60 protein-coding genes (2 of these 60 cut by a window edge) are annotated in these 57,671 nt (G+C 43.5%); 45 read left to right on the forward strand and 15 right to left on the reverse strand.

Going from position 1 to position 57,671, the window contains the following annotated elements; genetic code table 11:
* The 4 genes in view from QT716_RS08640 to QT716_RS08655 are tightly spaced (at most 52 nt apart) and all read right to left on the reverse strand, a layout consistent with a single transcriptional unit that may run on beyond the window.
* Positions 1-703 carry the 5' portion of a glycosyltransferase gene (locus tag QT716_RS08640; protein WP_317935649.1) on the reverse strand. 425 nt of this gene lie to the left of the window's left edge, so only the first 703 of its 1,128 coding nucleotides appear in the window; it begins with the start codon at positions 701-703; its stop codon lies beyond the left edge, outside the window.
* A 52-nt stretch (positions 704-755) separates the two neighbouring features.
* Positions 756-2,261, reverse strand: a complete 1,506-nt coding sequence (locus tag QT716_RS08645; protein ID WP_317935650.1) for a phytoene desaturase family protein — start codon at positions 2,259-2,261, stop codon at positions 756-758.
* A 31-nt stretch (positions 2,262-2,292) separates the two neighbouring features.
* A complete protein-coding gene (locus QT716_RS08650) occupies positions 2,293-3,150 on the reverse strand; it encodes a phytoene/squalene synthase family protein (RefSeq protein ID WP_317935651.1) in 858 nt (285 codons plus the stop codon).
* Between the two features lie 14 nt (positions 3,151-3,164).
* The gene (locus QT716_RS08655; protein ID WP_317935652.1) at positions 3,165-4,685 is read right to left on the reverse strand and encodes a phytoene desaturase family protein; all 1,521 of its coding nucleotides are present in this window, start codon (positions 4,683-4,685) and stop codon (positions 3,165-3,167) included.
* A gap of 229 nt (positions 4,686-4,914) precedes the next feature.
* Here QT716_RS08655 and QT716_RS08660 point away from each other — a divergent pair, with 229 nt between their 5' ends.
* The 6 genes from QT716_RS08660 (at position 4,915) to QT716_RS08685 (ending at position 11,006) form a co-directional block, all read left to right on the forward strand.
* Entirely contained in the window at positions 4,915-5,790 is an 876-nt protein-coding gene (locus tag QT716_RS08660) for a MerR family transcriptional regulator (RefSeq protein WP_317935653.1), read from the forward strand.
* A gap of 90 nt (positions 5,791-5,880) precedes the next feature.
* Complete coding sequence (locus QT716_RS08665) at positions 5,881-6,555, forward strand: uracil-DNA glycosylase (RefSeq protein ID WP_317935654.1); 675 nt, start codon at positions 5,881-5,883, stop codon at positions 6,553-6,555.
* Between the two features lie 24 nt (positions 6,556-6,579).
* Positions 6,580-8,334, forward strand: coding sequence for an ABC transporter ATP-binding protein (locus QT716_RS08670; RefSeq protein ID WP_398292914.1), 1,755 nt, complete (start codon positions 6,580-6,582; stop codon positions 8,332-8,334).
* A 161-nt stretch (positions 8,335-8,495) separates the two neighbouring features.
* Complete coding sequence (locus tag QT716_RS08675) at positions 8,496-9,110, forward strand: DNA-3-methyladenine glycosylase (RefSeq protein ID WP_317935655.1); 615 nt, start codon at positions 8,496-8,498, stop codon at positions 9,108-9,110.
* Between the two features lie 75 nt (positions 9,111-9,185).
* A complete protein-coding gene (locus QT716_RS08680; RefSeq protein WP_317935656.1) occupies positions 9,186-9,701 on the forward strand; it encodes a type 1 glutamine amidotransferase domain-containing protein in 516 nt (171 codons plus the stop codon).
* Between the two features lie 264 nt (positions 9,702-9,965).
* Complete coding sequence (locus tag QT716_RS08685; protein ID WP_398292967.1) at positions 9,966-11,006, forward strand: hypothetical protein; 1,041 nt, start codon at positions 9,966-9,968, stop codon at positions 11,004-11,006.
* Positions 11,007-11,051: 45 nt separating this feature from the next.
* Here the strand turns inward: QT716_RS08685 and hmpA are convergent, their stop codons facing one another.
* A complete protein-coding gene (gene hmpA / locus QT716_RS08690; RefSeq protein ID WP_317935658.1) occupies positions 11,052-12,239 on the reverse strand; it encodes an NO-inducible flavohemoprotein in 1,188 nt (395 codons plus the stop codon).
* 159 nt (positions 12,240-12,398) lie between these two features.
* On the opposite strand from hmpA, the gene QT716_RS08695 reads away from it, so the two are divergent.
* Both QT716_RS08695 and QT716_RS08700 read left to right on the forward strand, forming a co-directional pair.
* The gene (locus QT716_RS08695) at positions 12,399-12,839 is read left to right on the forward strand and encodes an RrF2 family transcriptional regulator (protein WP_317935726.1); all 441 of its coding nucleotides are present in this window, start codon (positions 12,399-12,401) and stop codon (positions 12,837-12,839) included.
* A 58-nt stretch (positions 12,840-12,897) separates the two neighbouring features.
* The gene (locus QT716_RS08700; protein WP_317935659.1) at positions 12,898-13,824 is read left to right on the forward strand and encodes a manganese-dependent inorganic pyrophosphatase; all 927 of its coding nucleotides are present in this window, start codon (positions 12,898-12,900) and stop codon (positions 13,822-13,824) included.
* Positions 13,825-13,924: 100 nt separating this feature from the next.
* On the opposite strand, the gene QT716_RS08705 is transcribed toward QT716_RS08700, so the two are convergent.
* Positions 13,925-15,304, reverse strand: a complete 1,380-nt coding sequence (locus QT716_RS08705) for an FAD-dependent oxidoreductase (protein ID WP_317935660.1) — start codon at positions 15,302-15,304, stop codon at positions 13,925-13,927.
* Between the two features lie 218 nt (positions 15,305-15,522).
* Between QT716_RS08705 and murB the strand changes: the two genes are divergently transcribed.
* Positions 15,523-16,440 (forward strand): UDP-N-acetylmuramate dehydrogenase, encoded by a 918-nt coding sequence (gene murB, locus QT716_RS08710; protein ID WP_317935661.1) that lies wholly within the window; start codon positions 15,523-15,525, stop codon positions 16,438-16,440.
* A gap of 57 nt (positions 16,441-16,497) precedes the next feature.
* Here the strand turns inward: murB and QT716_RS08715 are convergent, their stop codons facing one another.
* On the reverse strand, positions 16,498-17,172 hold the full coding sequence (locus QT716_RS08715; protein WP_317935662.1) for a universal stress protein: 675 nt from the start codon (positions 17,170-17,172) through the stop codon (positions 16,498-16,500).
* 350 nt (positions 17,173-17,522) lie between these two features.
* On the opposite strand from QT716_RS08715, the gene QT716_RS08720 reads away from it, so the two are divergent.
* The 8 genes from QT716_RS08720 to QT716_RS08755 all read left to right on the forward strand — a co-directional run bounded on the left by QT716_RS08720 (position 17,523) and on the right by QT716_RS08755 (position 26,223).
* The gene (locus QT716_RS08720) at positions 17,523-19,928 is read left to right on the forward strand and encodes a Na+/H+ antiporter subunit A (RefSeq protein WP_317935663.1); all 2,406 of its coding nucleotides are present in this window, start codon (positions 17,523-17,525) and stop codon (positions 19,926-19,928) included.
* Positions 19,915-20,340: a Na(+)/H(+) antiporter subunit B gene (locus QT716_RS08725; RefSeq protein ID WP_317935664.1), complete on the forward strand. Its 426-nt coding sequence runs from the start codon at positions 19,915-19,917 to the stop codon at positions 20,338-20,340. The genes QT716_RS08720 and QT716_RS08725 overlap by 14 nt, the downstream gene beginning before the upstream one ends.
* Positions 20,341-20,679: a Na(+)/H(+) antiporter subunit C gene (locus QT716_RS08730; protein ID WP_317935666.1), complete on the forward strand. Its 339-nt coding sequence runs from the start codon at positions 20,341-20,343 to the stop codon at positions 20,677-20,679.
* Entirely contained in the window at positions 20,672-22,168 is a 1,497-nt protein-coding gene (locus QT716_RS08735; RefSeq protein ID WP_317935667.1) for a Na+/H+ antiporter subunit D, read from the forward strand. The genes QT716_RS08730 and QT716_RS08735 overlap by 8 nt, the downstream gene beginning before the upstream one ends.
* 24 nt (positions 22,169-22,192) lie before the next feature.
* Positions 22,193-22,675, forward strand: coding sequence for a Na+/H+ antiporter subunit E (locus tag QT716_RS08740; protein ID WP_317935668.1), 483 nt, complete (start codon positions 22,193-22,195; stop codon positions 22,673-22,675).
* Positions 22,675-22,959, forward strand: a complete 285-nt coding sequence (locus QT716_RS08745) for a Na(+)/H(+) antiporter subunit F1 (RefSeq protein WP_317935669.1) — start codon at positions 22,675-22,677, stop codon at positions 22,957-22,959. The genes QT716_RS08740 and QT716_RS08745 overlap by 1 nt, the downstream gene beginning before the upstream one ends.
* The gene (locus QT716_RS08750) at positions 22,937-23,317 is read left to right on the forward strand and encodes a Na+/H+ antiporter subunit G (protein ID WP_317935670.1); all 381 of its coding nucleotides are present in this window, start codon (positions 22,937-22,939) and stop codon (positions 23,315-23,317) included. Before QT716_RS08745 ends, QT716_RS08750 begins: the two co-directional genes overlap by 23 nt.
* Before the next feature lie 518 nt (positions 23,318-23,835).
* Positions 23,836-26,223 carry a penicillin acylase family protein gene (locus QT716_RS08755; RefSeq protein WP_317935671.1) on the forward strand — a complete coding sequence of 796 codons (2,388 nt, stop codon included), beginning with the start codon at positions 23,836-23,838 and terminating at the stop codon, positions 26,221-26,223.
* 109 nt (positions 26,224-26,332) lie between these two features.
* Here the strand turns inward: QT716_RS08755 and QT716_RS08760 are convergent, their stop codons facing one another.
* Complete coding sequence (locus QT716_RS08760; protein ID WP_317935672.1) at positions 26,333-26,572, reverse strand: hypothetical protein; 240 nt, start codon at positions 26,570-26,572, stop codon at positions 26,333-26,335.
* A gap of 231 nt (positions 26,573-26,803) precedes the next feature.
* On the opposite strand from QT716_RS08760, the gene QT716_RS08765 reads away from it, so the two are divergent.
* Genes QT716_RS08765 through QT716_RS08775 form a run of 3 tightly spaced genes read left to right on the forward strand, consistent with a single transcriptional unit; the run spans position 26,804 to position 30,398 of the window.
* Positions 26,804-27,160, forward strand: a complete 357-nt coding sequence (locus tag QT716_RS08765) for an ArsR/SmtB family transcription factor (RefSeq protein WP_317935727.1) — start codon at positions 26,804-26,806, stop codon at positions 27,158-27,160.
* The gene (locus QT716_RS08770; protein ID WP_317935673.1) at positions 27,153-29,261 is read left to right on the forward strand and encodes a heavy metal translocating P-type ATPase; all 2,109 of its coding nucleotides are present in this window, start codon (positions 27,153-27,155) and stop codon (positions 29,259-29,261) included. The genes QT716_RS08765 and QT716_RS08770 overlap by 8 nt, the downstream gene beginning before the upstream one ends.
* 27 nt (positions 29,262-29,288) lie before the next feature.
* Complete coding sequence (locus QT716_RS08775; protein ID WP_317935674.1) at positions 29,289-30,398, forward strand: GNAT family N-acetyltransferase; 1,110 nt, start codon at positions 29,289-29,291, stop codon at positions 30,396-30,398.
* Positions 30,399-30,440: 42 nt separating this feature from the next.
* Here QT716_RS08775 and QT716_RS08780 read toward each other — a convergent pair whose 3' ends face one another.
* Entirely contained in the window at positions 30,441-30,596 is a 156-nt protein-coding gene (locus QT716_RS08780; RefSeq protein ID WP_317935675.1) for a lmo0937 family membrane protein, read from the reverse strand.
* A gap of 134 nt (positions 30,597-30,730) precedes the next feature.
* On the opposite strand from QT716_RS08780, the gene mntR reads away from it, so the two are divergent.
* From mntR to QT716_RS08805, 5 genes are all read left to right on the forward strand, one after another.
* Complete coding sequence (mntR, locus tag QT716_RS08785) at positions 30,731-31,138, forward strand: transcriptional regulator MntR (RefSeq protein WP_317935676.1); 408 nt, start codon at positions 30,731-30,733, stop codon at positions 31,136-31,138.
* Between the two features lie 37 nt (positions 31,139-31,175).
* Positions 31,176-32,036: a CvfB family protein gene (locus QT716_RS08790; protein ID WP_317935677.1), complete on the forward strand. Its 861-nt coding sequence runs from the start codon at positions 31,176-31,178 to the stop codon at positions 32,034-32,036.
* Positions 32,037-32,090: 54 nt separating this feature from the next.
* Positions 32,091-32,975 carry a DUF1002 domain-containing protein gene (locus tag QT716_RS08795; protein ID WP_317935678.1) on the forward strand — a complete coding sequence of 295 codons (885 nt, stop codon included), beginning with the start codon at positions 32,091-32,093 and terminating at the stop codon, positions 32,973-32,975.
* 69 nt (positions 32,976-33,044) lie between these two features.
* Positions 33,045-33,326, forward strand: a complete 282-nt coding sequence (locus tag QT716_RS08800) for a GNAT family N-acetyltransferase (protein ID WP_317935679.1) — start codon at positions 33,045-33,047, stop codon at positions 33,324-33,326.
* Positions 33,327-33,453: 127 nt separating this feature from the next.
* Positions 33,454-33,930, forward strand: coding sequence for a DUF4064 domain-containing protein (locus QT716_RS08805; RefSeq protein WP_317935680.1), 477 nt, complete (start codon positions 33,454-33,456; stop codon positions 33,928-33,930).
* A gap of 51 nt (positions 33,931-33,981) precedes the next feature.
* Here the strand turns inward: QT716_RS08805 and QT716_RS08810 are convergent, their stop codons facing one another.
* Complete coding sequence (locus QT716_RS08810; protein ID WP_317935681.1) at positions 33,982-34,479, reverse strand: GNAT family N-acetyltransferase; 498 nt, start codon at positions 34,477-34,479, stop codon at positions 33,982-33,984.
* 186 nt (positions 34,480-34,665) lie between these two features.
* On the opposite strand from QT716_RS08810, the gene QT716_RS08815 reads away from it, so the two are divergent.
* The 3 genes from QT716_RS08815 to QT716_RS08825 all read left to right on the forward strand — a co-directional run bounded on the left by QT716_RS08815 (position 34,666) and on the right by QT716_RS08825 (position 36,545).
* Entirely contained in the window at positions 34,666-35,049 is a 384-nt protein-coding gene (locus tag QT716_RS08815) for a hypothetical protein (RefSeq protein WP_317935682.1), read from the forward strand.
* Between the two features lie 304 nt (positions 35,050-35,353).
* Entirely contained in the window at positions 35,354-36,208 is an 855-nt protein-coding gene (yidC, locus tag QT716_RS08820) for a membrane protein insertase YidC (protein WP_317935683.1), read from the forward strand.
* A gap of 88 nt (positions 36,209-36,296) precedes the next feature.
* Complete coding sequence (locus QT716_RS08825; RefSeq protein ID WP_317935684.1) at positions 36,297-36,545, forward strand: hypothetical protein; 249 nt, start codon at positions 36,297-36,299, stop codon at positions 36,543-36,545.
* 43 nt (positions 36,546-36,588) lie between these two features.
* Here the strand turns inward: QT716_RS08825 and QT716_RS08830 are convergent, their stop codons facing one another.
* Positions 36,589-37,752: a 3-phenylpropionate MFS transporter gene (locus QT716_RS08830; RefSeq protein ID WP_317935685.1), complete on the reverse strand. Its 1,164-nt coding sequence runs from the start codon at positions 37,750-37,752 to the stop codon at positions 36,589-36,591.
* A gap of 174 nt (positions 37,753-37,926) precedes the next feature.
* Between QT716_RS08830 and QT716_RS08835 the strand changes: the two genes are divergently transcribed.
* Complete coding sequence (locus QT716_RS08835; RefSeq protein WP_317935686.1) at positions 37,927-38,811, forward strand: M15 family metallopeptidase; 885 nt, start codon at positions 37,927-37,929, stop codon at positions 38,809-38,811.
* Positions 38,812-38,889: 78 nt separating this feature from the next.
* Here QT716_RS08835 and cls read toward each other — a convergent pair whose 3' ends face one another.
* Entirely contained in the window at positions 38,890-40,341 is a 1,452-nt protein-coding gene (gene cls, locus QT716_RS08840) for a cardiolipin synthase (protein WP_317935687.1), read from the reverse strand.
* 305 nt (positions 40,342-40,646) lie between these two features.
* On the opposite strand from cls, the gene QT716_RS08845 reads away from it, so the two are divergent.
* Positions 40,647-40,787 (forward strand): Lmo0850 family protein, encoded by a 141-nt coding sequence (locus QT716_RS08845; RefSeq protein ID WP_172643597.1) that lies wholly within the window; start codon positions 40,647-40,649, stop codon positions 40,785-40,787.
* A 44-nt stretch (positions 40,788-40,831) separates the two neighbouring features.
* Here the strand turns inward: QT716_RS08845 and QT716_RS08850 are convergent, their stop codons facing one another.
* Positions 40,832-42,013, reverse strand: a complete 1,182-nt coding sequence (locus QT716_RS08850) for an FtsW/RodA/SpoVE family cell cycle protein (RefSeq protein ID WP_317935688.1) — start codon at positions 42,011-42,013, stop codon at positions 40,832-40,834.
* A 96-nt stretch (positions 42,014-42,109) separates the two neighbouring features.
* Complete coding sequence (locus QT716_RS08855) at positions 42,110-43,285, reverse strand: FtsW/RodA/SpoVE family cell cycle protein (RefSeq protein ID WP_398292970.1); 1,176 nt, start codon at positions 43,283-43,285, stop codon at positions 42,110-42,112.
* A gap of 220 nt (positions 43,286-43,505) precedes the next feature.
* Here QT716_RS08855 and QT716_RS08860 point away from each other — a divergent pair, with 220 nt between their 5' ends.
* The 6 genes from QT716_RS08860 (at position 43,506) to QT716_RS08885 (ending at position 50,685) form a co-directional block, all read left to right on the forward strand.
* Positions 43,506-44,573, forward strand: a complete 1,068-nt coding sequence (locus QT716_RS08860) for a D-alanine--D-alanine ligase (RefSeq protein WP_317935690.1) — start codon at positions 43,506-43,508, stop codon at positions 44,571-44,573.
* 12 nt (positions 44,574-44,585) lie between these two features.
* A complete protein-coding gene (locus tag QT716_RS08865; protein ID WP_317935691.1) occupies positions 44,586-45,965 on the forward strand; it encodes a UDP-N-acetylmuramoyl-tripeptide--D-alanyl-D-alanine ligase in 1,380 nt (459 codons plus the stop codon).
* A gap of 3 nt (positions 45,966-45,968) precedes the next feature.
* Positions 45,969-46,724: an alpha/beta hydrolase gene (locus QT716_RS08870; RefSeq protein WP_317935692.1), complete on the forward strand. Its 756-nt coding sequence runs from the start codon at positions 45,969-45,971 to the stop codon at positions 46,722-46,724.
* A gap of 297 nt (positions 46,725-47,021) precedes the next feature.
* Positions 47,022-48,557 (forward strand): DEAD/DEAH box helicase, encoded by a 1,536-nt coding sequence (locus QT716_RS08875; protein ID WP_317935693.1) that lies wholly within the window; start codon positions 47,022-47,024, stop codon positions 48,555-48,557.
* Positions 48,558-48,683: 126 nt separating this feature from the next.
* Positions 48,684-49,163: a PH domain-containing protein gene (locus QT716_RS08880; RefSeq protein ID WP_317935694.1), complete on the forward strand. Its 480-nt coding sequence runs from the start codon at positions 48,684-48,686 to the stop codon at positions 49,161-49,163.
* Positions 49,156-50,685, forward strand: coding sequence for a PH domain-containing protein (locus tag QT716_RS08885; protein ID WP_317935695.1), 1,530 nt, complete (start codon positions 49,156-49,158; stop codon positions 50,683-50,685). Before QT716_RS08880 ends, QT716_RS08885 begins: the two co-directional genes overlap by 8 nt.
* Positions 50,686-51,025: 340 nt before the next feature.
* Here the strand turns inward: QT716_RS08885 and QT716_RS08890 are convergent, their stop codons facing one another.
* Complete coding sequence (locus QT716_RS08890; RefSeq protein WP_317935696.1) at positions 51,026-51,649, reverse strand: rhomboid family intramembrane serine protease; 624 nt, start codon at positions 51,647-51,649, stop codon at positions 51,026-51,028.
* A 66-nt stretch (positions 51,650-51,715) separates the two neighbouring features.
* On the opposite strand from QT716_RS08890, the gene acpS reads away from it, so the two are divergent.
* The 9 genes from acpS to QT716_RS08935 form a co-directional block, all read left to right on the forward strand.
* Positions 51,716-52,072, forward strand: coding sequence for a holo-ACP synthase (gene acpS, locus QT716_RS08895; protein ID WP_317935697.1), 357 nt, complete (start codon positions 51,716-51,718; stop codon positions 52,070-52,072).
* 81 nt (positions 52,073-52,153) lie between these two features.
* Complete coding sequence (locus QT716_RS08900) at positions 52,154-53,164, forward strand: LolA family protein (protein ID WP_317935698.1); 1,011 nt, start codon at positions 52,154-52,156, stop codon at positions 53,162-53,164.
* Between the two features lie 113 nt (positions 53,165-53,277).
* Positions 53,278-54,402, forward strand: a complete 1,125-nt coding sequence (gene alr, locus QT716_RS08905; protein WP_317935699.1) for an alanine racemase — start codon at positions 53,278-53,280, stop codon at positions 54,400-54,402.
* 157 nt (positions 54,403-54,559) lie between these two features.
* A complete protein-coding gene (locus tag QT716_RS08910) occupies positions 54,560-54,838 on the forward strand; it encodes a transcriptional regulator (RefSeq protein WP_317935700.1) in 279 nt (92 codons plus the stop codon).
* Positions 54,839-54,842: 4 nt separating this feature from the next.
* On the forward strand, positions 54,843-55,193 hold the full coding sequence (locus QT716_RS08915; RefSeq protein WP_317935701.1) for a type II toxin-antitoxin system PemK/MazF family toxin: 351 nt from the start codon (positions 54,843-54,845) through the stop codon (positions 55,191-55,193).
* A gap of 141 nt (positions 55,194-55,334) precedes the next feature.
* On the forward strand, positions 55,335-56,162 hold the full coding sequence (locus QT716_RS08920; RefSeq protein WP_317935702.1) for an STAS domain-containing protein: 828 nt from the start codon (positions 55,335-55,337) through the stop codon (positions 56,160-56,162).
* Positions 56,163-56,525, forward strand: coding sequence for an STAS domain-containing protein (locus QT716_RS08925; protein WP_317935703.1), 363 nt, complete (start codon positions 56,163-56,165; stop codon positions 56,523-56,525).
* Between the two features lie 2 nt (positions 56,526-56,527).
* Positions 56,528-56,929, forward strand: a complete 402-nt coding sequence (locus tag QT716_RS08930; protein ID WP_317935704.1) for an anti-sigma regulatory factor — start codon at positions 56,528-56,530, stop codon at positions 56,927-56,929.
* 12 nt (positions 56,930-56,941) lie between these two features.
* Positions 56,942-57,671, forward strand: partial view of a PP2C family protein-serine/threonine phosphatase gene (locus tag QT716_RS08935; RefSeq protein WP_317935705.1) — the 5' portion only. The gene runs 272 nt beyond the window's last position; the window shows 730 of its 1,002 coding nt (coding positions 1-730); it begins with the start codon at positions 56,942-56,944; the stop codon falls past the right edge of the window.

The following is a 57,671-nucleotide window of genomic DNA, read 5'->3' on the forward strand; positions in this document are numbered from 1 at the left end:
GCTGGAATGCTTCGCCAAGCGCTAAATCATCCATAACAGCGCCACGAATTGCTGCGTGACCGCCTGAAGCATCGTAATCAGCACGGTTACACAAAATACACGGTCCAAATGATCCGGCACTCTTTAACCGCTCGCCGAATGGTGTGAACACGTTCATGCCAGTCATGACAATAATATTAAAGATGGTAGAGGCATTCTCATATACTTGCTTGATTTTATGATAGGGCTGTAGCGACAGTATGCCTGTCCCGCCCATTTTCACATATGAATTAACACATCGAAGTAAACTATCAGAACGTTCAAATGTCGTGTCTGCATCCATGAATAGAAGAAGGTCGCCTTTAGCTGCCTGCACACCTGTCCAACATGCAGCTGATTTACCGATCCAGCCGTCATCGGGTTTGGTATTCCGGATAACGTTCGCATTGAAGGAGCGGGCGACCTCGCTTGTCCGGTCTTCACTATCATCATCAATTACAAGTGTTTCAAACGAAATGCCTTGTTGACGTGATAAAGACTCTAGTAATGAAACGATCCGGTTTTCTTCATTGCGAGCGGGAATAATAATTGAAACCAAAGATGATGGTTTCCATTCAAGTGAATCTTTTAAAGAGGGAACAGGCAGTCGCCAAAACATAAGTATGCCACACGCGAGTCCGACTGTTGAAATGAGTGCGGCAACTGCAAAAGCTGCGACTAACATGTGAAATTCCCCTTTCTCGAGCCCGAAGTAGGCTCAACCGATAATCCTCTTGTCACGTTTCATGCAGCCGATCACGTTTAGCGATTTTGTCGCTCACTTGTTGGCCGCTTAGTGTAACCATCGGCATGCCGCCTCCAGGATTTACAGTGCCTCCGACGAAGTAAAGATTGTCGTATAGGTCACTCTGTTTTTTGTGCTTAAATCCGCTATTTTTCTTTTTATCAGAAACAGTACCGTAAATCGCTCCGCGATCGGACCCATAAGTACGCTCGATATCATGCGGAGTCCATACATCCCGAGTCACGATGTTTTCTCGTAATCCATGCAAGCCCATCCGTTCTAACTTAGCAAGAACACGCGCTTCCAGCTCTAAATAGTCATCCGCTGTAAACGGGTTGTCCTGAATATAGGGAATGTGCGGTAAAATTTTCAGGTTTTCGCAACCGGCAGGTGCTTGGGAAGGATCTGTTTTGTTCGTGTTCACGACATATAAAGTTGGATCATCGGGTAATTCATGTTTCCTGAAGACTTTGTTCATTTGCTCATGCAGATTCTCTGAGAAGAAGAAATTGTGATGATTCAAATGAGGATATGACTTGCTAACTCCTAGATGAAGTACGAGTCCGGAACTTGAAGGCTCGAATTTCTTTTCTAACTTTCGTACATACTTTTGGTCAGCATCGACCATCTTCTTATAGAAAGGGATGACTTCCATATTGGATACAAAATAGTCGGCTGTCTGAATTGAACCGTCCTCAAGTTCAACACTGGTAATCGTATTATCCTCATTCGTATGAGCGCGCACAACGCCCATACCAGTATGTAGTTGTACTCCGGCTTCAGCAGCTAATTTTGTTAAACCTTCCGCCAGCTTATGCATGCCTCCAGGTACGTACCAGCACCCTTGGACATGCTGCATATAAATCATCATATTTAATACTGCAGGAGCGTCGTATGGGGATGAGCCGACATATTTTATGAAATAAGAGAGCATATCACGCAAATGAGGATCACTGATTCGTTTTGAAATCGCTTCGTACATCGTTGAAGAGAGGTCAAACCCTTTCAAAGAAGAAAGAATACCGTGATGCGACAAGACTTCTTTAGTAGTATCCAATCCTGCTTCAAAATAACCTGTTTCAGTCGTATCGTATAGTCGTTTAGCGTACTTTAAAAACGAATAATACTCTTTAATATCGCCGCGTGTCAGTGAAGGATTTCCTCGCTCCATTAATCTGAGATCACCATACAAATCCAAAACGGTGCCATCGGGGAAAAAAGAACGCCATTCCCGGCTCAGACGGGTCATCGGTACGTAATCTGACATCCGTTTTCCACTTCCGTTGAATAATTTTTCGAAAATATGGGGCATCGTCAGTATGGATGGTCCAAGATCGAATCCGAACCCATCTTGTTCAAGCCGGTTTAACTTACCGCCTAAATGTAAATTCTTTTCATAAAGAGAAACGGAGTAACCTTTTTGTGCTAGCGAGATGGCTGCAGAAAGTCCGCCAAGGCCCCCGCCTATTATTAGTGCAGATTTAGTTGTCTGAGTCATGCATACACCGTCCTTCTTTCTATACCCGTTGTTATCCAATGGATTGAGCTAAAATCCGCATCATCTCACGCTTAGTGACATAGTTTTTGCGTGCAAAACAATCATAATTGTTTTGGCGTACACTTGCTAAAATTCCTCGATAGACCTGAGCAGATGCAAGAACTGCAAATTGGCTGTCATTATCAAAGTCAGAAATACATCCGAGAAATTCATCGTATCGGTATTCTGCGCGAGCCGCCATAAGTTCCCATACGTCAATGAAGCTTTGAGTAATCAGTGAATTTGCCAGCTGATGACTGTCGTATCCAACCTTTTCAAGTTCGTCCAATGGAAGATAGATCCTGTCTTTTTCGCGATAGTCTTCTCCCACATCACGCAAAATATTCGTAATTTGCATTGCCACGCCCAGGCTTACTGCAGCATCTGTACAATCCTTACTTGATTTTGAAGCAATAATAGGGAGCAACATCCTTCCTACAGAGCCAGCAACATAATAACTGTACGTTTCTACCTCATCCAATGTTCTTGGAGCGGAAAATGAGATATCCATTCGCTGTCCTTTCAGTTGGTCAAAGAATGGTTCAATATCCATTGAGTATGTGTTAAATACAACTCGCAATGCACGCCATAATGGATGATCGATTTCTTGCCTTCGAGAAAAAAGGTTTAGCTCCTCTGTCAATTGGTCCAGCGCGGCCAGCTGTGCAAAGTCTTCGTTGTTTTCATCGACACTATCATCAGCTGTTCTGCAAAAGGCATATATTGCGTAGACTGCTTGGGCTTTCTCCTCAGGCAGTCTTGAAAAGGCATAGTAAAAACTTTTAGAGTGTCTTTTTATGATCTGTTCACAATACTCAAAGTCGTCCTGAATCGAAATCATGCCTGTCATTAGAAATCCCCCTTTCAGCGGGTGTGGAATAATATTCCCTTATCGTCATGCAAGAGTTCTTCCGTGGCAATTCGAGCGGACAATAATACAATAGGTACACCTGCACCGGGATGTGTGCTGCTGCCCGTAAAATAGAGATTGTCACAATGTGTTGCTTTGCTTTGCGGACGCAAATGATTACTTTGAGAAAGTGTAGGTTGAAGTCCGAAAGTCGCCCCGTTATATGCGTTAAAACGGCTTTCGAAGTCATGTGGTGTCATGTAAGATTCAGAAACAATTTCCTGTTTTACATTTTCGAAACCTTTTACTTCTTCCAGTGCGTCTAAAACATAGTTTCGATAATGCTGTATAGTCTCGTCGTCCCATTCGTATTCAGCACATGACTTATCCGAAACAGGTACAAGAATATACAATCCGTCTTTTCCTTCAGGAGCAAGACTTGGGTCTAACTTGGATCCAATATAAACATAAAATGATGCTTGCTCGAGGCGTTTTCCAGTAAATATATCATCTAAATTCTTTTCAAGCTCTTCATTAAATATAAAGTTGTGGGCATTTGGCACTTCTTCGTATTTACGATCCATCCCTAAATACATTAAAAAACAGGAACAAGAGTATTTCATGCTATCAATTTTTTTGTCTGTATATTTCCCTTTAGCTTTTGGCTCTTTCACTAAATTTTTTAAAGCATAAGGGAAGTCTGCATTACACATCACAAAATCGGAGTGAATTACTTTCCCGTTAAGCCTTACTCCTGTAGCTTGTCCGTTTTCAATAACAATTTCTTCTATAGGTGAATTATAGTGAACCGTTCCACCGAGTTCTGTAAAGAGGCGCTCCAATGATTTTGCCATTGTGTACATACCGCCTTTTATGAACCATACACCATAAAGGAATTCGATCATGGGAATCATGGTATACAGAGAGGGTCCGCTATAAGGGGAAACGCCGATATATAATGTTTGAAAACTGATCATCTGCTTCAATCGTTCGTTCTTAATGTATTTGCTGATGAAGTTATCCGCACTGTCGAATGTTTTCAGTTTTAATCCCTGAATCAACGTAGAGGGATTATAGAAATCAGAAGGGTTCCGAAATGGTTTCTGAATGAAGTGCTCCTTAGCTACTAAAAACCGCTTGTAAATTACTTGTATATATTCTAAGAAACCTTGCGCATCTTCGTCGCTGATTCCTTCAATTGTATTCATGAGGTCAACTAGATCGGAATTGATTTGATAATGGTCTTCAGGCTGATCACCAAAGTAAACGCTGTACATCGGGTCTAAGCGTTCCATTGGTATATAATCATCGGGATCTACCCCGCATACTTGAAATACTTCCCTATAAAGCTCTGGCATCATGACAATAGTTGGACCTAAATCGAATTGATAGCCATCTTGCTGAATTCTATTCATTTTCCCTCCAGGCAATGATTCTTTTTCGTACAAAGTAACGTCATAGCCAGCGTGCTGAAGGCGGCATGCGCTTGCCAATCCGGCAACACCAGCCCCGATAACAGCAATACTCTTTTTCATAGTGTATCTCCCCGATTCTCTCTAGTAGTTTAAAATATACTTGTACAAGGTTTTGTGATAAGATTATACAAAAATGTATATTCTAAACCCTATTAATAAGCTTATTTCCTATTATACATATTTTCAAACATTGTACATATATTATGTTTGTACAATGTTGTCCGAAAGAGATAGAATGCAGGAAATGCAATGGAATAACTAGATTTGCTGAAAGAAGAGGCGCTCAATCATGAAAACAAATCAGGAACAAGGTCTTCTTGTAAATGAAGTTTCTCGAATAACGGGCTTATCCCGACAAGTTATTCGTAAATGGGAAGACCGTTATGATATCGTTTGTCCTAAAAGGCATGAGAATGGATATCGTCTTTATACGATTGAGGACGTCAGTACGCTTCTCAAAATTTGCGAAATGCGCGACAAAGGGTATCCATTGAAAGAAGCTATTCATCTTTTTCGACAGGATCAGTCAATGAGAGCAATGCCAATCCCGCCAGTGAATGAATATGTGATAGAACTTATGGAAAAAGGACAGCATTACGATGAGGACGGCCTTTTACTTATACTGAAGCAAGCGCATCATCGATATGGTTTAGAACGTTTTCTAAGTGAGGTCATTCAGCCGTTAATGTTGGCAGTAGGAGAGAATTGGGCAAATGGAGATTGGGATGAAAGCCAGGAAACCATAACGAGTTTACTGGTCCGCGACTTTTTAGTGCAAATACGTCGGAATTTTGACTTGGCAGAAGGAACTCCGAAAATATTGGGATGCTGCCTACCTGATGAAACACATGAAATACCTTTGCATATCATTTTGCTGCAAGCCATGATGCATGGCTGGCAGACAATTGCAGCTGGACCATCCCCGAAGTTGTCATCTATTGAGTTTCTTGTACAACGTTTGCGGCCGGAAAAAGTCATGCTATCTGCGACTACCACAATTCCATTTGAACGCGATCCGAAATTATTGGATAAGTTAGAAGCCATGGCTGCTAGAAATACAAAAACAGAATTTTTTATAGGGGGACATGGCGTGTTCAACCATGAACTTTTTTTGTCACCGAAAAAGATACGAATTGCTTATTCAATTGAGGATGTATTGAAGTGAACTGTTTGAAACCAATGGTACTAGTTAACCGTATGAAGTAGTGAGGGTAATTTATGCAAATTGAGTTAAGCTGAACTAAAAAATGAGGTGTTGATCATAGAAGAACTCCATAAGTTTAGAATTCCTGAATTTGTTGCGGAACTTGGGAGAAAACGAATTGAAGGCTATCCTGTAGAAGGGTTTGTCTACGGAGAAGGTCCTCATCAGCCTAAATTGATGCTAATCGGAGAAGCGCCAGGTGAAACCGAGGCGCTTGGCGGCATTCCTTTCACGGGGAGAGCTGGTAAAGAGCTGATGAAGTCGCTTGCTTCTATCGGGCTTACACGTGAAGATGTATACATCACAAGCGTTGTTCGAAGCCGTCCGTATCGTTACGGGCAGCGGAAAGAACGGGACGGTACGTTGACAGAGCGGAAATATAACCGGCCGCCAACCAAACATGAAATTTTAGCACATGCCCCTGTTCTTGACTTTGAAATCGCAAATGTTCAGCCCGAGCTGATTGTGACGTTAGGAAACGTAGGTTTACAAAGATTGATTGGCAAGCAAGCGAAAGTTACAGAGATGCACGGCCAATGCTTGGAACAGCCTGTTCGTTTTTTACGTGAGTTGGAAGACGTGGAGTATGAGTGGACGGATCAGTCGTTTACAATTGTGCCGACATTTCACCCAGCGTCGATTTTTTATCGGCCCTCGCATCGACCGTCTCTAGAAGCGGATTGGCTGGAAATTGGCCGGATTCTTCAAGAACGGACTAACGGATGATTTTAAAAGAAAGCAGGAGTGGATATGGCAAGTAACGGGACGGCAACGATGGAAACAAAACAAACTAAAGGTTCTTTAAAAGAATTTGTCAGTCTGCTTAAACAATTGGATTGGCCGAAAGGTGTTACGGTGACCGCACTAGTTTTAGCGCTGTTTTCTACTGTCGCAAGTTTAGCAGTGCCGCTTGTTACGAAGCAGCTGGTAGACTCGCTGACGACTGATTTATTTAATTGGAAGACGGCTGTATTTCTATTTGCGGTGTTCATCATCCAAGCGGTGCTTGGCGGTGTGTCCTATTATATGCTCGCTTATATCGGGGAGACGATTGTCGCGGATTTACGCACACGCTTGTGGAGTAAAGTCCTGCGGCTGCCCGTTCCATATTATGACGAAACCGAAACTGGGGAAACAATGAGTCGGATTACACAAGACACAACGATTCTTAAGCAATTAGTTTCGGACCATCTGGTTTCGCTTATTACAGGTATCATATCAATTATAGGGGCCATCGCAATTCTGCTGTTTCTTGATTGGAAAATGACACTTATTATGCTGATTAGCATTCCGGTAAGTATGGCCGTTATTTTTCCTCTAGGCAGAGTGATGCATAAAATTGCCAAGGCAACGCAGGCGGAGATGGCGAAGTTCTCCGGGCTTCTGGGTCGTATCCTCGGCGATATACGGTTAGTGAAAGCGTATCGTGCAGAAGATACCGAGCAGGAAAAAGGGTCAGTTGCGATTCGTTCGCTATTCGGTTTTGGACTAAGGGAAGCGAAGATTCAAGCTGTAATTTCGCCGGTGATGACATTAATCATGATGGGGATTTTAGTTGCGATATTAGGATATGGCGGAGCTCAAGTTTCTAAAGGCGCACTATCTGCAGGAACACTCGTCGCAATCATTTTCCTCATGTTCCAAATAATTGTTCCGTTTGCACAGATGGCACAGGTATTTACAGTTTTTCAAAAAGCGGTAGGAGCTACAGAACGTATTCAGCAGATTCTAGGGATGAACAGTGAACGTACGGAAGGAATTTCGGGAGCATCCGATGAGGCGCTTACGTTTAAGGATGTCTGCTTTGCCTATGACGATGAGAAACCGGTATTGAATAACATCACTTTTAACGCAGTACCGGGAACTGTCACGGCATTTGTAGGTCCCAGTGGTGGCGGTAAGACAACATTGTTTTCGCTGATTGAGCGATTTTACCATCCGACATCAGGGACGATCGCACTTGGCGGATGTTCAATTGAAGAGATTGCGTTATCCGATTGGCGCGGTCGGATCGGCTATGTTTCTCAAGAAAGTCCTTTGTTGAGCGGAACGATTATAGACAATATTGCGTATGGTCTGTCTGAACGTCCTTCCTTAGAAAGAATTCGTCATGCTGCTGAGTCTGCGAATGCACTTTCTTTCATCGAAGAAATGGAAGATGGTTTTGAAACGTTAGTTGGGGAACGTGGAATGAAGCTTTCTGGGGGACAGCGGCAGCGGATTGCAATTGCGCGTGCACTGTTACACAATCCATCCATCTTATTGCTGGATGAAGCGACCTCGAACCTTGACAGTGGATCTGAAGCCCATGTGCAAGTTGCTTTGCAACGGTTGATGGAAGGACGGACGACATTGATTATTGCACATCGTTTGTCAACGGTTATTGATGCAGACCAGCTGATTTTTTTAGAAAAAGGAACAATTACAGGAATCGGTACACACGAGGAGCTTTTGAAAACGCATCAAATGTACGAAGAATTTGCAGCGGGTCAAGGCCTCGCGTAAAAGAACGCTAAAAGGAAAAGGAGTTCCGTCTCGGGAATCTCCTTTTCTTTTTTTTGTATTCAATACTAAATGGATTGTAAATGCTGAAAACGGGTAGACCTGTAGATACATTGATCATCTTCAACTGGTGGAATAATTCGTGTGGAATTTACAGCTGTTGAATGAAAAAGGAGGGATGCGTTATCCACAAGCCAGTTGAGCAGCAATTTTTTGAGAAACCTGTTTTAGAGCTAGCCCGGAACTTAATCGGGCAGCTAATCGTTCATGAACTGCCTACTGGACCGGTAGTGGCCCGAATCGTTGAAACAGAGGCTTACCATGGAGAGCAGGATGAGGCTGCCCATAGTTTTAAAAATCGAAGAACGAAACGAACTGAAGTAATGTTCAAAGAGCCAGGGAGTGTCTATACGTATCAAATGCACACTCATACGTTGATGAACGTCGTTTGTGGACCAGTTGGCACGCCTCATGCAATTCTTATACGCGCTGCAGAACCTGTTGAAGGTCTGGAGTACATGAGAGAGCAGCGTGGAGAGAAATTAGCGATGAAAGATTGGACAAATGGGCCGGGTAAACTGACGAAAGCACTCGGAATTACGATGAAATACTATGGCCATCACTGGACAAAGCAGCCGCTATTCATTGCCCCGTCGGAAGCAGTGGGGGAAATTGAGGCGGGTCCCCGTGTTGGAATTTCAAACGCTGGAGAAGCCGTTCATTATCCATGGCGTTTCTATGAGAAAGATAATGCGTTTGTTTCGAAATTTCGTCCTTAGGTTTAAATTTGTATGAATAGTGGAATTTAATTAAGAGGAACGAATAATACTAACTACAAGGAGTGCAACTATATTATGGCTAAAATTGCAACGGTACTGACAAATATGTTTGAGGACTCAGAGTATACGGAGCCAGCAAAAGCATTCAAAGATGCTGGTCATGAAGTAGTCACCATTGAAAAAGAAGCAGGGAATGTCGTAAAAGGCATGAAGAAAGATACCCCTGTTACGGTTGATAAAGGAATCGATGATGTGAAGCCGGACGATTTCGATGCACTGTTCATTCCAGGTGGATTTTCTCCTGATCAGCTTCGGGCGGACGATCGATTTGTGAAGTTTGTGAAAGCCTTTATGGATGCAGACAAACCTGTATTTGCAATCTGTCATGGACCGCAGCTTTTAATTACTGCAAAAGCTTTAGAAGGCCGTGATGCAACGGGCTTTAAGTCAATTCGAGTAGATATGGAATACGCAGGAACTAAGTTCCATGACAAAGAAGTTGTCGTATGTCAAAACCAACTCGTCACAAGCCGCCAGCCGGAAGATATACCTGCTTTTAACCGAGAAGCGCTGAAGTTACTTGAAGCGTAAACGCTAAAATACATCCAGATTGAGGAAGGTCCTGCACTAGGGCCTTCTTTTCTGTGAGTTGAAAACGCTTAATATGAGTGGTAAATTTAACAGGCATACATATCTTGAATAGCGCGAAGAATGGCAAGATGGATGAAAAGGACCTTCATGAGTAAAACGGATGGAGAATCACTGGAGACACATTAGAAGATTTAAAGAGAAAGAAAGTGCGTCTTTTGAAACGTGTGTATTAACTTAGGGGGAACTTAGTTGAAAGTTTTAAAGATGGGCAGTGCGTTTATAGGAATTATTGTCGGAGCAGGATTTGCTTCGGGAAAAGAGATTGTACAGTTCTTTACGAGCTTCGGAGTAATGGGAATTATAGGAGCTGTAATCTCGACAGTCTTATTCGCGTACTTCGGAATGGTATTGATGAGGCTGGGAAGTCGAATGCAAACGACATCCCATAAGGAAGCGGTTTACACCATAAGTGGTAAATATCTTGGAATAATCGTCGACGCAGTGATTGTGATTACTTTATTTTCTGTAGGGGTCGTGATGATTGCAGGGGCTGGGGCAAACCTGAACCAGCAATTCGGTTTACCTCCATTCGTCGGCAGTTTACTATTAGTCGTTTTAGTGTTTTTAACAGTGCTGATGAACGTCGATCGTGTCGTTGCTGTTATCGGCAGTATCACCCCATTTCTGGTACTTGCAGTCATTATCGTTGCGGTTTACTGCCTTACCACGATGACAGACTCATTTTCCAGCTTGAACGGTGTAGCAACTTCAGTTAAAACAACGTTACCGAACTGGTGGGTTGCATCCGTTAACTATGTATCGTTCAATATCGCGGTGGGGGCTTCCATGGCACTCGTCATGGGCGGAGCCGAAAAAGATGAAAAAGCAGCTGGATGGGGCGGGTTAGTCGGAGGTCTAGGTCTAGGAATAATGATTATTCTCAGTCACTTAGCGATCTTTTCGAAAATTGACGTAGTCAAAGATGCGGACTTACCGATGCTTGCTATCATTAATGACATTTCACCCATGCTGGCAATCCTGATGGCCCTTGTATTGTACGGAATGATTTTCAACACTGCAGTCAGCATGTTTTATTCATTCGGAGCACGCTTTGTACGCAGGGGAACACCGAGGTTCCGCTCGTTCGTGTTTGCCTTGCTCATAGTCGGATTCGGGTTGAGTTTCTTTGGATTCTCTGCTCTTTTAGACATTATGTATCCTTTCATCGGGTATATTGGTTTGTTCCTCATGTTGACGTTACTTATTGCTTCATTTAAATTACCTAAAAAAGCATTACGCAACTAAAAAGACGCCGTCCTCGACTAGTGAGGGCGGCGTCTTTTGCGAGTTTTATGAATGTGCAAGTTCGAGTTGAACGGCTGGGCCGAAGAATTCGAAGTGTACTTTTTCTTTGTCGATACCCATTTCGTACAATTGACTAATAACAGCCTGCATGAATGGTGTTGGTCCACAAACATAGACGTCACTATCTTCTAATACGTTTTTCTCAAGGAACTCGAGGTTAATAAAACCGTCGCCTTCTTCAGAGTAAAGAGCTGCATAGCTAGAAGATTCGAGTGATTCGTCCATTTCACGAACTACTTTGTCAAATGCTTGGTGACTGCGAGTGCGTGAAGAATGCAAGAATGCAACTGGACGTCCAGGTGTAGTTGTTGCAACTGTTTCATACATCGCCATCATCGGTGTTACACCAACTCCACCACTTATGAGTGTTACCGGAGAGCTGTTCTCGATATCAAGATAGAAGTCACCTGCAGGAGCACTCAGTTCAACTGTATCTCCAACATTTAATTGGTCATGCAGATAAACAGATGCTTTACCATTCGGATTGTTATCTGCTTCTCGTTTTACTGAAATACGGAAAGATTCACCGTTTGGCGCTTGTGAAAGACTGTATTGACGAATGAATGTATTTTTCTCGCCAGGAATCTCAAGCTTGATGCTGATGAACTGTCCAGGTTTGTAAGTCGGTACTTTTCCACCGTCAACAGGTTTGAAGTAGAATGAAGTAATTACTTCACTTTCTTTGATTTTATCAGCAAGCACGAAACCTTTGAACAGCTTCCAGCCGCCTTCTTCGGATTCCATCTGATCGTACATAGATTTCTCGACACCGATAAATGCATCTGCGATAACTCCGTATGCTTCTTCCCATGCACCTAGAATTTCAGGAGTTGCTGCGTCCCCAAGTACTTCTTTGATAGCGCCTAAAAGATACTTTCCGACAATTGGATACTGTTCTGGAACGATACCAAGCGAAACGTGTTTGTTGGCGATTTGTACGACTGCTGGTACGATTGCTTCTAAGTTATCTATGTGCTTCGCAGCTGCAAGTACTGTATTTGAAAGAGCTGTTTGTTGACGTCCCTGCTCTTGGTTTACGTGGTTAAAGACGTTTAAAAGTTCTGGATGTGCCTCAAACATATTTTTGTAAAAGACAGTTGTAATTGTTTTGCCATGTGCTTCGAGAACGGGTACAGTAGATTTAACAATATCAATGGATTGTTGCGATAACATAAATGACACGACCTCTCGTAGTTGATAAATTAAGCATAAACCTAATTAATTTAAAAAGCTATATAAAGAATACATCTTTAAACACTGTTCGAATTTTGGTCACAATTCATTCAACGATTAGACAAAAACTATGATTTCATGGAAAGGTTAGTGAACACTATGCGCTTAACGCTCTATACAGATTACTCATTACGGGTTCTAATCTTTCTTGCAGCGAAGCCAAAAGGGGAACGGTCAACAGTTACGGAAATATCTGAGTCCTTCAGGATTTCTAAAAACCATTTGACGAAGGTGGTACACGAACTTGGTAAAGCGGGTTTCATCGAAACGGTCCGCGGAAGAGGCGGAGGAATCCAATTAAAAGTTGCACCAAATCTCATCAACGTTGGAAATGTTGTCCGTCAGACAGAAGACGACTTCCAATTAGTAGAATGTTTTAATCGTGAATCGAATCAATGCGTGCTGGCACCGGCATGTCAGTTAAAGGGTGTGCTGCAAGAAGCCCTCCATGCCTATTTAGCCGTTTTAGATCGATACACAATTGAAGACTTTGTACAAAATAAAGATGAAATCAGCATGCTTCTGTTTCCGCGAACGTAATCCGGATGGTAAGATAAGATAGACGCACTACGTAAAGATATTTAGGAGGAATTCACTTATGAACAAAGTACTTGTATTTGGTCACAAAAATCCCGATACGGATTCAATCGCATCTGCGATTACATATGCTTATTTGAAACAGCAAATCGGGTTGGACGCAGAGGCTGTAAGACTTGGCAGTGTGTCTGAAGAGACGGCATTCGCACTTGAAACATTTGGTTTTGAAGCACCCCGTCAAATTGACCGAGCAAAGACAGAAGCATCACAAGTCATTTTGGTGGATCATAACGAGAAACAGCAAAGTGTAGATGATATTGAAGAGGTTAAAGTACTTGAAGTCATCGACCACCACCGGATTGCAAATTTCCAAACGAACGAACCTTTGTACTACCGTGCTGAGCCAGTCGGGTGTACGGCTACAATTTTAAATAAGTTATTTAAAGAAAACGGCGTCGACATTCCGAAAAATATTGCAGGACTTATGCTGTCTGCGATAATTTCTGACTCATTGCTCTTTAAATCCCCTACATTTACTGAAGAGGATAAAAAGGCTGCTGATGAATTAGCTAAAATCGCAGAAGTGGATGCTGCAACGTACGGATTGGACATGCTAAAAGCGGGTGCTGATCTAAGCAGCAAAACATTGGAAGAACTCATTTCACTCGACGCTAAAACCTTTGAAGTGGGCGATGTGACAATGGAGATTGCACAAGTCAATGCTGTCGATCTAAACGATATTCTCAATCGTAAAGAGGAGTTGACTCAGCTGTTGACGCAAGTAGTATCTGTGAAGAAACTCGATTTATTCCTATTTGTCATTACGGATATTATTAACAACGATTCAATTGCAATTGCGATCGGCGAGAAAGCATTCCCGGCAATGACTGCGTTTAACGTTGTCCCGGCGAATGATATGGCAATTCTAAGCGGCATTGTGTCTCGTAAAAAACAAATTGTACCTGTCTTAACAGAAGCGTTTAAATAAGAACTGAAAAAACTGCCTAATGAGTGAGGGAATTCACTCGTTAGGCAGCTTTTTTATCTCTTATAACTGTAAAAGATTGTTTTCACCCGCGATTTTAATGTTAGTCGTTCAAGTCTAATGGCCGTGTAGCAGGTCCCTCGAGTACAGAACCGTCTTTTCTAAAACGTGATCCATGACAAGGACAATCCCACGTTTCGTCCCCGGTATTCCAACGTGTACGGCATCCCATATGTGTACATATCGGGGCTTTCGCGCGTGTGATATGGCCTCCTGTAAATTCGTTCAAAACAAAACCGGTCGTTTTAATGGCTTGAAATAACCGTGTGCCGAAACCGGTTCGATCTGGCGCGTAAAGGGGAATCCCGGGATTCTTTCTTCCTGTTATTTGGTCAGATACAATATGTGCAGCGGCGAGGGAGTTCGACATGCCCCATTTACGGAATCCAGTGCAAATATGGACGTAGGGCATAGATTTGGAAATAGGTCCCGCGTATGGAATGAGATCGGGGGTGGAGGGATCTTGGGCAGCCCAAGTGTGAATAGGCTCACCAAGATGATAGATCGATTGCAGTTCATCGGAAAGGCGATTGTAGTGAATGGTTGTGTCACTTGTACTTCCAGCTCTATGGGTTTCACCGCTAAGAAGGAAGTGGGGACGTCCATCGATGTATGCAGTGCGAACAGAGCGTTTTGGTCCGTCGACGGATAAGTACTGCCCTTGTAAAGGCATATCGGCAGGCGCAGATATAAGGTAGGAACGGTTCACTTCCAATTTCATGATGTTCATCCCCCGCAATGCTTCGATAGGATAATGCGTACATAATACTAATTCATCAAATTGTATAACGATGCCGTTACTGAGCTGAAGGGACTTATCTTTTAAATTCATTGAACGGACGGCGGAATGTTCACAAAGCTGAACGCCTTCTGATTGAGCGAGTTTCGCAAGGTGCTGACCAAATCGGACTGGATGCAGCTGTGCCTGATTGGTCAAAGTCAGTGTTTCTTTCACGGGTAACGGTAATTCGAAATTTAACCGCCGATCAAATGGAATGCCCAGCTGTTCGTAGACAGCGGCCTCATTCCTTAAAGAATGGACACCTGAGTCTGTTTGTGCAAACAACACAGAGTTGGCGGTGCGCAGTTCGTCACCTTCTGAAATCGATTGAGCGAACCGGATAGCGGCATCATTCGTCTTATAATAGAGTCGTGCGGAGTCTTCCCCGAATTTCTTTAAGAGGCCGGCATATACTAAATCATGCTGAGTGGTCAGCTTTCCGGTAGTATTTCCAGATGCCCCTTCAAGAATACGGTCCTTTTCAAGCAAAACCACTTTTTTGCCCGCCTTAGCTAAAAGATAAGCCGTGGTGATACCGCTCAATCCACCTCCAATAATGCAGATGTCGCACGTCGTGTCCATTGTAGCGGGGGGATAGGCAGTACGGGGATAGGCAGTTTCTAGCCAAAGTGAGTTCAACATTGTGATTTCCCTCCGTGTTCAGTAAGTTCACCTGAACATATCTTGTCCAGAAATTACAAAGTTTAACGGAATGACAGAAAAATATAGATTCTCAGTAACATTTAATGTAAGGGGAGTATACTTAAAAGGTGACGGATTTCAGCTCGTTCCTCTTGTCAAACTACTAGATTCACAGCATACTGTTAAGAGGCTATGAACTTTCGAAAGGGTTGGATAGAATGGCTAAGCATCAATGGCTTACTGATTTAAAAGAGACGATTACACAGGGACAGCTCTTGCTGGATGAATCCCTTTCTGGTTATACAAAAACTGAATTAGGCGGTCGTGCAGATTTGCTCGTAATTCCTCAAACTGTTGAAGAAATGCAAGCAACTGTTCAATACGCCTACGAGCGTGATATTCCTTTGTTACTGCTTGGAAATGGTTCTAATATGGTCGTCCGCGATGGCGGGGTGCGCGGGATTGTTCTGCACCCTGTAAAGTTGGATAAAATCCATGTAGATGGGACATCTGTTCATGCGGAAGCAGGGGCTCATATAATCGATGTTTCCAGAGCATCCGCAGCAGCCGGGTTGACTGGCTTCGAATTTGCATGTGGGATTCCTGGGTCTGTCGGGGGCGCAATGGCGATGAACGCCGGTGCTTACGGAGGAGAAATCCACGATATTATCGTTCAATCCACGCTCATGAATCGTAAAGGTGAAATATTCATCTTATCTAAGGAAGAGTTGGAGCTTGGATACCGAAAAAGCATTATTGCCGACAAAGGGTACTTCTGTTTGTCTTCGGATTTCGAACTTACAGTGGGTGACCAAGAGGCGATCGATGCGAAGGTGGCGGATCTTACGTTCCAGCGGGAATCGAAGCAGCCGCTTGAGTATCCATCAGCGGGGAGTGTGTTTAAACGTCCTCCAGGCTATTTCGCGGGTAAATTGATACAAGACAGCGGTCTTCAAGGTAAAGGTGTTGGGGGAGCTGAAGTGTCGACTAAACACGCAGGTTTCATCATCAACAAAAATCACGCAACAGCGACGGACTATATTCAAACGATTGAAATGGTTCAAGCGGAAGTGAAAAAACGTTTTGGCGTGGAGTTGGAACGTGAAGTGAAAATCGTTGGTGAGTCCGTCGAGTAAAAGAAAAACGGTATTATAAAAAGCAGGGAGCGCATTGGCTCTCTGCTTTTTTAATAGTTAAGCGTCAATTTTACAACTGACAAGAGATGGATCTGCTACGCAGTCATCTGTAATTCGTACTTGGCACATCTTTCCATTGTGCATGAATTTGAAAATCCCGTTATTGAAGTCGGTTCCCGTTTCTTTGAAAAAGATCCCTTCAAAACGAGCATCTTTTGTATAGTTGAACGTAATGCGGAACCCATCCCCATCATCTGTGACGTACGCACGCAATCCTTTTTCGAACAAACCTTCTACGTCATGTTTGATAGAACGGGCAACAGAAACGACGTGGAAATCGACAAAAGTGATCTCACGCAGTAAGACGTTCATAAATGACCCTTTTGTGATTTCTTCCCATCGGCTCTGCGCTGTTTGTCCGATAATGATTTGTGTTACATTTCGATCGTGGGCTACTTGTTTAATCACTTTCGCGGTGGGGCGTGTCTCATTATCCCGGATAATGAATTCATCCACTTCAAGTTCGTCTGAGAGCTCTCTCCAACGGTCAATGTAATCAGATTTTTCTGCGTCCATATCATCTTGAGGCCGTGGATCGACCGTCAATACATAAAGGGGACAGTCCATCGCACTCGCCATTTGGTGACCTCGTTTAATGAGTCTTTCACCATTTGGTCCATAATACACACAGACAAGAATGCTTTCGTCCATGCGTCCTTTCACTTTTCCCATGTTGTCTTCCACCTCCATGTATCCGAATACTGAACATAGCCACACCTCTGAAACAGTCTATTCAAGTGCGGTTGCTGTAAATGTTGTGTATACTTTAAAATGAAACCAAAAAAACACACGTCTTTTTGTGAAGTTCTAACCTGAAACGAATCATGTTTCGGGATTGTTCGCTGAACTCATATGGCACTCATTATCGCCGGCTTTTCCATCCGCGTCAAGCCGACATAGGAATTTCTAGATAGATTGTACAAACCCCGGGAGATTGCCTACGTGATTTTTGTGTTGTATTTCTGCGTACCTTCTTTGATGACTGGGCGCGTGTGTTCTCTTTTGATAGGGGGTTCGACTGATTGATCATTCCATTACTAATATTGGTGCCGTTTGTGGCATCACTTTTTGTTCCGCTTTTGTATACATATGTCCACAGTAAGAAAATCGGCTGGTTGGTATTACCATTTCCTCTCATTTTGTTCATTTTTCTTTGTTTTCAAATCCCTAAACTTGGTGCAGGCGACAGTTTGTTTTACACAATTCATTGGTTACATGCAGCAAACATTCATTTCACTACCCATCTAGATGGTCTTAGTATGATTTTAGGACTGCTCATTACTGGGATGGGTACGCTCGTCGTTATGTATTCTATTTACTATCTTTCTGAGCGTGAAGCGCTTGGTCGTTTTTATATGTACTTGTTATTATTCATGGGCTCTATGCTAGGTGTCGTTTTTTCTGACAATGTATTGGTGCTTTACGTATTCTGGGAATTGACAAGTGTCTCATCCTTCTTACTGATCGCGTTTTGGCATCAGCGGAAGAATTCCCGTGCAGGTGCAAAAAAGGCGATGCTGATTACAGTGACCGGCGGAGTTGGTATGCTCGTTGGATTCTTGATGATGCATCAGATGACAGGGACGTACAGCATTCAAGAAATGATTGGGATGGCAGGAACCCTTCCCGCAGAAACCTTATTCGTACCAGCGATGTTACTGATTCTTTTAGGTGCGTTCACGAAGTCCGCACAATTTCCATTTCATATTTGGCTTCCAGACGCGATGGAAGCACCGACACCTGTCAGTGCATATTTACACTCAGCTACGATGGTAAAAGCGGGGATTTACTTAGTAGCCCGCTTCATCCCAGTATTCGGTGAAAGTGAATTATGGTTCTATTCGGTTACATTTGTGGGCTTGATAACCTTGTTCTGGGGCTCGTTTAATGCAGTGCGTCAAAATGATTTAAAAGCTTTGCTGGCCTATTCAACAATTAGTCAGCTGGGTCTGATTATGAGTTTACTCGGAATCGGTTCAGCTGCGATGCTTAACCTACCCGGGGTGGATAAAACCCTATATACCGCAGCGGCATTTGCGGGGCTATTTCACTTAATTAATCACTCCACATTTAAAGGTGCGTTATTTATGATTATCGGTATCGTCGATCATGAACTTGGAACACGCGATATCCGTAAGCTGGGCGGCCTTGCTATCTTCATGCCTATTACGTTTAGTATTGCACTCGCAGGAAGTTTTTCAATGGCAGGTCTACCGCCGTTCAACGGGTTTTTAAGTAAGGAACTATTTTTAGAAGCGAGTCTCGCAGTTCAGCAGCTCGCACTTCCCGGAGTTCACGTGTGGATTCCGATCGTTGCATGGGTGGCCAGTGTACTAACATTCGTCTACTGCATGATTATAGTCTTTCAAACGTTTTTCGGCCGCCAGCAGCAACAGCCAGCTTGGGTGGATCGCGGAGCACACGATCCTCAACCTGGAATGCTGCTTGCGCCATCGGTCTTAGGTGTGATGATTGTTGCGCTGTTTTTCTTTCCAAATGTTTTGGCGAAGTGGATCGTGCAGCCAGCGATGGGTGCAATCTATCCCTCGTTCGGAAATCCGGAAACACTCGTTCCGCACATTGCGGCTTGGCATGGTTTTACACCTGCATTCTGGATGACAATCGGCATTATTCTATTCGGCGCAGTACTGTATATCTTCTTGCCTCAGTGGAGAAGGGTATATACAATTGCTCCTTTTAGCTGGAGAATTGATACGATCTATACGTTGTTGCTAATGCAGCTGGAAGGCAACTCCTATCATTTGACGAACAAGTATATGACAGGACATTTACATCGCTATTTCACATATATTATGCTTTTTTTCATCGCAATGATGGGAACTGCGTTGTCATTGGTCTGGCGGCTGGCATTTAACTTTTCTGAGGACTCGGTCGTCACGTTAAATGAATATATTTTAGTTTTCGTTATGATGATTGCCGCACTCGCAATTCTGTTTGTAAAGTCCCGCCTGATCGCAATTTTGTTGAACGGTGTGCTTGGATTTACCGTTGCGTTTTTGTTTGTCGTTTTACGTGCGCCAGATCTCGCGCTCACTCAAATTGTCGTTGAAACCGTAACGACTGTTTTGTTTTTACTTACATTCCGATTCATGCCGGATTGGAAAAAAGAAACACCTCGTCGTCCTGTGAAAATGTTGAATATTTTTATCGCGGTCGCTTCTGGACTTATTGTGATCTTGACGGCACTTATCGTTCAAGGAAACCGTTTGTTTGAACCGATTTCCAAGTACTTTGAAGATGCCAAGACACTAACAGGCGGAGGCAATATCGTGAACGCGATTTTAGGGGACTTCCGTGCGTTCGATACGATGCTTGAGATTGTTGTGTTGTTCATCGGCGGGCTTGGGGTTTATGTCCTTATTCGACTGAAAGACAAAAAAGGCGGTGACCAAAATGAAGATCAATGATGTCATTTTGCAGACTGTCACCAAAATCGTGGTATTCATCATTTTAACGTTTGGCGTTGAGCTCTTCATCTCAGGACATAACGATCCAGGCGGCGGGTTCTCTGGCGGTCTTGTATTGGCTTCAGCGTTGCTGCTGCTTTACATGACGTATGATATTGAAACTGTGCATCAAGGCATTCCGTTCGACTTCAAAAAGATAGCAGGGCTTGGTGTCTTCCTGGCTGTTAGCAGCAGTGCGATTCCTATGCTCTTTAGCAATCAATTTTTAACCCAGAAGAAAGGTGAATTCGCTCTTGCTGTATTTGGCAATACCGAATTATCCATGGTGCTCTTATTCGAAGCGGGAGTAGCGCTAACGGTGGTTGGCGTGGTCGTCACCATTCTTTTAACGATCAGTGAGGATGTGAGTTAAATGGAGACATTAATAACGTTATTAGTAGGGGTTCTTGTCATGGTGGCCGTCTACTTACTGCTTTCCCGCAATTTTGTTCGGATTATTTTAGGGACTGCTGTTCTTTCCCATGCCATCCATTTACTAATCCTCGCGATGGGTGGTTTGAAGAAGGGCGGTGCTCCGTTACTGACCGAAGAAGGTTCGAACTATACCGATGCTCTTCCGCAGGCCCTGATTCTGACTGCGATTGTCATTAGTTTTGCGGTCACAGCATTTCTCCTTGTTTTGGCGTATCGAATCTATCGGGAAACCGGTGCTGATAATTTAGATAACGTAAGGAGAGAACTCGATGACTAATGCACTTGTATATCCAGTACTCATTCCGCTGTTAACTGCAATCGTTATCACGTTCTTCAGAAACTCTCTCATTCTACAGCGGATTCTTAGCTTTTTAGCAACAGCAAGTTCTGCTGGGATTGGTGTCTATTTACTGATGCGGATACAATCGGATGGTATTTTAAGATTGGATTTCGGCGGATGGTCGCCCCCATATGGAATACTATTTGTAGGCGACTCTTTTGCCCTGCTGCTCGTTACTGCGGCTGCCACAGTAACGAGTCTAATTCTGCTCTATGCGTTCTCCACAATAGGAGAGTCCTTCGAAAAAATGTATGTCTATCCATTCATGCTCTTTTTACTGGCAGGTGTAAATGGATCATTTTTAACAGGTGATGTATTTAACTTATTCGTGTGTTTTGAAGTGATGCTGCTTGCCTCTTATGCATTATTGGTTTTAGGAGGCCGGAAAGTACAACTTGTTGAAGCATTCACTTATATTACGATAAACGTACTAGCTTCTTGGTTTTTCCTGCTCGCGATCGCCTACCTTTATGGAGCGACAGGAACACTTAACATGGCACATCTGGCTGTCCGTGTTACTGAGAATGGTCAAGGCGCGATGTTGACCATCATCAGCTTACTGTTTTTACTCGTGTTCAGTTTGAAAGCGGGGTTGCTCTTATACTTCTGGTTACCTGGATCCTATAGTGCGCCTCCTGCAGCGATTGCCGCATTATTTGGTGCGCTTCTTACGAAAGTCGGGATCTATGCGATGGTACGCCTGTTTACACTTGTCTTTACTCATTCTCCGGAAATTACTCACTCCATTATCGGGATTATGGCGGCATTGACGCTTATCGGAGGGAGCATTGGCGCGCTTTCTACGCGGGATATCCGGCAAATCATCTCATATAACGTGGTGATTGCGGTAGGGTTTATTCTAGTTGGGTTAGCTGCAGGTAACGAAGTGGCGCTCCAGGGATCCATCTATTATGTACTCCACGATATGGTCGTAAAAGCGATGCTGTTCTTAGCGGGCGGTCTAATGATTTCCTTGACAGGTAAGGCGAGAATTGGAGAGATTAGCGGCCTGTTGAAAAACTACCCGTCCCTCGGATGGCTCTTTTTCCTCGCGATGTTATCCCTGACAGGAATTCCGCCATTCAGCGGATTCATCGGTAAAGTACTGCTTGGTGAAGGATTGATTGAAGCGGAAACATATGTATTGCTAACGTTAGCTTTTTTGTCGAGTCTATTCGTTCTCTATTCTTTACTCCGTATTTTCTTGAATTGCTTCATGGGAGAAGCGGTTATCGGCGAAGAGGAGCAAGTGAAACTGAAAAAAAGCACACTGTTTCCGATTGTCGTTCTTGGCGTGTTAACCTTTGCGATTGGAATTGGGGCAGACGTGCTTGCACCGTTTGTCAATGACGCTGCAGCTACTTTAATAGACCCACAGTCTTACATCGAAGCGGTACTAGACAAAGACTGGTTATTGAAAGACTAGTCAGGAAGAGAGGGGACGAGAAGGATGCCTGCACAACTACTATTGAACCTGTTCATTGCATTTTTATGGATGTTGCTAATCGATGAGGATGAATTACGTTTTTCTACGTTTTATGCAGGCTTCCTTGTTGGTATTGGAATCCTGTTCTTCATGCATCGTTTTTTCGGTACACGCTTTTACTTGCGCCGGGTCTATGCTGCGTTCAAGTTGTTATTCATATTCGTCTGGGAACTGATTCAGTCGAGTGCAGTGGTGTTACGTCAGATTTTAAGTCCAAGACTCAAAATTGAGCCAGGCATCTTTAAGTATGAAACGATGCTGAGAAGCGATGTGGAAATCACTATGTTGTCGATGCTGCTGACCTTGACTCCGGGATCTGTTGTAATGGAAGTTACACCGGATAGTGACGCGTTATACATACATGCAATGGACGTTCAGGAATCCCGTGAAGGGTTATTAAAGCAACTGAAGAATTTTGAAAAGGCGATTATGGAGGTGACCCGATAATGATAGCGACGATGCTTGCAATCTCTGTTGTACTGTTCGCAATAACGATAGGCATTGCGGTGCTCAGACTCATTATTGGGCCCTCCATGCCGGATCGTGTGATTGCGATGGATGTGATTGGTGTAAACTTGCTGGCTACGATAGGTGTAGTGTCCGTCATGTACGGAACAAAAGCGTATTTAGAAGTTATTTTGATACTTGGTATTTTGTCATTCATCAGTACCATTGCCTTTTCAAAATATATCGAGAGGGGGGTTATCGTTGAACGAAAACGAGATCGGTGAATTCATAGGCGCCCTGCTCATTCTCTTTGGAGGTATATTCAGCGTAATCAGCGTGTTTGGTATCATTCGCTTGCCTGATGTCTACACACGCTCACATGCAGCAACCAAAAGTTCTACCTTGTCCGTTTTGCTGACATTAATCGGCGTATTTTTATACTTTCTATTTCACGATAACTTTGTCAGCGTCCGTGTGCTGCTCGGCATTGTCTTTGTATTCCTGACAGCTCCTGTAGCAGGCCATCTTATCATACGCGCCGCCTACCGCTCAAAAGTGGGACTTGCCGATATTTCAGTGGAAGACGAATTATACGAAGTGCTTCATGGGGATTCATCCGAGAAGGACGAAGAGCGCATGTAATGTAAGGATGTTACTTGTAGCGTTTTGATTGGATTGCAGATGTTATGGAAGCACTTGTACCACTTGGAAAGTGCCGATGAAACTTGGGGAAACGCTCGTTATACGTGAAAAGTGCTCATAAAGTTCAGGGAACGCTCATAAAACATGTAAAGTGCTCATAAAGTTCAGGGAACGCTCATAAAACGCGAAAAGCGCTCATAAAGTTCGGGGAACGCTCATAAAACGCGAAAAGTGCTCATAAAGTTCTAGGAACGCTCATAAAACGCGAAAAGCGCTCATAAAGTTCAGGGGACGCTCATAAAACGCGAAAAGCGCTCATAAAGTTCGGGGAACGCTCATAAAACGCGAAAAGCGCTCATAAAGTCTGGGGAATGCCCATAAAACAAAAAGCACTTCCATCACAATCACTTATAATCTATCCAGAACCTCCAATCCCTTTCCACTTCGAAAGGGATTTTATAATGGTATAACGAATATAGATGTAATACTGTGGAAAATTAGGGATGGAGGAGAAATCGATGGCAAAACGTGCACAGCATAAAAAGAGAATGGGCAAACCGGCTAAGATTTTTCTGTGGATCCTCGCGACGCTTATCGTCATTGCAGCAGCTGCACTCATTTTTGTAAATGTTTACATAGCGAAGTCTAAGCCAATAATCGATGGAAAGGCTCAGCTAACTGTTCTGGATGAAAACGTAACGGTCACCCGGGATGAAAATGGTGTGCCTCATTTAGATGCAAAGTCCGATGCTGATTTATATCGTGCTCAAGGGTATGTCCATGCACAGGATAGATTGTTTCAAATGGATCTCGCGCGCAGACAGGCGAGCGGAAGGCTGTCTGAAGTTGTCGGCGCAAAAGCAATCGATACTGATAAACAGTTTCGCACATTCAGTTTAAGAAACGCAGCAGAGAAATCATTCGACACATACGGTGATGATGCGAAACAAGTACTCGAATGGTACGCAGATGGGGTCAATGAATTCATAGAAGAAGTAAAAGACAATGGAAAGTTGTCCTATGAATTTAAGCTGCTCGGTTATGAGCCTGAACCTTGGACACCGATTGATTCGCTGATAATTGGAAAGTATATGGCGTATGACCTTGGCGGGAAGTGGACGCCGCAAGCCATGCGTCACTGGGCACTTAATGAGTATTCAGAAGAGAAAGCAATGGACTTATTCATTACCTATCCGGAAAATGCAGAGTCGATCATGGAAGCAAATAGGAAAAATCCAGTGCAAGTGGCGGGGCAGTTTGATCCTGGATTACTACCGCATGAATTCAATGGAAGCAACAACTGGGTGGTGTCTGGTGACAAAACAAAATCAGGCAAACCGTTACTTGCTGATGATCCGCACTTAGGCCTTAGCACCCCATCGATCTGGCATCAGATTCATTTGAAATCACCGGAGCAAAATGTTAGCGGGGTTATTTTTGCAGGAATCCCGGGCATCATCCTCGGACATAACGAAAAAGTGGCGTGGGGTGTGACAAATGTGGGGCCGGATGTCCAAGATCTGTATATTGAAACTCCCAACCCCGACGATCCTACGCAATTTCAATACGATGGTGAATGGGAACAGGCCGAAGTGCGGGATGAAACAATCAGCGTAAAAGGTGAAGAAGATGTACCTTTTGAAGTGCTGGTCACCAGGCATGGGCCGGTTATTACTGATGTGATCTATAAGGATGAAAAGCCTGATGCTGTATTCTCCATGCAGTGGACGGCATTGGAACCAAGTAATGAACTTGAAGCAATCATGGATTTGAACAAGGCGGATGATTGGGAGTCTTTTGAAACGGCTTTGGAAGCATTCAGCGCACCGGCGCAAAATTTTGTGTTTGCATCGACTGACGGTACAATCGCGTTCAAAGCGAACGGAAAGATTCCGATTCGTAAGAAAGGCGATGCCCAGCTGCCGGTTCCGGGAAATTCATCAGAATACGGATGGGATGGGTATGTACCGTATGATGAACTGCCGACTCTAGTGAACCCGAAAGAAGGTTTCATCGCAACAGCTAATAATGAGGTAGTGGACGATAACTATCCGTATCACATTACAAAGTTTTGGGCGCAGCCATATCGTTACGAGCGAATTGCTGAAGTACTTCGCAGTGGCGACCAATTTACAGCTGAAGACATGATGGACTTACAGATGGATCAAAAGAATTTGCATGCAGGAGAATTTTTAGACGATCTGATTGGTTCAATTGAAAGAATGGATCGAAAAGAGAGTTACAAAGGAATACTGACTCAACTGAAAAATTGGAATCAGGTGGATTCAGCAGATGCACCCGAGCCTCTGATATTCCATAAGTTAATGAAACAATTGCCGGTCACGATGTTTGCGCCAGATATGCCTGCTGACGTCTACGAATTCATGCCAGGCAAGCCGCAATTGACAGATCAGTTTTTACGGAATGCATATAACGGAGATCCCTCAACTTGGGTGTTAGAGTACGGCGGTGTCGATCAGTGGGTGTTCGATGCTTTTAAAAAGACGGTTGCTGGTTTAAAAGAAGATTATGGTGATAATCCGGAGAAATGGCAGTGGGGAGATTACCATCAGCTTGTGTTCCCGCATCCGTTATCGAGCGCTTCGCCAATTCTGGCACACTTCCTAGATCCTAAAAAGCAACCAGTTGGAGGATCAGGAATTACCGTGCAAGCCGCCTCATTTAAAGATGACGGCAGTGCGAATCACGGAGCTTCTTGGCGCTTTGTTGCAGACTTGGATGATTTATCGAAAGCGAACCATATCGTAGGGCCGGGTCAAGCGGGTCATATGAAGTCACAATGGTTCCATGACCAAGCGGATGACTGGGTAAGAGGCGATTTCCATGAAACACAATTGCAAGGCGATGTGAAAGATGGGCATGTGTTAACGCTTGAAGCGAAATAACAAAGTGAAGCAGAGGGGCTTGATCTCCTCTGTTTTTTTGTGTTCAGTTGTTTGAGATGATGGATTTGCTGTTTGGGTGTTCTGGATTTTCTGGCTAAGCGCTCGATTGTTATGTCGAAGCGCCCGATACGCGAGGCAACCCGCCCGATATCGCAGAGAACCTGCCCGATACGCGGGGTAACCCGCCCGATATCGAGGAGAACCCGCCCGATACGCTGGGCAATCCGCCCGATATCGAGAAGAACCCGCCCGATACGCGAGGCAACCCGCCCGATATCGAGACGAACCCGCCCGATATCCGGGGCAACCCGCCCGATATCGAGGAGAACCCGCCCGATACGCGGGGCAATCCGCCCGATATCGAGGAGAACCCCGCCCGATTTCCCGGAGAATCCCCCAGTCAGCCCCAGCGAAACACTCAATACCCAAGCGAAAGCGTTCATGACACTGGCTTAAATAATCATTTTCCCTATCATTCAAACGACCGTTTGATATTGGTTGCAAATCGTCAGAATAACGCATATACTAGAAGTACAATCAAACAGGCATTTGAATGATGAGGAGGCGGAGAAAGTTGAAAATGATTGATACATGTGACGAAGAAATTGTCCACGACTCACTTGTCGTTGAAATCCAAGAAGAACTGCCGCGAGTTGGCGATATGGTCCAGCTGTTTAAAGCGCTCGCAGATGAAACGAGACTTAAGATTGCCTATTCATTAACGTTAAAACAAGAACTGTGTGTATGTGATGTCGGAGCGATCATTGGTGCATCCAATGCTACGGCATCCCATCATTTAAGATATTTAAAAGAAAACGGTTTAGCCCGCTCCGAACGCAGAGGTAAAATGGTCTACTATTCTCTGGCGGATGATCATGTCTTTCAACTAGTGAAAATTGCGCACGAACATACGATGGAAGGTGAAGAGAATGGCTGACACGACTTTGAACGAATATCGTTTAGAGAACTTGAGCTGCGCCAATTGTGCCATGAAATTTGAAAAAAACGTGAGCCGGCTTCCGAACGTTGAAGAGGCCACAGTTAACTTTGGTGCAAGTAAACTGTCCTTTGCAGGCGCTGCAACTGTAGACGAGCTTGAATCTGCAGGCGCATTTGACGGCATTCGTGTCGTTCCTGTTTCCCAGCGGAAGCCTACCCAGAAAACACCATTCTTCAAACGCAAAGAAAACATTGTCTCACTTATTTCACTCATTTTCTTAGCGGTGGGCCTAATAGTTTCCAACCAATACGGAGAAAGCAATATAACAGCAATTCTATTATTTGCCACAGCGATTGTCGTTGGCGGGACATCGATGTTCATCGATGGACTCAAAAATCTAGTACGTTTGGAATTTGATATGAACACGCTTATGACCATTGCTATCATTGGTGCGGCCATCATTGGCGAATGGCGTGAAGCGGCTGTTGTCGTACTCCTTTTTGCAATCAGTGAAGCGCTCGAATCTTATTCGATGAACAAAGCTCGGCAGTCAATCAGCAGCTTGGTGGACATTGCGCCGCCTTCAGCGCTCATTCGCCGTAACGAAGAGACGTTTGAACTGCCTACTGAAGATATTCGAATAGGGGATGTCTTAATCGTCAAGCCTGGCCAAAAGATTGCAATGGATGGCACCGTGCTGACTGGTCGTTCTACAGTCAACCAAGCTGCGATTACGGGTGAATCGGTTCCTGTTACAAAGCAGGCTGAAGATACCGTCTTTGCAGGAACGCTGAACGAAGAAGGTTCCTTAGAAGTCACAGTAACGAAGCTGGTTGAAGACACGACCATCGCGAAGATTATCCATCTTGTCGAAGATGCACAGGCTGAAAAAGCACCCTCCCAACAGTTCATCGATAAGTTTGCGAAATACTACACACCCGCCATTATCGTTATTGCAGCACTGACCGCTGTTATCCCGCCATTATTAGGTGCGGACTGGCAAACGTGGATTTATCAAGGGCTTGCTGTCCTTGTTGTAGGCTGTCCTTGTGCACTAGTTGTCTCGACACCAGTTGCAATCGTAACTGCGATTGGAAATGCGGCACGTCAAGGCGTCCTCATTAAAGGCGGCGTTCATTTGGAAGAAATGGGGCATATTAAGACCATTGCTTTCGATAAAACCGGGACATTGACAAAAGGGTATCCGGAAGTGACAGATATCATCGCTGCAGGAGGCAGAAGCGAAGCTGAACTGTTGCAGTCTGTCGCGGCGGTAGAGAGACTGTCGCAACACCCTTTGGCAAGAGCGTTAGTCAATGCTTCAGAAAGTCATCAGTTGCCAGCAATTCAAGCATTGGATTTCCAATCAGTCACAGGAAAAGGCGCGATAGCAAATGTGAACGGCCTCAGCGTTGCTGTTGGAAGTATTCGCTGGATAGAAGAACTTGCTGAACTGCCCGCAACAGCTATAAAAAAAGCATCCGATATGCAGACGGAAGGGAAATCCGTTATGGGAGCTGTGATAGACGGGGCGTTTGCAGGACTATTCGCCGTCGCGGATCCAGTCCGTCCTGAAAGTAAGCCTGTTCTTGAGCGTTTGAGAGAAATTGGAGTTAATACAACGGTCATGCTGACGGGAGATGATCCTAAAACGGCACAAGCCATTGCGGCACGTTTAGGTATAGATGACGTTCGTGCAGGACTGATGCCTGAAGACAAACTCACTGCAATTCGTGAGTTAAGTGAAGGAAAAAAACGCGTAGCAATGGTCGGAGACGGCATTAATGATGCACCAGCACTCGCAGCAGCATCGGTAGGAATCGCAATGGGCGGTGCAGGAACAGATGCTGCTTTAGAAACTGCTGACATCGCGCTCATGGCAGATGATCTTGAACAATTACCTTATACAGTGAAATTAAGTCGAAAAACATTGCGAACTATCAAAGAAAACATTATGTTTGCAGTAGGACTAAAAATCGCTGCACTGCTTCTCGTCATCCCAGGCTGGTTGACATTATGGATCGCCATTTTCGCAGATATGGGTGCTACACTTCTTGTTGTGTTGAATTCACTTCGATTAATGAGGATCCAAAAGTAAGAAGCAGTCGTTTGGAGGAACTTCCCTATGCAACTTAAAGAATGGACAATGGTGGAACAGGAACAGCTGATTCACTTCATGACAACGAATACATGGCCATTTCATGGTCAAGAAAAATCGGATCGGGAATTGATCGAAAAGACAATCCGAGAAGGCGGGTACGAGTCAGATGAAGTGAAAACATTTTGGCTCGTTAATGATAATGGTGAGAAAGTGGGCATCGCAAAGATTCATGACTTACAAGACGATGTCCCATTGTTCGATTTGCGGATTGCCGACCGCTATCGGGGCAGGGGATATGGAGCCAGCGCGTTACGTCTTATGGCAGATTACGTGTTCGGATTACCTGAAGGCAAGAATCGATTGGCGGGCCATACACGTCATGATAACTTAGCGATGCGGAAAACATTTGAGCGTTCCGGCTTTGTAAAAGAAGGTCATTTGCGCCAAGCATGGTTTTCTCCTGAAGAGGATCGCTATTATGATGCAATCACCTACGGAATTACAAGGGACGATTATATGGCAGGTGAACAAACGCCTGTTGTGTGGGAAGACCATGATGAAGACTCTATCCCAACCCAAGAAATCCCGGACTTTCCCGACCAATTCGAGTCGGAGAGATTACTCATCCGCATGCCTTCATTAAGTGATGTTTCAGATGTGAATAATGGAATTGCTCAAACTCTCCTTAGCTTGCGTGAGTGGATGCCGTGGGCTTATGAGCCACAAACATTAGCTGATACGGAAAAACGGATGAGACAAGCAATTGCAGACTTCATCACGAAAACCGATCTGCGGTTACATTTGTTTGATAAACAATCCGGCGAATTCATCGGCTCGTCTGGCCTGCATCGAATCGATTGGTCAGTGCCTAAATTTGAAATTGGCTATTGGCTTGTCGATGGTTATGAAGGTAAAGGATACATGACCGAAGCTGTTGAACGTATAGCAGAGTTTGCGTTTGAAGAATTAGGCGCGCGCCGTGTAGATATCCGGTGTGACGAACACAACAAAAAAAGCCGCGCCGTTGCAGAACGGGCAGGCTTTGAATTAGAGGCTGTGTTGAAAAACGATTCCCGTTCCGCAGATGGTTCAGAACTTCGCAATACAGTGATCTATGTTAAAATAAGTAAATAAACGCAGAAAAGGGATGCCGGTATTTTTCCGACATCCCTTTCTTTAAACGGACTTCCTACCAGAAATCAAGTTGAGAATGAATACGATCAACGCGATAACAAGCAAGATATGAATGAGGCCTCCGCCAATTTTGAAAACTAGGCCAAGCACCCAGAATACAATAAGTGCTACAATAATAATCCAAAGTAATCTACCCATAATGTCTTTCACTCCTTTCAAAAACGTGATTGAATTGGTTATAATGTTTAGATACCCAGGATTAAAATGTGTTAAACACACCGAAAAAAATATTTCGTGAAACTAAGCAGTAAATTTCCTTGGAGGTGCTTGAGTTGGCAACACCGAGTATGGAAGACTACATCGAACAGATTTATTTACACATTGAAGCGAAAGGTCAGGCGCGAGTTTCGGACGTGGCAGAATCTCTTTCAGTACTTCCTTCATCAGTTACGAAGATGGCGCAAAGACTTCATAAAGAAGGTTATGTCGTTTATGAACGATACAAAGATATCAGTTTAACGACCAGAGGCCGTAAATTTGGTGAACGGCTTGTACAGCGACATGAACTATTAGAACAATTCTTACGGATTATTGGGGTTAAAGAAGAAAACGTCTATGGGGATGTTGAAGGAATTGAGCATCACTTGAGCTGGGATGCGATGGATCGAATAACGGATCTAGTACAAGCGATGAATGAGGACCAAAACTTTGTAATCGCACTAAAACAACGCAACGAATAAGTTTAACAACACTACCTTAAGGAAATGGGAGAATACTATGACAAACTTACATGCAGGAACAATACAAACCGTCCGTGTACTGCAGCGGGACGGCTCACGCTGGTTACTGGATTTGGATGGAATCGATTTATACATGAACGCCTCAGAAGCACCTGAAGAGTTAACAGAAGGGGATTCTGTTGAGGTTTTCTTGTTTATGAACCGACGGGGCGAGCTTGCAGCGTCCATGCAGCTGCCTAAAACAACGATGGGTACATATGGATGGGCGCGCGTTTTACGAGTCGATGACAAAGAAGGTGCCTACGTCGATATCGGTGCTTCGTTTGAAGTCCTTGTAAACAAAGCCGATTTGCCGCGTGTCCGCAAACTATGGCCGAAAATTGATGATGAATTATACATGACGCTCCGAACTGATCCTGCGGGCACTCTGTTTGGAAGATTAGCAACTGAGGAAAGAGTATTAGAAGTGATTGGAACTGCAGAGAAATGGCGGATGAATGATAACTTAACAGCTCGGCCTTATAGACTACTTCCCGTAGGCTCTTTCTTGTTGAGTATTCCTGATAATTACCGCATTTTTGTTCACGAAAGTGAGATGGCTGCTGAACCGAGGCTCGGTGAAGAACTTGCGGTTCGGATTATTGACGTTCAAGAAGATGGCACGCTTAACGGTTCCCTATTGCCTCGAAAGCAAGAACGGTTAGATGATGACGCAGAAATGATTCTCGGATATCTGCAAGAAACTGGAGGCAAAATGCCATTCACGGACAAGTCAAATCCAGATGAAATCTCAGAAATGTTCAACTTAAGCAAAGGCGCATTCAAACGTGCACTGGGGAGATTGATGAAGGAAAGTAAAATCGAACAGCGTGATGGCTGGACGTTTCTCAAAGACTAACGGGAACTTTTACCGGCAGATTTCGTATGTATTTGGAAACGAGGGGGTAAAACGATGAAAAGAAAGTTAACGGGTGGCCTTGCATTACTATTGTCGGTCGGGCTATTACTGCCGACAGTTGCATCAGCTGATTCTTCTATCAATGAAAAACTGGGTGTTCCAATTGTAGTTTACGGAGCGAACCTTTCTGACGACGAGCGGGCAAGCGTTAGAAAAAGTTTGAAAGTTGACGAAGAAGCGGAAGTCGAAGAAATCGAAGTGACAGGTAAAGACTTGGTTACGTATATAAAAGACGGGGATCCTAATGCACGGATGTACTCTTCAGCAAAAATAATGCGTCAAGATGCGGGCAAAGGTCTCGTCATTTCCATCGTGACTCAAGACAATATTACACAAGTGACACCTGACATGTATGCGACGGCAATGCTGACAGCAGGAATTGAAGATGCGAAAGTGGATGTCGCTGCACCCAAAAAAGTATCAGGCCATTCGGCTTTAGTAGGTATTTATAAAGCATACGAAGTAAGCGGTGAAAAACTCGACAAAGAACGTACCGATGTTGCGAATGACGAGTTGGACGTTGCGACTAAGTTATCCGAAAAAGGTGTGGATAAAGATAAAGTCGCAGAATTACTGACCGACATTAAACAACAGATTTCCGAACAGAACCCTGCAACAAAAGAAGACGTTGAAAAAATTATTAAAGAACAGCTGGATAAGCACAAAATCGAGCTTAGTGATGCAGATCGTCAATTATTGATCGATTTAATGGATCGGATCAGCAAGCTTGATATTGACTTTTCTAAGTTCTCTCAGCAGCTTGATGATATGGCTTCTAAGGTAAAAGAGAAGTTAGGGGAAATAGATCCAAGCTTTTGGGAGAAAGTCAAAGAGTTCTTTTCCGGTCTTGCGGAATCAGTTAAATCCATCTTTAAGTAATCTGTATGTTAAACTTTCTAAGTAAGTTGACTTCTACAATAATACAATAAAAAATGGGAGGCTGTTTTCATGGAGTTTGAATTCAAAGAAATTGGCGGAGATGCATTTGCATTTCAAAACGTGCAAGATGGCAAAACGATGGCTGAAATTACGTGGACGCTTCTCGGCGATGTCATGGTAATGGATCACACATTCGTTTCTGAAGAGCTTCGTGGCGGCGGAGTTGCCAAAAAACTTTTAGATCGTGCTGCAGATTACGCGAGAGAGCACAACTACAAAATGGAAGCAGTTTGTTCATACGTCGTAACAGCATTCAACCGGTACGATGAATATAATGACGTGAAAGCATAACTACTCCGAGCGGATTGCTTATAATTTTAGCGGTCCGTTTTTTATAACAAAAAGAGGATTATTTGAAACAATTATGGAAGTCATTCGTATAGTAAGCTACTAACTAGAAAAAGTGAGGCGATGTACATTGAATCGAACGGCAGAAAGAGTCCTAGGAATTATCAGCTTGGTTTTTACAGTTATAGGAATCGCAGCTGCGATATTCGGTGCTGTCCTAGTGAATTTAATGAGTACAAATCCTGAAATGCGTGCAGAATTCGAAATGGGCATGAACTCTGATCCTGCGGTGACGCAAGCAGATATGGATATGATTTTCGACTTTTTGGATGCAGTTGGAGGGTTCATGTGGCTCGGAGTGATATTCTTAGTCATTAGCTTAATTTTAACGATTATTGGGCTAGTGAAAATCTGGAACAATAAAAATCCGAAGCTTGCGGGAATTATGTTTATTTTAGCGGGTCTCACAGGTGGGATTCTATCACTCACATCGATTTTGCTCTATATTGCAGGGATCTTATGTTTAGTGAAAAAGCCAACTGCTTACCCGGATGAACCCGTAATTACGGATGCACCGCCTTATGACGATGGAATGCGACCGCTATAAGAAAAGAAATTAAAAAACGTCTCCCGGATTTCTATTGGGAGACGTTTTAATTTAGATGCAAATGGCTGGCTGTGGCATTCTGTAGACATATTGAGCGGTTTCAACAGCGACACCTTCAAAGTCTTCATCGAACACTTCTAGCAAGTGAAAGCCTAACTTTTCATAAAATGCTTTGGCAGGATCATTTAAATCATCAACATAAACGAAAAGTTGCATTGCTCCTTCTAGTAAAGATAAGGCACCTGCAAAAAGTTCAGATCCTAACCCTTTGCGCTGATACTCGGGGAGAATGTAGAGTGCTGTCAATTCTGCGTCCCCGTCTTCATCGATACGGGTCATATTAAAAAATCCGACAGGCTTGTTGTCGTCTTCAGCAATTAGAACTTCGGTTTTCTCCATTCGTTTTAAGAGCATCGGGGCAGAATAAGCACTGTCTAGGAACTTTTGTTGAACGGATTCAGGTAAAATTTCAGTATACGTATCTTTCCACGTGGCACGGGCAATGTGTTGAACGGCAGCAATATCTTCCTCAATCATCTCTCGAATCATTGCGCTTTCACCTCGTTAGTTCTTTTTATCATCATAACAAAAGCCCTATGGGAAAACTAGCGAAAGCAAGAGTTGTCATGAAAATGAAATGTTATCTGCGTTTGGCTGGGAGGAAGTGGGGTATACTTAATAACATGAACACTTACTTAAATGATTATGTTAGTAAAAAATGGAGGTTTGATCGTCATGGCTAAAAAAGGTAATGGAATTCTATTAGCGACACTTGCAGCTGGGGCTTATGCGTATTTCAGTAAAAAAGAAAACCGTGACAAGGCACAAGTTGCGGTAAATAACTTAGTAACCAAAGTAGACTCATTCGTACAGTCGAAAAAAGCGGACTACTCGGACCAGACAAAACGAGGTATGTCGGATCCATATGACTTCCAGGACAATGGAATGGTAAGTGAAGGTGCCCAAACTAGTGTTCACTATTACAACCAAGAAGTAGAAGATAAAAGTAAAGAGTCAAAAGAAGACGGTCTTTATCACAAAAAAGAGGATAAAGAAATTACGGAAAAGCTTGATTCTAAGGAAGCAAAATCAGATTCAGATAAGTCTGAAAAGAAATAGGCTAAAGAAAGAATCTACTTTTACAAGTGGAAAAATTTTTTATTTTTAAACAAACGAGCAGTATAACAATTTCTTATAAAACTTGCAGTGTGTGTTTCTTTCCACATATTGCAAGTTTTTTGTCATGATTCGAAAAGTTAAAGAGTTTTCACAATATGTTTGTTTGTATTTATGAATGCGATTGAGGTATACTTTCTGAAGAGACAACGAGTGTTTTAAAAAATAAAAATCTCTTTGGTTGTTCTACGCTTTTCTTTAAAACGCTTAGAATACTAATAGTTTGAAAATAGTGAAGGTGGATTTCGTGAAAAAAAGAATTGGATTTATAACGATGTTGGCAACAGCCGCCGTTTTGCTAAGTGGTTGTACAAGTGTACAAGAAAAAACAGGAACCTTCTATGGACTGTTTGTTAAGCCGATGGAGTGGTTGCTCCACACTTTGGGAGAAGCGTTTGGCGGGAGTTATGGACTTGCAATCATCGTTATTACGATGGGAATTCGTTTAATCTTAATGCCGCTAATGTTGAAAAATTACAAATCACAGCAAGAAATGAAAGTGAAAATGGATGCGTTGAAACCTGAGATGGAGACGATCCAGAAACAAATGAAGACTGCTAAAGAGGCAGGCAACAAAGAAGAACAAATGAAATTGCAGCAAGAAATGATGGGGCTTTACTCTAAGCATAATGTAAATCCGCTAAATATGGGCTGTCTGCCATTAGTTATTCAAATGCCGATTATCATGGGTCTGTACTTTGCAATTTTGTATGCGGATGATGTTGTCAAGAGTCATCAGTTCTTATGGTTTGAGCTAGGTAAACCCGATATCATCATGATGCTAATTGCAGGTGCGGTATATTTCGTTCAAGCCCGAGTTTCACTTTGGACGATGCCAGAACAGCAAAAAGCTCAAATGAAATTATTTGTTTACATTTCACCGATTATGATTATGTTCATCTCGTACCGAGTGGCAGCTGCACTTCCGTTGTACTGGGCAGTAGGTGGTTTGTTCATGATTTTCCAAACGTACCTAGGACGCAAATTCTATTACAAACATACAGCAGCTGAACTTGCTGTAGAGGCTGATGGACATGTCGATGTAGAAATCGTTGATCCTGAAGATGAAAAACAGCAAAAAGGTAAGAAAAAAGGCAAGTAATCAATAAAAGTCGAGCAGCCGGAGATTTTTCTCTGGCTTCTTTTTAACTAAAGGGCACAAGTTGGTTCTGGAGTGGAGGAATGTGCAAATGAACAGCAAATGGATTTATGGAATCGGAATAGTTGCAGCAGGCGCATTTTCACTCTATTTCATCGTTAAGCTGGATTTTGCAAATGCGTTGATTGGCATGATTGCGCTGTTTGCTTTGACAAATAGCGCAAGGGCTAAGCAATTCCGCAGCCAAGGCATGATTCGTGAAGCGCGTTGGATGCAAGGGTTGTCTGTACTGTTTGCGATTGCACTTGCAGTCGTTTTGTTTTTAAAAATGTTAGGATGAAAAAAGGAAACGGCGCCGCTAACATGCGGAATCGTTTCCTTTTTTAATAGGCAAGCTTTTTTCGGGTGATTAAGACGATGAAAATTGCAGGAATCGTACAGACGGCCATTCCTAAGAATGCGAAACCTGGCGTAATGTCGTAAAGATAGCCCGCGGGGATCGTTAAGATCGCTGTGCTCAAACTCATCGCAAACGCAGCATACATCCCCTGTGCTGAAGCAATCTGTTGTTTCGGAAGACGAGTCGATATGAATTGGATGAACGCGTAATGAGCTATCCCAAACGAAACTGCATGCAGCACTTGTGTCACCACAAAAACCGCGGTGATTGGAAAGAGAAAGACAACAATCCATCGTGTTGTGGAACCTAATGCAGCAATTAAAAACATCGTTGAAATTTTTACGTTCGCAAGTAGTTGATCGGAAATGCGGAAAAACAAAATTTCAAATAACACAGCTACGTTTAAAATAACCCCAATCCATAGTCCGGACACCCCTAAATCATCAAGATATATAAACCCAAAACTATAGTACGCTGCGTGTGCGCCTTGTAAAAGAACAGCAAGGACCGTAACAACTAAAAAACCTTTTGTCTGGAATAACGTCCTTAACTTAGTTTGTGATCTGTCCATTGAAGACGGTTCCGGTTGCGTAGTTAACGCAACAGGTGCGCTTCTCATGAAAAATAAGACAGTGGCAGTTAATCCTGCAATCATTAGATATAAGATTGCCTGTTCGCTCCAAATGGAGGTTGCGGCTCCTACTAAAAGCAGTGCTGCTGTATAGCCGATGGAACCAAATGAGCGGCTCTTTCCGTAGTGGATGCGCTCCGTTTGCATTAGCACCGTTGCACCGCTTTCAACAGCGGGCAAAACCATCGGATAGACTGCACTGAAAATAATGGTAATCACTGCAAGTACCCATAGGGGTGATGCCGGCAAATACAAAACTGCAAGTATAAGCGACAAGATAGACAGCCATTGAATGACCAGCCGCAAGGAGGACTTTTGAGTGAGAATCGGAAAGACTAAAAAAGTGGAAAGTGCTCTCGCCGCCATTCCGATTCCCATAATGACACTAGCTGTTGAAACAGCCAGACCTTTTTCAATGGTTAACCAGCCCGTCCAATAAGGTAGAAATATACCCCATGTAAAAAAGAAAACAAAAAAACTAGCAGATAGCCATCGCTGATTGCCCAATAGAATCATCCTTCATTTAAAAATCACTTTGAAAAAGTAATCATAGCACACAGTTTTATAAAAGGCATAGTAGTCCTGAAGTCAAAATGATGGTAGACTATGAAATGGATTGTTGTAATGAACTTGTAACATATTAGAAATATAAAATAGATTGTCGGAAACAATAAGAAAGAAGGCATTAGTTTGAAGAAACGAAGACAAGATCGCTACAGACCAAAAAAGAATAAGTCAAAAGGGATTACCGCAGTTTTACTACTTATCGCAGCCGTCATGATTGGTTTAGTGATCTGGGTCTCTACAAACGACTGGAGCGTTGAAAAAACTTTGATCCAAGTGGGGTTAGGTGATTTATTGCAAACGAAGTCGGAAGAAAACCAAGCTTCTGAGGGCGAGCCTGAACCAGAGACAGAACCATCGCCAGATGCAGATATCGATAGTACTGACAAACCTTCAGAAGAAACGCCGGATTCTTCCGAACTACCTTCAGAAGAGACGAGCGAGGGCGTGTTTGACGGAGGCTATGTGGAGGGACAGAAATTGCCGAAAGAACCTACCTACGTAAACAACATTTTAGTTGCGAATAAAAAGCATCCTCTTCCAGAAAGTTTTGCTCCAGGTGAAAGTAAAGAAGCCCGTGCCGCATTTGATGAAATGGCCGCGGAAGCTGCGCTGTCAGGTTTTAACTTAACTGCTTTCAGCACGTATCGTTCTTACGACTATCAGGTTACCCTTTACAACCGGTATGCAGATCGAGACGGAAAAGAGGCGGCGGATCGTTACAGCGCACGGCCGGGTTATTCAGAACACCAAACAGGACTTGCATTTGATATTGGAGAACAAAATCATGAAAAGCATTGGGCATCCTCTTCGTTCGGCGAAACAGAAGCCGGCAAATGGCTGCTTGCAAATGCGCATCGCTACGGCTTCATCTTGCGCTACCCTGAAAACAAAGAGGAGATTACAGGGTACATGCACGAAGCGTGGCATTTCCGATTTGTTGGTAAGTCGATATCGGATGAAATCTTCAAGAAAAACATAACCTTAGAAGAGTACTTAGGGTTGGAATAAGGAGAGGGGCCCTAATCACCCCGTGTTCAATATAGAAAACAGGACATCCCAGTTGGGGTGTCCTGTTTTTGGTTGAACTTAAAGTATAGGAGATAGCAGTCTTGAAATGGATTCCTTCACTTTGATCAGACGAGTCCGATTCAAGTACATGTCATAGGTGAGTTCAGTTGACAATTGAATATCTTGCTCAAACAGCTCTGCCAGATCTCGGGATTTCTCACGGTCATAGATGAAAGCATTGATCTCAAAATTGAGACGGAAACTCCGCTCATCGATATTGGCTGTTCCAACAGTAGACAATTCGTCGTCTACAACAATTTGTTTGGCATGGATAAACCCATTTTCGTAAATGTAGACACGAGCGCCCGCTTTTAACAAAAGCCCGATATTCGAATAAGTGGCCCAGTAGACAAACATATGGTCCGGCTTATTCGGAATCATGATTCGGACATCTACTCCAGACAAACATGCGATCCGAAGTGCGTCTAAGAAACTCACATCGGGTATGAAATATGGTGTCTGAATGTAAATGTACTCTTTTGCAATAAAAATCATTTTTAAGTAGCCATCTTTAATTTGTTCCCATTCAGCATCCGGTCCGCTAGAAACGATTTGCATCCCGACAGAGCCTTTTCGTGGAATAACAGGAAAGTAACGATCGTTATATTGAATTTCACTCGAGGCTAATGCCTGATTCCAATCTAGAAGGAAACGGGTTTGTAACGGGTGTACAGCACTTCCTTCAATGCGCAAGTGTGTGTCACGCCAATAGCCGAACTTTTTACTTCTTCCAAGGTATTCATCGCCAACGTTGAACCCGCCAACGTATCCGATACGCCCGTCGACAACAACAATCTTTCTGTGATTGCGATAATTCAAACGGGGGTTAATGAGCGGCAGTAATGCAGGAAAGAACGCTGCCACTTCGCCGCCATTATCCGTGAGTTCTTTTAAGTGTTTGACGTGCAATCCACGAGATCCGATATCATCGAATAACACCCGGACTTGGACGCCTTGTTTGGCTTTTTTTACGAGAATCTCCATGATTTCACTGCCAAGTTTGTCGAGCCTCATAATGTAATATTGAAAATGAATATGATCTTTTGCATTTTCTAAGTCGCGGAGTAAGGACTCAAACTTGGCAACGCCGTCATTAAAGATTTCTACGTCATTATCTTGAGTAAGTACTGCATGATTATTGCGTAAATGTAAATAAATCATATCGTGATAATGAGCCGTATCATCCAATTGGAATTCAAATGTTTCATCCTCGATAGCTTCCATTTGGTAATCGATTAAAGTTTCAATACCGATACGATCGCGTCCAGACCAGCGAAATAAATGCTTCTTTCGTAATTGTCTTCCAAGTAATAGGTAGATGATGAAACCGAAAAGTGGGATGAAAAAGAGTACGAGCAGCCAAGCCCATGTTGACGCCGCATCCCGCCGTTCTAAAAATATAAGAACTCCTGCCAGCAGTATGTTAAGAATCAGTACTGCAATTGTGAGGAAGCCGATAACTCCAGCCATTGTAAACCGCCTTTCTGAACTATGTCATATTCCTATAGTATACATGAACAGGGACGATTGTCTTTGAATTGTAAAATTAGTGCAGGATTCCATTAAAAAGACTGAAAGAGGGCATGGGGTATGTCAAAGAGATGAGGTTTTGAAAACCGATTTTAAAAAACTGTCGTTGTAATATAAATGTAAGGTTAAAAACTTGACAATTGTGGTATGATAAAGATATCGAAAGAAAAAACAATGAATTACAAATTAGAACCTTGCATCCAATTTGTGCGTCCTGCACTATAGAAAGGTTGAGGTGGAACCAGATGGCGAAAGAAATCGATTTGAAGAAGATCATCACAAACTTAGCGAAGTTAGGTGTTTCCGCTACAATGACAAAATCGCGTCTAGATATGCTGAAGGCGTTAACACCGCCAGCTCAGCAAGACCCGCAAATCCAACCATAATTAAAACACGCGCTGACAGAATTATTTCTGTCAGCGCGTGTTTTTTAATCTTCTTCATCAGATTTAAACATAAACGTCCTATGGTGGAATTTCATACTGAAAATCAGCCCGATTGCGAGCATATTCCCCATTAGAGAACTTCCTCCGTAACTGATGAATGGGAGTGGGATTCCTGTAATGGGCAGTAATTGAATCGTCATTCCGATGTTTTCAAAAACGTGGAATGTAATCATTGCGATGATACCAGCAGCAATATAAGTACTGAAAGGATCTTTAAGCTCCAATGCAATTTTCGTCAAATGGTAAATGAGGAAAAAGTACAAACAGATGACAAGACTTGCCCCGACGAATCCCCATTCCTCACCAATTACGCTGAAGATGAAATCCGTGTGACTTTCAGGTACGTAGACTTCGCGATCTTTAAACCCTTTGCCGAACATTTCACCCGAACCGATTGCATTTAAAGAAGTAATCAGGTGCAATCCTTCGTTTGAAGAATAGGAGTAAGGGTCGAGCCACGAGTAAATTCTTTGGAATTGATAAGGCTTGAATCCGAGTGTCGACAAGAAATCCTGTGCATATAATGCCATAATAAGCATCGTTCCGCCCAAGGACACAGAGCCAACGAAAATTGGAAGCAAGATTTTCCATGTAATCCCCGATACGACAGCGAGTGCGGCAGTAATTGCGAGAAAAACAAGTGCTGTTCCAAGGTCAGGCTGCGTCATAATGAAGAATAGAGGAACTATCAAGACAGCCCCGATTTTCAACAGAAGCATAAAATCGGTTTGAATCGTTTTTTCGCTAAACTTTTCATGGTGTTTCGTAATGACCCGCGCCAATCCGATGATGAAGAATGTCTTCATGAATTCAGCAGGTTGTATACTGCCGATACCAGGTAAGTGAAACCAGCTTTGCGCTCCATTTCGTGGAGCGACAATAGCCAGGCTTTCCGGCAAGATGAAAAGTATAATTAGTAAAGACAGTCCGCCGCCATAAATGACCCACGCTGCTTTCTTATATTGTTCAGGTTCAAAATACATCGTGATTGCAATGATAATGGAACCAACCACATACCATTGGATTTGTGAGGGAATGAAGTTAGTGTTGTATTGGCCTGTTGTTTGTGCGGAAGAAATCGCAATTAAACTAATTGCTCCGAATAGCAGTAAGAGAAAAGCGAGTGGCCAGTCAAATCTATCTGCTGCTTTTTGTTCTATTTTCATAATAAAGTCACCTTTGTCGTTTCATATGAGTTACAGCCTTTAATTATATAGGTAAAGGGGTCTTATTTAGCAAGAGGAAAATTTCCTGTTTTTTTCTTATACATCATCCGTTTCAAATAAGAAACTTTGCTGATGGAATCGTATACTGAAGATGAGTCCAATCGCAAACATATTACTGAATAACGAACTGCCTCCATAACTGACGAAGGGGAGCGGGATTCCCGTAATTGGCAGCAATTGAATGTTCATTCCGATATTCTCCAGCACATGAAACGATAACATCGCAATAACACCAGCTGTTACATAAATACTAAACATGTCTTTAAGACTTAATGCGATTTTGGTTAAGTGGTACATAAACACAAAAAATAACGTAATTAGCAAACTCGACCCAATGAATCCCCATTCTTCCCCAATGACACTTATGATGAAATCGGTATGGTTTTCTGGAATAGCGACCACGCTTTCGCGGAAGCCTTTTCCCGTGAACTCTCCTGAACCAATCGCCGTCATGGCCTGTATAAGATTGTACCCTTCCTCGCCAGGATAAGAATATGGATCGAGCCATGAATACACCCGCTTAAACTGATAAGGGTCAAATCCGAGTTTTTGCAAAAAGTCTTGCGCGTAAATCGCCATCCAAAGAAGTGTCGCTCCAACAGTTGCTCCAACCGCCATGATCGGCGCAAGAAGCTTCCATGAGATTCCTGAAATAATGACAACGGCCGCCGTAATGGCGATGAAGACGAGAGATGTCCCTAAATCGGGCTGCTTCATGATGAATACTAGTGGCACAAGCAGCATAACAGCAACTTTTGCAAGCAGCGTCAAATCAGTTTTTAACGATTTTACAGGATACTTTTCGTTATGCAAACTGACTAACCTTGCAAGACCGAGTATGTAAAAAGTTTTAATGAACTCAGAAGGCTGTATTGTACCAATCACGGGTAAGTGAAGCCAACGCTTCGCACCAAGACGCACTTCGGCGATTTGGTCTTGTCCACCGGGCGCTAACATAAGAAATAGCAATAAGAAAACTCCGAAACCGTACAACGGCCACGCGAGTTGCTTGTATTGCTGTGGTTCAAATTGAATCATGACGAATATGATGAATGCGCCCAGCACATACCAGCGAACTTGTAAAAGAGCGAAGTTCGTATTGTGAGGTCCTGAATATTGTGCAGAAGCAATTGCAGTTAAACTGACAATGAAGAATAATAATAAGTAAAAGGCAAGCGTCCAGTCGAAACGATCTGTCCACTTGTTTGAAATCTTCAAAGCAATACTCCTTCCTATGGGAATGATTGCTAAAGTATATCGCAGATAGCGAAAAGATTCATGTGATTCATAAGACGCAATCTTGGAATTAAAAGTTTCTCGCAACAAAATAATGTTTTCTATATTAGTAGATGAAGGAAAAGGTTTTTTCTAGCATCAGCCGTGGTTCATGGTAAACTAGTGAGACGAAAACTAACGGAACGAGGGGATCTCTATGAAGAAAAAGCTAGGGTTGGTCTACGGAGGGAAGTCTGCGGAACACGAAGTTTCCTTGTCAACAGCGCGTGCGGTCACGCAGGCGGTTAACTTCGACGCGTACGAAGTGATGCCGATTTACATAACACCAATTGGAGAGTGGCGTACAGGAAGTCCGCTTACGTCACCAGCAGCAACTATTGAAGAATTGCGTTTTGAAGGGAATGGAACGGACGCACCGGATAGTATCGCACAGTTCTTGCAGCTCGAAAGTAAGCCAGACGTAATTGTCCCTTTACTTCACGGAACGAATGGAGAAGACGGAACTGTTCAAGGTCTGTTTGAAGTAATGAATATTCCTTACGCTGGAAACGGCGTCCTCGCATCTTCTGCGGGAATGGATAAGGTCGTTATGAAGCAATTGTTTGCACAAGCAGGTCTTGCACAAGTACCCTACGTGCATTTTGTCCGTTCCGAATGGGAGATGGATAACGAGCGGTTGTTGGATGAGGCAGAAACTGTGTTGGAATATCCGGTATTCGTAAAGCCGGCTAATCTCGGTTCAAGCGTGGGAATCAGTAAAGCAGATACAAGGGATACGCTGGAGCAAGCGATTACGTTTGCATTGAAGTTTGACCGGAAGATTATTATTGAACAAGGAGTAACAGCACGTGAAGTTGAAATGGGTGTACTTGGAAATGACACACCTGCATGCTCCGTTCCAGGGGAGATTAAGCCAGTCGCTGCGTTCTACGACTACGAAGCGAAATACCAAGATGGGAACACGGAGCTGGTCATTCCAGCAGAAGTTCCTGAAGAAGTTTCAGATCTTATGAAAAACATGGCATGCCGCGCTTATAAAGTTCTCGATTGCGCAGGGCTTGTGCGCGCAGACTTCTTTGTGACAGACGCAAACGAAGTTCTCATTAATGAAGTGAACACATTACCAGGATTTACACCGACTAGTATGTTTCCGCTCCTTTGGCAGCATACAGGTGTCAGCTATCCTGAATTGATTGATCGTCTAATCGAGTTGGCAGTCGCGCGCCATACTGAAAAACAACAGATACAATACACAATGGATTGAGTGGGATGAGTAATGAAACGACAACTAACTGAATTGGCCGGATGGCTGGGTGCTTCAGGCCAGCTATTAGATGGAATTACGGTAACGGGTGCAACAATCGACTCACGCAGTATTACTGAAGGAGATTTGTTCATTCCGTTTAGAGGAGAACATGCAAACGGGCATGTATATGTCCAATCAGCAGTGGAAAAAGGCGCAGCTGCTTCGTTGTGGCTTATAGATGAACCAAATCCGCCAGCGGATATTCCTCTGATTTTTGTTGAGGATGCTGAACTTGCGCTTCAGCAGCTTGCGCGATCGTACCGTGAGCAATTGACTTGTACCGTAATTGGTGTCACTGGATCTAATGGAAAGACATCGACGAAAGATTTACTTGCAAGTGTACTTGGCGCTCAGTTCGCTGTAAGAAAAACAGAAGGTAATTTTAACAACGAACTCGGCATGCCATTAACGATTTTGTCGCTTGAAGAAGAGACCGAAGTAGCTGTTCTCGAAATGGGGATGAGCGGTTTCGGTGAAATTTCATTCCTTTCTAAATTAGCAAAACCAGATATCGCCATCATCACGAATATTGGCGAAGCCCATATGCAGGACCTCGGAAGTCGAGAGGGGATTGCAAAGGCGAAGTTCGAAATCATCGAGGGACTCCCGTCAAACGGGACCTTCTACTATGATGGCGATGAGCCGCTGTTAACTTCTGCTGTAAGTAAGCACTCAGAACTTGACGCGAAGTCGTTCGGTTACGGGGAAGAATTGGATTTAACAGCGAAAGACATTCAAGTTACGGAACAAGGAAGTCAATTCACTGTATTTGGTCAAATTAATGGGAACTTTGTCATTCCTGTTTTCGGAGAGCACCAAGTGAAAAACGCATTGGCTGCAATGCTGGTTGCAAGAAAACTCGGGATGACGGATGAAGCAATCCGAAATGCATTGCTGAATGCAAAGCTAACGCCGATGCGTATGCAGCCTGTGACGGTGAAAAGCGGTGCACTCGTGATTAATGATGCGTACAATGCAGCACCGACTTCAATGCGCGCAGCCTTATCGTTCATCGGACAAACGAAATTACGGACTGACAAGTGGGTCGTTCTAGGAGATATGTTAGAACTTGGCGAAGACGAACGCTATTTCCATGAATCAGTGGCTGACCAGCTGGGTACTCTAGGTTTGAAGGGAATTGCGTTGTTTGGACCAAGAATGAAATGGCTGTATGAAGAATTGCGTTCTCGTGATGCAAAAGTCGAACTGATCTGGACAGAGAACGATTATACCCCGATTGTTTCAGCTTTGCGCAACTCAATCGATGAACGTTCCATTGTGCTGCTAAAAGGGTCGCGTGGAATGGCGCTTGAAAATGTTTTAAAAGGTATTTTGGAAACGGAGGGGTAATTCGTGAAAACAGGCGTGCTTATTCTGCATGGATTTACAGGTGGATCGTTTGAAGTTCGCCCTTTCATCCGGTATGTAAAAGAACAGACGGACTGGATGATCGATGTGCCGGTGCTGCCAGGACACGAACCAGGTGGCCGGTTAACTAAAATCACTGCAGAAGCATGGCTGATGGAAGCGGAGATCGCCTATAAACGATTGAAAAAACGCACAGATCGAATAATGGTTGTAGGATTTTCAATGGGTGGGCTAATCGCAATGTACCTCGCACTTCGCTATCCTATTGAAAAGCTCGTTTTGCTTAGTGCTGCTGCAAAGTATATATCGCCGCGTTTGTTGCTGGCGGATGCCGCGGTGTTGCTTGCGGAGCCGATTATTCGAAACTTCCCTCCAAATACTTTTTATCATCTGTATCGATATAAACTGGCGAATACACCTATTCGATCTGCTTTTCAGTTCACACGCATCGTGCGTCAAGTGCAACCGTATTATGGAATGATTACAGTGCCGGTATGTATTGTCCAAGGCAAGCAGGATGGAATCGTACCGTTTTCCAGTGCGCAATTACTTTATGAGTCTTTAGGTTCGCTTGAGAAAACTCTCATCTTTTCGGACAAAGGAAAACACCACATTTGTTACAGTGATGATTGTGCTCAATGGTTTGAAAAGGTTCTTTCCTTCATGCAGATAACGGACAAACACGTTCTTTTTGACAGCGAGTATATTGGTTGCGATAACGCAGGCGTTGTGGTAGAATGATTTGAGCATTGGATACATTTACGCAGAACTCTTCCTTTTTTGAAGAGTGCTTTTTTTTGAATAAAACGGTTTGACGGCAGTGCGAAGAAACGCCTGACCATCATCGAACCGCTCGGCAAAGACCGGGCTTTCCTTTCATCCGCTAGATCTAAATTGTGGGAAGCAGAACGTCATATCCTGCATTAGATTTGTATACGTTCGGAAACATACCCAGAAGCATAAGGCTCCGATTTGCCGCGCTTTCATTTGCAAATGTAACCAATTGTCAAATGGAAAACACAAAGGAGATTGAGAAGTTTGACGAATTTTTCAGAACTAAATATCAGTAAATCTACACAAGACTCTCTAAAGAGAATGGGCTTTGAAGAGGCTACTCCAATTCAGGAAGGCACAGTTACATTCGGCATGGAAGGCAAGGATGTAATCGGCCAGGCACAGACTGGAACAGGAAAAACAGCAGCATTCGGTATTCCGATGATCGAAAAAATCGATACTAGCAATCCTGCAGTACAGGCACTTGTCATTGCACCAACTCGCGAGCTTGCGATTCAGGTTTCTGAAGAAATTTATAAAATCGGATATGGGAAACGCGCACGAATTCTTTCTGTATTTGGCGGACAAGAAATTTCACGCCAAATCCGTGCATTGCGCAACAATCCACAAATCGTAGTAGGTACGCCAGGTCGTATTCTTGACCACATTAAGCGTAAAACATTGAAGCTTGACGGTGTTCAAACACTCGTTTTGGACGAAGCAGACGAAATGTTGAACATGGGCTTCATCGAAGACATCAACTCAATTCTTGAGAATGTCCCAGCTGAGCGCCAAACATTGCTATTCTCAGCAACTATGCCTGGACCAATCCGTAAAATCGCGGAAACGTTCATGAAAAACCCTGAGATGGTTAAAATCAAGTCTAAAGAAATGACTGTTGAAAATATTGAGCAGTTCTTCGTGAAATCACAAGAACGCGAAAAGTTTGATATTCTTTCTCGTTTGCTAAACGTTCAGCAGCCGGAACTTGCGATTGTATTCGGTCGTACAAAGCGTCGCGTTGACGAGCTTTCACATGCTCTTAACATTCGCGGATACATTGCAGAAGGAATTCACGGTGATTTAACTCAAGCGAAGCGTATGTCGGTATTGCGCCAGTTTAAAGAAGGTAAAGTTGACATTTTAGTTGCAACAGACGTTGCAGCTCGTGGACTTGACATTTCTGGGGTAACTCACGTTTATAACTTCGATATTCCACAGGATCCTGAAAGTTACGTTCACCGTATCGGTCGTACAGGTCGTGCTGGTAAGAGCGGTATGGCAATTACGTTTGTAACACCACGTGAAATGGGTTACCTTCGTATTGTTGAAGAAACAACGAAAAAACGCATGAACCCACTTCAGCCACCAACGTCTGACGAAGCGCTTCTTGGTCAGCAAAAAGTTGCTGTCGAGACACTTGCTGAAGCAGTTCAAAAGAATGAGTTGAATGATTATGTTCAATTCGCTACAGATTTACTTGGAAAGTATGATGCGACGGATCTAGTTGCAGCTGCTTTGAAACACTTAACAAACGAGCCTGATGCTACTCCTGTACAAATTACAGAAGAACGTCCATTGCCATCACGTGGTGGCGGAGGCGGCCGTGGCGGGTATAAAGGTAATCGCAGTGGCGGTAATCGTTCACATGGCGGCGGTCGTGGATTTAGCGGCGGTGGAAATCGTCGTGGCGGCAGCAGCCGAGACGGACGCAGTGGTGGAAACCGCGACGGCCGCAGTGGCGGAAGTCGTGAAGGCGGAAACCGTGATCGTTCACGCGGCGGACGCTCTGAGCGTTAATCGGATACAGCTTAGCTCGAGAGAAGTACATTCAAATGTACTCTTCTCGAGCTTTTTGTTTGTTCAAAATGAAACATATGGAGGCTGAAATCGTATACACTAATAAGAAGTAAGGGAGGAATCGACTTGAGAAGTGAACCTGTAAATCGGTTGTCAGAAAAAGGACTAACGGTATGGCGGTTATATGGCTGGATGCAAACAGGGGCTGTCCTGTTACTTGCTATTGCCGCGGGCGTACTGACTTTTTTCTTTGAATGGCCTTGGTATATATACATAATAGCTGGTGCGGTCGTATTGCTTTATGGATGGCTATTTATTTATCTGTTTCCTAAAATCAGATGGTCCAGGTGGCGATATGAAGTTCGGGAATCTGAAATTGAATTACAGCATGGGATTTTCATTGTTACCCGTACTTTAGTTCCAATGGTCCGTGTTCAGCACGTAGATACCGCGCAAGGACCCATTCTGAAAAAATATGGCTTGTCAGCGATTTCGATTTCATCCGCTGCAACAGTCCATTCAATTCCTGCTCTTGAAGCAGAAGAAGCAGATGAGCTGCGGAACCGGATTTCTGCGCTTGCAAAGGTGGCGGAAGACGATGTCTGAGCCGCGTTACAAATTACATTGGGTAACTGTTCTAGTAGAAACATTGAAAGCATTGAAGGAAGCGATATTACCATTGGCGGTAGTTCTCTTCACTGGAAGCAGAAACAACACGTCAGGCAATTGGTTCTTGGATAATTGGTCTTTGGTTTTCGGAGGAGTGCTAGTCATTTACTTGTTATCAAGTGGTCTTATCAAGTGGAGAAGGTTCTCCTATTGGTTCGAAGACGGTGAGTTACGTATTGAATCCGGTTTATTTGTTCGTAAAAAGCGGTATATCCCTTTTGAACGAATCCAAAGTTTGAACTATACGGAAGGTATTTTTCATCGTCCCTTCGGTTTAGTGAAGGTTCAAATCGAAACGGCGGCTTCTTCAGGAGGCGAAGCAGAGGCGGAGTTAACTGCTGTCACCCGTGAAGACGCTGATATCATTAAAAAGAGAATTGCTGAAGGGAAAAAGCGGAAGTCACAAGAAGCCGAATCAGAATTTGAAGAGGGCATGGAGCACGCTGAAGAAGAGCTGTCTTCGGAAGAGCCGGAAGCGAAGCGTGTGTTTTCGTTGTCTCCAAAAGAGCTCATTTTACTTGCGACGACTTCAGGAGGGATTGGTGTTATTTTCTCCGGAGTCGCAATCTTCCTCACTCAGTTTGGAGAGCTGCTGCCGCTTGATAAAGTAAGTGATGAGCTTGCTGGACTCATAAAATTTGGCGTATTTGTAGTTGTCCTGCTGATACTACTGGGGCTATTTATTGCATGGCTTCTATCCGTAGCAATGACGTTTTTCTCTTACTACGGATTTACTGTACGCGTTTCTGACGAAGAGATGATTATTACACGCGGACTGCTTGAAAAGAAACGTACGACAGTGCCGCTGAGTCGAATTCAAAGCGTCAGTTTTATAGAAAATCCATTACGTCAACTGTTCGGCTACGGACGTTTACTTGTACATAGCGCAGGGGCTTCAGGTGAAGGTTCGACAATCCAATTGTTTCCTTTGGTGAAGAAAAAGTCTTTATATGCCCCTTTGCATGAAATCTTTCCGGGTTTAGATTTAAGAGAACCTGAGGAGAAACTGCCTAAACGCGGCCGTAAGTTTTACTATCGTATTGACTTTCTATGGATGATTCCGATTATCGCGGTTGTGGGTTGGTATTTCTACCCGTATGGATTATTTTCACTTTTACTTGTGCCGGCTGTGATGGGACTGGGAATGTGGCAACACCGTTCTGCTGCGTATCGCATAGTGGGGAACCAGGTAACGATTCGTTCTCGCGGAATTAGTCTTCAAACTTCTTATACGATGCGGAAACGAATTCAATCCGCCAACATACGCCAAACGATTTTTCAAAGTCGCAAAGAAGTGGCGTCCATTCATCTGAATGTGAAATCAGGGATGGGTACGCATGACGTCACGCTGCGGCAAATGGATCTTAAAGAAGCAGAACGCCTGCTGGCATGGTACGAACCTTCGCATGAAGTTAGTGGAAATGGACATGAAGAGGGATTTGTTGACTTGGAAAAATGATTATTCTTTTGAGAAGTGCTCATAAACTCGAGGGAAGTGCTCATAAACCTGGGAAAGCGCTCATAAACTCGTGAGAAGCGCTCATAAACATGGGGAAGTGCTCATAAACCCGGGAAAGTGCTCATAAACTTGGGAAAGCGCTCATAAACACGGGGAAGTGCTCATAAATCTGGGAAGGCGCTCATAAACTCAGGGAAGTGCTCATAAACGTAAGAAAGCGCTCATAAATCCACAAAAGCGCTCATAAATTTCCGAAAATAGTGTTCATAAATCCAAATAAACTCAACATCATGCAAAAAAGACTGTCAGAAAGTCAGGAACTCTGACTTTCTGGCAGTCTTTATCTTTTAGGAACCGCTTTTGGCTTACGCCAGCTGATAATTCGTTTTGGATGAAAGAAGCTTAACCCAATTAGGAATCCTACAATTAAGCCCGCGATGTGTGCAGCTGCATTTATGTTGGGACCAATGAATGTCATCACGACACCAAGACCGATAATCGGTAAGATGATTTGACGCAGCTGAGGCAGCATCCGCTTCGTGTAATAGACAAGAGCACCAAATGCACCAAAAATCCCAAAGATCGCGCCGCTCGCTCCAACGTGTGTAAAGTTAGAATCGTACACGAAGAAAGTAGCGATACATCCGAAAATACCGGATAAGAAGTAGACAGTTAGGAATCTCGCTTTTCCAGATACTTTTTCTAACTCCGGACCAAAAATGAATAGTGAAAACATATTAAATAACAAGTGCATGAAACCGGCATGTAAAAACATGGGTGTGACTAAACGCCAGTATTCTCCCTGTTCAATAAGATAATTGGCACCAAGTCCGGCAACAAAAACGCGATCTCCGATAACGGGCAGCAATGTCAGCAAAAAGATGACAACGTTTATGGTGATCAATGTTGTGACAACCGGATATTGCCGAATATATTGAGAAAAACTTTCAGTACGGATAAACATGACTCTCCCCCGATCTTTGTTATTAGTATACAATCTTTCAACCCCATATGGAAAGAAGGTGACTGTATGATTACAGGAATAGGTTTAGATATCACTGAACTGGATCGTATTACGGACCTCAATCAGAAATCAGAAAAATTTCACAAGAGAATTTTAACAGATGCTGAACAGCGTCACTATCAAACCCTGTCAGGGCATCGCCAGACTGAATTTTTAGCTGGGAGATTCGCAGCTAAAGAAGCGTTTGCGAAAGCGCTCGGGACCGGGATTGGGCCGCAGTGCAGCTTTCAGGATATTTCAGTTTTGCCAAACTCTAAAGGTGCACCAATCCTTTCTTTTAAAGACGAGCTTGTAGAAGGATTTGTTTCCATTACACACACTAGAACAGTCGCAGCTGCACAAGTAATTCTTCAAAAAATGTAACAATGCTGAAGAGCTTCGCATAAATGACTGTCCCTCCTCATAAGATGACCTACCCGATTGAAATAGGAGAGGATGACCGAGATGCGAAGCAAAATTGGATTAGTGTTGTTGGGTGCGGTTCTTATGTTGCTGACAGCTTGTGGTGCACCATCAAAAGAAGACGTTGTCAAAAAGTTGAGTGGGAAATGGAATGATTCCACAGGTTATGACCTTCAAGCAACAATGGAAATTAAAACTGGTGAAGAACCGCGTCTTTATGATGTCACGGTGTGGCATACGAAACCAGATTTCTACAAAGTTGATGTTTCTCAAAAAGGGAAAGATGAGTCCCAAATGATCGTGCGTAATGAAGAAGGGGTTTTTGTGGTAACACCTTCACTTGGAAAAACATACAAATTCCAAAGTGATTGGCCGGCTCAAAACAGCCAAGCGTATTTGATCAGCACATTGTCTGATGATATTAAAGCAGACAAAAAGTCAACGATGACTGAAAAAGATAAGACGTATGTATTTGAAACGGCGACACGCAATAATCAGAAGGCAGTTTTGCCGACACAGCAGATTCATATCGACAAAAAGACATTACTTCCGACACACGTATCTTTGCTGGATGAAAATAAAGAAGAAAAGATACGGGTGAACTTTAAAAAGATTTCACTGGGCGTTAAACGTAAAGCGGACGATTACAAAGTTGAGATGGAAAACATGGATCATGAGAAAAAACCTGAAAATCCAAAAGATAAGAAAGCGGACCTGGAAACATTCTATCCAACAGCAACGTTTGAAGGTGTGACACTGCTAAGTGAAGAGCCTGTTGCGGCTGAAGACGGTACGACTCGACTCTTCTTAACATATGGCGGAGCTGGAAAAGAGTTCGTCGTTGTTCAAGAACCTGCTAAGGCAGTAGAGAACCAGGTGGCTGTTTCGATTGATGGGGACCCAGTTGACTTAGGATTTACGGTAGCTGCACTTTCTGGTCAGACGATTCGTTGGGAACAAGACGGCGTAGCATTTTACGTAGCCTCAGAATCACTCAGTAAAGGTGAACTTATCCAAGTCGCAGGCTCTATGCAGTCCGATGTTGTGAAGTAAATCGCCCAAGACTTAGAGGTCACCGAATACTAGGGTGACCTCTTTTTCTAAATTGACGCATGACACTCTTCAGGATGATAATGAGAGTACTTATCCTGAAGAGGTGATCGAGTATGGCAAGTACATTTGACTATCGTCCAACACGTGCAGTAATCAGTTTGTCGGCGATTAAGGAAAATGTCCGTAATTTGCGTAAACAGTTATCAAATAACACGGATATGATCGCAGTGGTAAAAGCGGATGGATACGGACACGGTGCAATGCAAAGTGCACAAGCTGCAATAGAAGCTGGCGCCATAATGGCTGCGGTTGCAACTCCTGATGAAGCATTGGAATTGCGGACGAAAGGTTTCTCGCACCCAATCCTTGTAATGGGGCCGTCGCCTATTACATTTTTGTCAGAAGCCAGTAAGCAAAATATTGCTGTGACAGTTACAGGAGTTCAATGGGCGCGGGATGCCGTGGAAGAATTGAAAGATTTTAAGGGAATTTTAACTGTACATGTAAAAATTGATACGGGAATGGGTAGGATAGGTATCAGAAGTGAACAAGAATTAAAAGAATTATTGAAAATTCTTGAAGGAACTTCTGCTATAAAAATAGAAGGTACATTTACACACTTTGCAACTGCAGATGAGAAGGATAGTAAAAGAACACACAAACAATTTGAAGCGTTCACTCAACTGGTTGCCTGCTTTCCTCAACGTCCAAAACTTGTTCATGCTGCAAACAGCGCAGCAGCACTAAGATTTCCGGAATTTGCTCTGGATGCGGTCAGGTTTGGTATCGGGATGTATGGGATATCCCCTTCTGACGTTGTGAAAGCAGAACAGCCTTTTCGACTAAAGCGGGCGCTGCGCTTGGAAACTGAAATCGCTTATGTGAAGCAGGTAAACGCGATTGAGCCGATTAGCTATGGAGGCACGTATGAAGCGCAGCCTGGGGAGTGGATTGCTACACTGCCTATTGGTTACGCAGATGGTTTGAAGCGGGGGTTAAGAAATCAGGAAGTTCTAGTCCGCGGTCAAAGGGTCCCTATAGTTGGAACGATTTGTATGGATCAGTGTATGATCCGGTTGCCTGAGCATGTTTCTGAAGGCGAACCGGTTGTTATACTGGGGAAACAAGGAACAGAAGAAATTACAATGGAAGAATGGGCAACTCGCCTCGGCACAATTCCTTATGAAATCGCCGTAACGATTGCTAGACGTGTACAAAGACAGTATTTTGGGGACTAGTTGGCACCCTCTAATTCTCGCACTTTCGACAAACTACCCATCTAAACTAGCACAACTTGTCGCTATATTTCCTTATTTGTCTTTTCATTGTCGAACTCCAATGGTAAGATAAACATGTATAGAAATGAGGAACGGGTTTTTGTCGGAGGTGCTTGAGTTGGATGCTAACCAAAACAACAAAGAACTATTTATGGAAATCCCCAATAAAATGCTGAAACAAAATGAACAGACGATCGTCCATCAGGAGCAGCAGGGAGATTTCGTATATTACTCGGCTACGCGGTATAAGACTGATTGTGAGTTGAATACAATCAGAGAAGAGATGATGCGCGGATATGTGGAAATGTCCCAAATTAATCTTGGAATTGCTGCTGAATGTCTGCATGCGGAATTCGAAGCCCAGCATACGGTGGAACGACTCGTAAGCGGAGGATGAGAAGTTGGCAATTAAACGCGGAGACGTCTTTTTTGCGGATTTGTCGCCTGTTGTAGGATCCGAACAGGGTGGCACAAGACCGGTTCTTGTCATTCAAAATGACATTGGGAACCGGTTTAGCCCGACAGTGATTGTGGCTGCAATTACTGCACAAATACAAAAAGCAAAGTTGCCGACGCATGTCGAAATTGATGCGGCGCGTCACGGATTTGAGCGGGATTCTGTAATCCTGCTCGAACAAATCCGCACACTCGACAAGTCTAGGCTGACAGACAAGATAACCCATTTAGATAATCATGTGATGCAAAAAGTAGACGAAGCACTCGAAGTCAGTTTTGGTCTCACGAACTTATAGTCATACATAGCAAAAAAATCCATTCTGTCTTCAGGCGGAATGGATTTTTTGTACAGAAAAGATGCTCAATGACTAAAAATCCGTTATACTAGAGTACAAAGTGTAGACGTGGCTTCACCATAGGGAGGAAGAGGTATAAATATGAACAGCAAAATGAGAGAAGTAGTTAACGAACACATGGACACCATTATTGAAAAATGGATAGATCTTATGAAAGAAGAGAAAGGCGAACGCTTCTTTCACTTCATGCCTCAACATTTAGTTGAAAAGACAAGCCGGGAATTTACAATGCTGATGACTTCTAATATAAATGAAGGCGATACAGTCTTGAACAACGAACGTTTAGATGATTTTACGGAGAAAGTCGTACGCTTCGGCTGGTCCATTAAATTTGTGAATAAAGCGATTGATAATTTCGCTTCCGTTGTATTTGAGTTGTTAGAAGACAAGGAAATTATTACGGAACAAAACCTAAGAATTTTCATGGGCGTTTTCACTGCGTGGATCAATCCCCTGCGCGAAAGTATTATTGAAGCCTATGCAATTAAATGGGAGCAAACTGATGCACTGCAAAAAGTTGCGCTGCAAGAACTCTCGGCATCTCTTATTCCTGTCGTGGACAAGGTATCGATTATGCCTTTAGTCGGCACAATTGACACGGAACGTGCAAAGTTAATTATGGAAAATTTACTTGAAGGCGTGGTTCAGCAGCGCGCCGATGTTGTTATTCTGGACATCACCGGTGTTCCGGTTGTCGATACAATGGTCGCACATCATATCATTCAAGCTGCAGACGCAGTTCGGCTCGTAGGTGCTAAGTGTATGCTGGTGGGCATTCGTCCTGAAATTGCACAAACAATTGTTGCATTAGGTATTAACCTTAGCGATTTCACGACAACAAGTACGCTTCGCAGAGGCATGCAAGAAGCACTAAGTCTGACAAACCGACAAATAGTGGAGGTGGAGTAAATGAATGTGCGTATACCAATTTTAAAACTAGATGAAGTACTGATTGTTTCGATCCAATGGGAACTGGATGATCAGACGGCAATTCAATTTCAAGAGGATTTATTGAATAAAATGCATGAAACTACAGCCAGAGGTGTCGTGATCGACTTAACCTCAATCGATTTTATCGACTCTTTCATAGCGAAAGTGCTCGGCGACGTAATCAGTATGTCAAGTCTAATGGGAGCGAAAGTGGTCATTACGGGAATTCAGCCTGCCGTTGCAATTACATTAATTGAACTCGGCATCCGCCTGGAAAACGTTATGACAGCCCTGGATCTTGAAAACGGACTTACGAAGCTTCGCACAGAATTGGAGGCCTGAATATGAACAATCGGTCTTCTGTAGAGATTTTCACGGAATGGGATATTGTTGCTGCGCGACAGCTTGGTCGAAATGAAGCGAAAAATTCCGGGTTCGGAACAGTGGACCAAGCGCGCATTACGACTGCAATCAGCGAGCTCGCGCGTAATATTTACTTATATGCAGGTAAAGGTAAGATTGAAATAGAACGACTTGAAACGGATGGGATGAAAGGAATGACCATCATCGCTTCAGACGAAGGTCCAGGAATTCCGGATTTACGCCGAGTTATGGAAGATGGCTTCTCAACATCGGGTGGACTTGGTGCAGGGATGCCGGGCGTGAAAAGACTAATGGATGATTTTAAAGTGGAGTCTGAAGTGGGGAAGGGTACAACAATAACCGCTACAAAGTGGTTACGATAAGGAGAGTAATCGATGCCTCAAGAAGTCGGAAAGCAGTATTCGGCGCTACTTCAGAAATACATTCAGCATGAAGATGAAACCGATTTGTATGCTGCACAGCAAGTAAGTCGGAAATTCATTGAAAAAAAGATATCTCCTGAAGAAGTAATCAGTCTTCATAAAACATCTGTAGAGGAAATTTTTCCAGAGTTAGCTGTTAAAATTGGACCTTCTTATGATTTTTTAATTGAGGTGATGATTCATTACGGATTAGCTTTGATGGAGCATCAGAGCTTAATCCGTAAACAGGAAGCTATGCAAATAGAGATGGACGTTGCTGTAAAAGTTCAAGACATGTTACTAGAGACTTCCATTCCGAAAGTGGAAGGTCTAGATATTGGTCTTGTAAGTAAACCTGCTAAAAAGATGAGCGGAGACTACGTCTATTTCATCGAGCAAAAAGACGGAGAGGCTTGTGTCGCTGTTGCGGATGTAATGGGCAAAGGACTTCCCGCTGCACTTTGCATGTCTATGATTAAATTCGGTATGGACAGTTTACGCAGCTCTGCTACTGAACCTCAGCACGTGTTGCAAGTTATTAACCAAATTGTCGAAAAAAGCATGGACGACTCCATGTTTATTTCGATGTTTTATGGAAAGTTTGATAAAAAGACATGTGAATTTACATATGGCTCTGCTGGCCATGAACCAGCGTTGCTCTATCGTGCTGATGAAGATCGCTTTATTGAATTAGACGCTAAAG

It is taken from the genome of Sporosarcina aquimarina, assembly GCF_033253705.1.
Taxonomy (GTDB): domain Bacteria; phylum Bacillota; class Bacilli; order Bacillales_A; family Planococcaceae; genus Sporosarcina; species Sporosarcina aquimarina.

What these genes read in the sequence shown, in the direction of transcription:
- QT716_RS08715 (WP_317935662.1), bottom strand. Translation starts at nt 17,172, where the DNA reads ATGGGAAAAGTGAAAGGACGCATGGACGAAAGCATTCTTGTCTGTGTG.
- QT716_RS08670 (WP_398292914.1), top strand. Translation starts at nt 6,580, where the DNA reads ATGGCAAGTAACGGGACGGCAACGATGGAAACAAAACAAACTAAAGGT.
- QT716_RS08780 (WP_317935675.1), bottom strand. Translation starts at nt 30,596, where the DNA reads ATGGGTAGATTACTTTGGATTATTATTGTAGCACTTATTGTATTCTGG.
- QT716_RS08680 (WP_317935656.1), top strand. Translation starts at nt 9,186, where the DNA reads ATGGCTAAAATTGCAACGGTACTGACAAATATGTTTGAGGACTCAGAG.
- QT716_RS08885 (WP_317935695.1), top strand. Translation starts at nt 49,156, where the DNA reads ATGTCTGAGCCGCGTTACAAATTACATTGGGTAACTGTTCTAGTAGAA.
- QT716_RS08900 (WP_317935698.1), top strand. Translation starts at nt 52,154, where the DNA reads ATGCGAAGCAAAATTGGATTAGTGTTGTTGGGTGCGGTTCTTATGTTG.
- QT716_RS08730 (WP_317935666.1), top strand. Translation starts at nt 20,341, where the DNA reads ATGGAGACATTAATAACGTTATTAGTAGGGGTTCTTGTCATGGTGGCC.
- QT716_RS08850 (WP_317935688.1), bottom strand. Translation starts at nt 42,013, where the DNA reads ATGAAAATAGAACAAAAAGCAGCAGATAGATTTGACTGGCCACTCGCT.
- QT716_RS08865 (WP_317935691.1), top strand. Translation starts at nt 44,586, where the DNA reads ATGAAACGACAACTAACTGAATTGGCCGGATGGCTGGGTGCTTCAGGC.
- QT716_RS08775 (WP_317935674.1), top strand. Translation starts at nt 29,289, where the DNA reads ATGCAACTTAAAGAATGGACAATGGTGGAACAGGAACAGCTGATTCAC.
- QT716_RS08815 (WP_317935682.1), top strand. Translation starts at nt 34,666, where the DNA reads ATGGCTAAAAAAGGTAATGGAATTCTATTAGCGACACTTGCAGCTGGG.
- QT716_RS08925 (WP_317935703.1), top strand. Translation starts at nt 56,163, where the DNA reads ATGAATGTGCGTATACCAATTTTAAAACTAGATGAAGTACTGATTGTT.
- QT716_RS08770 (WP_317935673.1), top strand. Translation starts at nt 27,153, where the DNA reads ATGGCTGACACGACTTTGAACGAATATCGTTTAGAGAACTTGAGCTGC.
- QT716_RS08740 (WP_317935668.1), top strand. Translation starts at nt 22,193, where the DNA reads ATGCCTGCACAACTACTATTGAACCTGTTCATTGCATTTTTATGGATG.
- QT716_RS08660 (WP_317935653.1), top strand. Translation starts at nt 4,915, where the DNA reads ATGAAAACAAATCAGGAACAAGGTCTTCTTGTAAATGAAGTTTCTCGA.
- QT716_RS08745 (WP_317935669.1), top strand. Translation starts at nt 22,675, where the DNA reads ATGATAGCGACGATGCTTGCAATCTCTGTTGTACTGTTCGCAATAACG.
- acpS (WP_317935697.1), top strand. Translation starts at nt 51,716, where the DNA reads ATGATTACAGGAATAGGTTTAGATATCACTGAACTGGATCGTATTACG.
- QT716_RS08810 (WP_317935681.1), bottom strand. Translation starts at nt 34,479, where the DNA reads ATGATTCGAGAGATGATTGAGGAAGATATTGCTGCCGTTCAACACATT.
- QT716_RS08675 (WP_317935655.1), top strand. Translation starts at nt 8,496, where the DNA reads ATGAAAAAGGAGGGATGCGTTATCCACAAGCCAGTTGAGCAGCAATTT.
- alr (WP_317935699.1), top strand. Translation starts at nt 53,278, where the DNA reads ATGGCAAGTACATTTGACTATCGTCCAACACGTGCAGTAATCAGTTTG.
- QT716_RS08655 (WP_317935652.1), bottom strand. Translation starts at nt 4,685, where the DNA reads ATGAAAAAGAGTATTGCTGTTATCGGGGCTGGTGTTGCCGGATTGGCA.
- QT716_RS08765 (WP_317935727.1), top strand. Translation starts at nt 26,804, where the DNA reads ATGATTGATACATGTGACGAAGAAATTGTCCACGACTCACTTGTCGTT.
- QT716_RS08795 (WP_317935678.1), top strand. Translation starts at nt 32,091, where the DNA reads ATGAAAAGAAAGTTAACGGGTGGCCTTGCATTACTATTGTCGGTCGGG.
- QT716_RS08645 (WP_317935650.1), bottom strand. Translation starts at nt 2,261, where the DNA reads ATGACTCAGACAACTAAATCTGCACTAATAATAGGCGGGGGCCTTGGC.
- QT716_RS08860 (WP_317935690.1), top strand. Translation starts at nt 43,506, where the DNA reads ATGAAGAAAAAGCTAGGGTTGGTCTACGGAGGGAAGTCTGCGGAACAC.
- QT716_RS08800 (WP_317935679.1), top strand. Translation starts at nt 33,045, where the DNA reads ATGGAGTTTGAATTCAAAGAAATTGGCGGAGATGCATTTGCATTTCAA.
- QT716_RS08755 (WP_317935671.1), top strand. Translation starts at nt 23,836, where the DNA reads ATGGCAAAACGTGCACAGCATAAAAAGAGAATGGGCAAACCGGCTAAG.
- QT716_RS08685 (WP_398292967.1), top strand. Translation starts at nt 9,966, where the DNA reads ATGGGCAGTGCGTTTATAGGAATTATTGTCGGAGCAGGATTTGCTTCG.
- QT716_RS08725 (WP_317935664.1), top strand. Translation starts at nt 19,915, where the DNA reads ATGAAGATCAATGATGTCATTTTGCAGACTGTCACCAAAATCGTGGTA.
- cls (WP_317935687.1), bottom strand. Translation starts at nt 40,341, where the DNA reads ATGGCTGGAGTTATCGGCTTCCTCACAATTGCAGTACTGATTCTTAAC.
- QT716_RS08845 (WP_172643597.1), top strand. Translation starts at nt 40,647, where the DNA reads ATGGCGAAAGAAATCGATTTGAAGAAGATCATCACAAACTTAGCGAAG.
- QT716_RS08705 (WP_317935660.1), bottom strand. Translation starts at nt 15,304, where the DNA reads ATGTTGAACTCACTTTGGCTAGAAACTGCCTATCCCCGTACTGCCTAT.
- QT716_RS08825 (WP_317935684.1), top strand. Translation starts at nt 36,297, where the DNA reads ATGAACAGCAAATGGATTTATGGAATCGGAATAGTTGCAGCAGGCGCA.
- QT716_RS08920 (WP_317935702.1), top strand. Translation starts at nt 55,335, where the DNA reads ATGAACAGCAAAATGAGAGAAGTAGTTAACGAACACATGGACACCATT.
- QT716_RS08735 (WP_317935667.1), top strand. Translation starts at nt 20,672, where the DNA reads ATGACTAATGCACTTGTATATCCAGTACTCATTCCGCTGTTAACTGCA.
- QT716_RS08890 (WP_317935696.1), bottom strand. Translation starts at nt 51,649, where the DNA reads ATGTTTATCCGTACTGAAAGTTTTTCTCAATATATTCGGCAATATCCG.
- QT716_RS08650 (WP_317935651.1), bottom strand. Translation starts at nt 3,150, where the DNA reads ATGACAGGCATGATTTCGATTCAGGACGACTTTGAGTATTGTGAACAG.
- QT716_RS08700 (WP_317935659.1), top strand. Translation starts at nt 12,898, where the DNA reads ATGAACAAAGTACTTGTATTTGGTCACAAAAATCCCGATACGGATTCA.
- QT716_RS08790 (WP_317935677.1), top strand. Translation starts at nt 31,176, where the DNA reads ATGACAAACTTACATGCAGGAACAATACAAACCGTCCGTGTACTGCAG.
- murB (WP_317935661.1), top strand. Translation starts at nt 15,523, where the DNA reads ATGGCTAAGCATCAATGGCTTACTGATTTAAAAGAGACGATTACACAG.
- QT716_RS08830 (WP_317935685.1), bottom strand. Translation starts at nt 37,752, where the DNA reads ATGATTCTATTGGGCAATCAGCGATGGCTATCTGCTAGTTTTTTTGTT.
- QT716_RS08695 (WP_317935726.1), top strand. Translation starts at nt 12,399, where the DNA reads ATGCGCTTAACGCTCTATACAGATTACTCATTACGGGTTCTAATCTTT.
- QT716_RS08930 (WP_317935704.1), top strand. Translation starts at nt 56,528, where the DNA reads ATGAACAATCGGTCTTCTGTAGAGATTTTCACGGAATGGGATATTGTT.
- hmpA (WP_317935658.1), bottom strand. Translation starts at nt 12,239, where the DNA reads ATGTTATCGCAACAATCCATTGATATTGTTAAATCTACTGTACCCGTT.